Annotated in this window: 41 protein-coding genes and 1 pseudogene; 26 read left to right on the plus strand and 16 right to left on the minus strand. The window is 70.3% G+C overall.

The features are described from left to right. Window positions 1–123: 123 nt before the first annotated feature. The 5 genes from pgm to M3E84_RS06620 all read right to left on the minus strand — a co-directional run bounded on the left by pgm (window position 124) and on the right by M3E84_RS06620 (window position 5,019). Window positions 124–1,758, minus strand: coding sequence for a phosphoglucomutase (alpha-D-glucose-1,6-bisphosphate-dependent) (gene pgm, locus M3E84_RS06600; protein WP_259895427.1), 1,635 nt, complete (start codon window positions 1,756–1,758; stop codon window positions 124–126). Window positions 1,759–1,833: 75 nt separating this feature from the next. Beyond that, window positions 1,834–2,787: a ribokinase gene (locus M3E84_RS06605; RefSeq protein WP_259895428.1), complete on the minus strand. Its 954-nt coding sequence runs from the start codon at window positions 2,785–2,787 to the stop codon at window positions 1,834–1,836. Next, a complete protein-coding gene (locus tag M3E84_RS06610; RefSeq protein WP_259895429.1) occupies window positions 2,784–3,839 on the minus strand; it encodes a nucleoside hydrolase in 1,056 nt (351 codons plus the stop codon). The genes M3E84_RS06605 and M3E84_RS06610 overlap by 4 nt, the downstream gene beginning before the upstream one ends. Window positions 3,840–4,073: 234 nt before the next feature. Then, window positions 4,074–4,259: a hypothetical protein gene (locus tag M3E84_RS06615; RefSeq protein ID WP_137802719.1), complete on the minus strand. Its 186-nt coding sequence runs from the start codon at window positions 4,257–4,259 to the stop codon at window positions 4,074–4,076. Window positions 4,260–4,335: 76 nt separating this feature from the next. After that, window positions 4,336–5,019, minus strand: coding sequence for an NAD(P)-dependent oxidoreductase (locus M3E84_RS06620; RefSeq protein WP_259895430.1), 684 nt, complete (start codon window positions 5,017–5,019; stop codon window positions 4,336–4,338). 183 nt (window positions 5,020–5,202) lie between these two features. On the opposite strand from M3E84_RS06620, the gene M3E84_RS06625 reads away from it, so the two are divergent. From M3E84_RS06625 to M3E84_RS06635, 3 genes are all read left to right on the plus strand, one after another. Continuing rightward, window positions 5,203–5,730: an SAF domain-containing protein gene (locus M3E84_RS06625; protein ID WP_259895431.1), complete on the plus strand. Its 528-nt coding sequence runs from the start codon at window positions 5,203–5,205 to the stop codon at window positions 5,728–5,730. Next, a complete protein-coding gene (locus M3E84_RS06630) occupies window positions 5,727–7,313 on the plus strand; it encodes a P-loop NTPase (protein WP_259895432.1) in 1,587 nt (528 codons plus the stop codon). The genes M3E84_RS06625 and M3E84_RS06630 overlap by 4 nt, the downstream gene beginning before the upstream one ends. 66 nt (window positions 7,314–7,379) lie before the next feature. After that, window positions 7,380–8,984: a sensor histidine kinase gene (locus M3E84_RS06635; protein ID WP_259895433.1), complete on the plus strand. Its 1,605-nt coding sequence runs from the start codon at window positions 7,380–7,382 to the stop codon at window positions 8,982–8,984. A 20-nt stretch (window positions 8,985–9,004) separates the two neighbouring features. Here the strand turns inward: M3E84_RS06635 and M3E84_RS06640 are convergent, their stop codons facing one another. Then, window positions 9,005–9,253 (minus strand): WhiB family transcriptional regulator, encoded by a 249-nt coding sequence (locus tag M3E84_RS06640; RefSeq protein WP_259895434.1) that lies wholly within the window; start codon window positions 9,251–9,253, stop codon window positions 9,005–9,007. A gap of 378 nt (window positions 9,254–9,631) precedes the next feature. On the opposite strand from M3E84_RS06640, the gene M3E84_RS06645 reads away from it, so the two are divergent. From M3E84_RS06645 to M3E84_RS06665, 5 genes are all read left to right on the plus strand, one after another. Beyond that, window positions 9,632–10,069, plus strand: a complete 438-nt coding sequence (locus M3E84_RS06645; protein WP_259895435.1) for a hypothetical protein — start codon at window positions 9,632–9,634, stop codon at window positions 10,067–10,069. Between the two features lie 218 nt (window positions 10,070–10,287). Then, window positions 10,288–11,475: a UDP-galactopyranose mutase gene (gene glf, locus M3E84_RS06650; RefSeq protein WP_259895436.1), complete on the plus strand. Its 1,188-nt coding sequence runs from the start codon at window positions 10,288–10,290 to the stop codon at window positions 11,473–11,475. Continuing rightward, the gene (locus M3E84_RS06655) at window positions 11,472–13,487 is read left to right on the plus strand and encodes a glycosyltransferase (RefSeq protein ID WP_259895437.1); all 2,016 of its coding nucleotides are present in this window, start codon (window positions 11,472–11,474) and stop codon (window positions 13,485–13,487) included. The genes glf and M3E84_RS06655 overlap by 4 nt, the downstream gene beginning before the upstream one ends. 134 nt (window positions 13,488–13,621) lie before the next feature. Then, window positions 13,622–14,491, plus strand: a complete 870-nt coding sequence (locus M3E84_RS06660) for an ABC transporter permease (RefSeq protein ID WP_259895438.1) — start codon at window positions 13,622–13,624, stop codon at window positions 14,489–14,491. A 7-nt stretch (window positions 14,492–14,498) separates the two neighbouring features. Beyond that, window positions 14,499–15,464 (plus strand): ABC transporter ATP-binding protein, encoded by a 966-nt coding sequence (locus tag M3E84_RS06665; RefSeq protein WP_259895439.1) that lies wholly within the window; start codon window positions 14,499–14,501, stop codon window positions 15,462–15,464. Between the two features lie 97 nt (window positions 15,465–15,561). On the opposite strand, the pseudogene M3E84_RS06670 reads toward M3E84_RS06665, so the two are convergent. Next, a pseudogene (locus tag M3E84_RS06670) lies at window positions 15,562–16,785 on the minus strand (alpha-hydroxy-acid oxidizing protein). Between the two features lies 1 nt (window position 16,786). Continuing rightward, window positions 16,787–18,019 carry an MFS transporter gene (locus M3E84_RS06675; protein WP_259895440.1) on the minus strand — a complete coding sequence of 411 codons (1,233 nt, stop codon included), beginning with the start codon at window positions 18,017–18,019 and terminating at the stop codon, window positions 16,787–16,789. 117 nt (window positions 18,020–18,136) lie between these two features. Here M3E84_RS06675 and M3E84_RS06680 point away from each other — a divergent pair, with 117 nt between their 5' ends. Together M3E84_RS06680 and M3E84_RS06685 are read left to right on the plus strand one after the other, a co-directional pair. Further along, window positions 18,137–18,286 (plus strand): GntR family transcriptional regulator, encoded by a 150-nt coding sequence (locus tag M3E84_RS06680; protein WP_396415580.1) that lies wholly within the window; start codon window positions 18,137–18,139, stop codon window positions 18,284–18,286. A 9-nt stretch (window positions 18,287–18,295) separates the two neighbouring features. Further along, window positions 18,296–18,709 (plus strand): FCD domain-containing protein, encoded by a 414-nt coding sequence (locus M3E84_RS06685; protein WP_311200447.1) that lies wholly within the window; start codon window positions 18,296–18,298, stop codon window positions 18,707–18,709. A gap of 28 nt (window positions 18,710–18,737) precedes the next feature. Here the strand turns inward: M3E84_RS06685 and M3E84_RS06690 are convergent, their stop codons facing one another. Beyond that, window positions 18,738–20,090, minus strand: coding sequence for a CoA transferase (locus tag M3E84_RS06690; RefSeq protein ID WP_259895442.1), 1,353 nt, complete (start codon window positions 20,088–20,090; stop codon window positions 18,738–18,740). Between the two features lie 116 nt (window positions 20,091–20,206). On the opposite strand from M3E84_RS06690, the gene M3E84_RS06695 reads away from it, so the two are divergent. Further along, window positions 20,207–20,644 carry an FBP domain-containing protein gene (locus tag M3E84_RS06695; protein WP_259895443.1) on the plus strand — a complete coding sequence of 146 codons (438 nt, stop codon included), beginning with the start codon at window positions 20,207–20,209 and terminating at the stop codon, window positions 20,642–20,644. Window positions 20,645–20,922: 278 nt separating this feature from the next. On the opposite strand, the gene M3E84_RS06705 is transcribed toward M3E84_RS06695, so the two are convergent. Then, a complete protein-coding gene (locus M3E84_RS06705) occupies window positions 20,923–21,387 on the minus strand; it encodes a prevent-host-death protein (RefSeq protein WP_259895466.1) in 465 nt (154 codons plus the stop codon). A gap of 269 nt (window positions 21,388–21,656) precedes the next feature. Between M3E84_RS06705 and M3E84_RS06710 the strand changes: the two genes are divergently transcribed. From M3E84_RS06710 to M3E84_RS06745, 8 genes are read left to right on the plus strand one after another with little or no spacing between them, the layout of a single operon-like run. Then, entirely contained in the window at window positions 21,657–22,994 is a 1,338-nt protein-coding gene (locus tag M3E84_RS06710) for a CpaF family protein (protein WP_259895445.1), read from the plus strand. Continuing rightward, window positions 22,991–23,854: a type II secretion system F family protein gene (locus tag M3E84_RS06715; RefSeq protein WP_259895446.1), complete on the plus strand. Its 864-nt coding sequence runs from the start codon at window positions 22,991–22,993 to the stop codon at window positions 23,852–23,854. Before M3E84_RS06710 ends, M3E84_RS06715 begins: the two co-directional genes overlap by 4 nt. Next, the gene (locus M3E84_RS06720; protein WP_259895447.1) at window positions 23,851–24,792 is read left to right on the plus strand and encodes a type II secretion system F family protein; all 942 of its coding nucleotides are present in this window, start codon (window positions 23,851–23,853) and stop codon (window positions 24,790–24,792) included. The genes M3E84_RS06715 and M3E84_RS06720 overlap by 4 nt, the downstream gene beginning before the upstream one ends. Before the next feature lie 46 nt (window positions 24,793–24,838). Further along, window positions 24,839–25,075 carry a hypothetical protein gene (locus tag M3E84_RS06725; protein WP_259895448.1) on the plus strand — a complete coding sequence of 79 codons (237 nt, stop codon included), beginning with the start codon at window positions 24,839–24,841 and terminating at the stop codon, window positions 25,073–25,075. Further along, window positions 25,068–25,463 (plus strand): pilus assembly protein, encoded by a 396-nt coding sequence (locus M3E84_RS06730; RefSeq protein ID WP_311200446.1) that lies wholly within the window; start codon window positions 25,068–25,070, stop codon window positions 25,461–25,463. Before M3E84_RS06725 ends, M3E84_RS06730 begins: the two co-directional genes overlap by 8 nt. Continuing rightward, window positions 25,444–25,890, plus strand: coding sequence for a hypothetical protein (locus tag M3E84_RS06735; RefSeq protein ID WP_259895449.1), 447 nt, complete (start codon window positions 25,444–25,446; stop codon window positions 25,888–25,890). Before M3E84_RS06730 ends, M3E84_RS06735 begins: the two co-directional genes overlap by 20 nt. Further along, complete coding sequence (locus M3E84_RS06740; RefSeq protein ID WP_259895450.1) at window positions 25,887–26,357, plus strand: pilus assembly protein TadG-related protein; 471 nt, start codon at window positions 25,887–25,889, stop codon at window positions 26,355–26,357. Before M3E84_RS06735 ends, M3E84_RS06740 begins: the two co-directional genes overlap by 4 nt. Window positions 26,358–26,417: 60 nt before the next feature. Then, a complete protein-coding gene (locus tag M3E84_RS06745; RefSeq protein WP_259895451.1) occupies window positions 26,418–27,491 on the plus strand; it encodes an ATP-binding protein in 1,074 nt (357 codons plus the stop codon). Between the two features lie 12 nt (window positions 27,492–27,503). Here M3E84_RS06745 and M3E84_RS06750 read toward each other — a convergent pair whose 3' ends face one another. Further along, window positions 27,504–28,277 (minus strand): enoyl-CoA hydratase-related protein, encoded by a 774-nt coding sequence (locus tag M3E84_RS06750; protein ID WP_259895452.1) that lies wholly within the window; start codon window positions 28,275–28,277, stop codon window positions 27,504–27,506. Between the two features lie 195 nt (window positions 28,278–28,472). Here M3E84_RS06750 and M3E84_RS06755 point away from each other — a divergent pair, with 195 nt between their 5' ends. Continuing rightward, window positions 28,473–30,149, plus strand: a complete 1,677-nt coding sequence (locus M3E84_RS06755; protein ID WP_259895453.1) for a long-chain-fatty-acid--CoA ligase — start codon at window positions 28,473–28,475, stop codon at window positions 30,147–30,149. A 44-nt stretch (window positions 30,150–30,193) separates the two neighbouring features. Here M3E84_RS06755 and M3E84_RS06760 read toward each other — a convergent pair whose 3' ends face one another. After that, window positions 30,194–30,892 carry a TetR/AcrR family transcriptional regulator gene (locus tag M3E84_RS06760; protein ID WP_259895454.1) on the minus strand — a complete coding sequence of 233 codons (699 nt, stop codon included), beginning with the start codon at window positions 30,890–30,892 and terminating at the stop codon, window positions 30,194–30,196. A gap of 131 nt (window positions 30,893–31,023) precedes the next feature. On the opposite strand from M3E84_RS06760, the gene M3E84_RS06765 reads away from it, so the two are divergent. From M3E84_RS06765 to M3E84_RS06785, 5 genes are all read left to right on the plus strand, one after another. Beyond that, on the plus strand, window positions 31,024–32,700 hold the full coding sequence (locus M3E84_RS06765) for a long-chain-fatty-acid--CoA ligase (protein ID WP_259895455.1): 1,677 nt from the start codon (window positions 31,024–31,026) through the stop codon (window positions 32,698–32,700). 46 nt (window positions 32,701–32,746) lie between these two features. Next, on the plus strand, window positions 32,747–33,967 hold the full coding sequence (locus M3E84_RS06770; protein WP_259895456.1) for an acetyl-CoA C-acetyltransferase: 1,221 nt from the start codon (window positions 32,747–32,749) through the stop codon (window positions 33,965–33,967). 72 nt (window positions 33,968–34,039) lie between these two features. Continuing rightward, the gene (locus tag M3E84_RS06775; protein WP_259895457.1) at window positions 34,040–36,238 is read left to right on the plus strand and encodes a 3-hydroxyacyl-CoA dehydrogenase NAD-binding domain-containing protein; all 2,199 of its coding nucleotides are present in this window, start codon (window positions 34,040–34,042) and stop codon (window positions 36,236–36,238) included. Further along, window positions 36,235–37,206, plus strand: coding sequence for a CoA transferase (locus M3E84_RS06780; protein ID WP_259895458.1), 972 nt, complete (start codon window positions 36,235–36,237; stop codon window positions 37,204–37,206). The genes M3E84_RS06775 and M3E84_RS06780 overlap by 4 nt, the downstream gene beginning before the upstream one ends. A 58-nt stretch (window positions 37,207–37,264) precedes the next feature. Next, the gene (locus tag M3E84_RS06785; RefSeq protein ID WP_259895459.1) at window positions 37,265–38,446 is read left to right on the plus strand and encodes an acyl-CoA dehydrogenase family protein; all 1,182 of its coding nucleotides are present in this window, start codon (window positions 37,265–37,267) and stop codon (window positions 38,444–38,446) included. A 380-nt stretch (window positions 38,447–38,826) separates the two neighbouring features. Here M3E84_RS06785 and M3E84_RS06790 read toward each other — a convergent pair whose 3' ends face one another. From M3E84_RS06790 to M3E84_RS06805, 4 genes are read right to left on the minus strand one after another with little or no spacing between them, the layout of a single operon-like run. Next, entirely contained in the window at window positions 38,827–39,123 is a 297-nt protein-coding gene (locus M3E84_RS06790) for an antibiotic biosynthesis monooxygenase (protein WP_259895460.1), read from the minus strand. A gap of 22 nt (window positions 39,124–39,145) precedes the next feature. Next, window positions 39,146–40,162 carry an agmatinase gene (gene speB, locus M3E84_RS06795; RefSeq protein WP_259895461.1) on the minus strand — a complete coding sequence of 339 codons (1,017 nt, stop codon included), beginning with the start codon at window positions 40,160–40,162 and terminating at the stop codon, window positions 39,146–39,148. A 33-nt stretch (window positions 40,163–40,195) separates the two neighbouring features. After that, complete coding sequence (locus M3E84_RS06800; protein WP_259895462.1) at window positions 40,196–41,884, minus strand: NAD(P)/FAD-dependent oxidoreductase; 1,689 nt, start codon at window positions 41,882–41,884, stop codon at window positions 40,196–40,198. Then, window positions 41,881–43,440, minus strand: coding sequence for an amino acid permease (locus M3E84_RS06805; RefSeq protein ID WP_259895463.1), 1,560 nt, complete (start codon window positions 43,438–43,440; stop codon window positions 41,881–41,883). Before M3E84_RS06805 ends, M3E84_RS06800 begins: the two co-directional genes overlap by 4 nt. A 214-nt stretch (window positions 43,441–43,654) precedes the next feature. Here M3E84_RS06805 and M3E84_RS06810 point away from each other — a divergent pair. Then, window positions 43,655–45,206, plus strand: a 1,552-nt coding sequence (locus M3E84_RS06810; RefSeq protein ID WP_259895464.1) for a PucR family transcriptional regulator, incomplete at its 3' end; no start/stop codon positions are given.

Raw genomic sequence — 45,206 nt, forward strand, 5'->3', positions numbered from 1 at the left:
CACCGCTGGGAAGCGGTGATGGGGTGCAGATCTGTCACCAACCGGGCATGCGAGGCCCAGAACGCACAAGGGCGCCCCCTCGAGACCGAGGGGGCGCCCTGCTGCGTCGTCAGTTCCGAAGGATCAGCCGATCACGCCGTCGACCAGCGCCTTGGCCTCGCGCTGCACCAGCTTGAGGTGCTCCTCGTCCACGAAGGACTCAGCGTAGATCTTGTAGACGTCCTCGGTGCCCGACGGGCGCGCGGCGAACCAGGCGCGATCCGTGGTGACCTTGAGCCCGCCGACGGACGCGCCGTTGCCCGGTGCCTCGGTGAGCTTGGTGGTGATGGGGTCGCCGGCCAGAGTCTCGGCGGTGACCTGCTCGGGCGACAGCTTCTTCAGTGCGGCTTTCTGCTCGCGGTCGGCGGGGGCGTCGATGCGCTGGTAGACCGGTGCGCCGTACTGCTCGGTGAGCTCGGCGTAGCGCTGCGACGGGGTCTTGCCGGTCACCGCGATGATCTCCGCGGCCAGCAGCGCCAGGATGATGCCGTCCTTGTCGGTGGTCCACACGGAGCCGTCCTTGCGCAGGAACGACGCACCGGCGGACTCCTCGCCGCCGAAGCCCAGGGAGCCGTCGAGCAGGCCCGGAACGAACCACTTGAAGCCCACGGGGACCTCCACCAGGCGGCGGCCCAGCGACTCGGCCACGCGGTCGATGATCGACGACGAGACCAGGGTCTTGCCGATCCCGGCGTCCTCCCGCCAGCCGTCGCGGTGGGCGAAGAGGTAGTCGATCGCCACGGCCAGGTAGTGGTTGGGGTTCATCAGCCCGGCGTCCGGGGTGACGATGCCGTGACGGTCGGAGTCGGCGTCGTTGCCGGTGGCGATGTCGTACTTGTCGCGCTGCTGGATGAGCGAGGCCATGGCGCTGGGGGAGGAGCAGTCCATGCGGATCTTGCCGTCCCAGTCCAGGGTCATGAACGCCCACTGCGGGTCGACCTCCGGATTGACCACGGTGAGGTCCAGTCCGAAGCGCTCGCCGATCTCCTTCCAGTACGCGACCGAGGCCGAGCCCATGGGATCGGCGCCGATGCGCACCCCGGCGCGCTTGATGGCCTCGAGGTCGATGATCTCCGGCAGCGCGGAGACGTAGCTGTCCAGGTAGTCGAACGACTGGGTGGTCTCCGCGGCGCGGGCCTCCTCGAGCGGAATGCGCTTGACGTCTGCGTTGCCGCCCTCGAGCAGCTCATTGGCGCGATCGGCGATCCAGCCGGTGGCGTCGGTGTCGGCGGGGCCGCCGTGGGTGGGGTTGTACTTGAAGCCGCCGTCGGCCGGCGGGTTGTGCGACGGGGTGATCACGATGCCGTCGGCGAGATCGCGCTGCCGGTCCTTGTTGTAGGTCAGGATCGCGTGCGACAGCGCCGGGGTGGGCGTGTAGCCGTCGCGGGAGTCCAGCAGCACGGTGACGCCGTTGGCGGCCAGCACCTGCAGGGCGGTGTCCTGGGCGACGGCGGAGAGCGCATGGGTGTCCTGGCCCATGAACAACGGCCCGGTGGTGCCCTCCTGCGCGCGGTACTCGACGATGGCCTGTGTGATGGCCGCGATGTGGGCGTCGTTGAACGACGACTTCAGCGACGAGCCGCGGTGCCCGGAGGTCCCGAAGGCCACCCGCTGCCCGGGATCCGAGAGGTCCGGCGTGCGGGAGGCATAGGCCTCGAGCAGCTCGGAGATATCGACGAGGTCTTCGGGAAGGGCGACGGTGCCCGCGCGATCAGTCATGCTCCTCAGATTAGTCAGCCCAGGTGGGGCCGGTCACGCGATTGTCCGAGATGTGGCCAGTTCGTCCGGATCCGCTCAGACCTCGTTGAGCATCGCCCGCGACGGGTACGACGGCTGCGCGCCCTCCGAGAGCGTCGCGATCGCGCCCACGCGCATGGCCAGGGCGGCGGCCTCCTGGAGCTCGGTCCCGGCGGCCCGCGCTGCGGCCAGCGTCCCGGTCACGGCGTCGCCGGCGCCGGTGGTGTCGACGGCGCGCACCTCGTGGCCGACCAGTCGCTCCTGGCGGGTGCTGCCCTGGTGCGTGCGCAACAGCATGGCGCCGCCGGGGCCCAGGGTCACGATGGCCTCGGCAACCCCGGTCGAGGCGGCGAGGCGCTGGCCTGCCCGGGCCCAGTCCTCCTCCGGCGCGGCGCTGAAGTCCGTGTCCTCGTCGCCGATCAGCTGGCCCATCTCGTGCGCGTTGACCACGAGCAGGTCGGTGCACTCGAGCAGCTCCGGCTCGGGCTGGCGGAACGGGGAGGGGTTGAGCACCACCGTCACGTCCGCCTCACGGGCAGCCCTGGCGGCGGCGATGACGGTCTCGGCCGGGATCTCGAAGGTCAGCGCGAGCACGCGCACTCCGTCGAAGAGCTCCGGGGTGATCGCCTCCGGAGCGAGCTCCCCGTTGGCTCCGGCGGAGATGACGATCGTGTTCTCCCCGCCCTCGGAGACGGTGATGACGGCGGTTCCGGTGGCGGTGTCCGTCAGCGACACCACTTGGGCGGTGTCCACGCCGTGGCGGCGCAGCGACTCCAGCAGCAGCTCACCGTGCGGGTCATCGCCCACAGCGCCCACCATGCGCACGCGCGCGCCCAGGCGTGCTGCGGCCACGGCCTGATTGGCGGACTTGCCCCCGGGAGATGTGCTCAGCGGGCCGCCCTGCACGGTCTCACCGGGCTTGGGATGGCGCTGCGTGCGCACCACCAGATCGGCGTTCAGCGAGCCGATGATGACGACGTCGCCGTCGGTGGCGGGGAAGCGATCGGTCATCGTGCGTCTCCTGGCTGCTGGGGGTCGGTCGTGCGCGCGCCGGATTCCGGGCCGGCGTCGGAGGTCTCGACCATCTCGGGTATGCGCCGCTCGGCTTCCGGGAGGGCGCCGTCGTGGACCTGAAGCCGTGCGGTGGCCTCGAGGACGAGCTGCCAGAAGCCGTCGACGTCCAGGGCCGTCGCGGCGGCCGTGGGCAGGCTCGGATCCTCCGGGCCGCGCAGATCGACCACCGTCATGCCGGTGGCCAGCTCGCCGGAGCACTCGATGTCGATCGGGGCGCGGCGCAGGGTGAGCAGCTCGGGGCGGATCACGGCCGCCACCGCCACGGGATCGTGGCAGGGGGGATCGGAGAAGTCCTGGTTGTCCTGATAGGCGGCGCGGTAGCTGGAGATGAGGTCCACGGCGATCCGCCCGGCGTCGGTGCCCAGCTCGGCGAACGACCGTTCGATCTCCGAGGTGGCCACGGCCGTGTGGGTGACATCCAGGCCGACCATGGTCACGGGCCAGCCCGCTGCGAAGACGATGCGTGCCGCCTCCGGATCCACGGCGATGTTGAACTCGGCCACGGGCGTGATGTTGCCGTCGGCGATCGCCCCGCCCATGAGCACGATCTCCTGGACGCGCTCGACGATCTCCGGGGCCTTCTGCGCCGCCAGCGCCAGGTTGGTCAGAGGGCCCAGGGCGATCAGGGTCAGCGTGCCCGGCTCCGCAGCCAGGATCTCGCGGATGATGAGATCGACGGCGTGCTCGTCGGAGACCTGCGTCTGCGGCTCGGCGAGCACGAGCTGGCCCAGGCCGGTGTCGCCGTGCACGTGCCCTGCGGTCTGGGGCTGGCGCTCGAGCGGATCCGCGGCTCCCGCCGCCACGGGGACCTCCAAGCCGATGGCCTCCGTGAGGGCCAGGGCATTGCGGGTGACCTTCTTGAGGGTCTGATTGCCGCCTACCACGGTCACCGCGGCCACCTCGAGCTCCGGGCTGCCGTGGGCGAGCATGAGGGCCAGGGCGTCGTCCACGCCCGGGTCGCAGTCGATGATCACGCGTCGTCGAGTCATGCCCTCAGTATCCAACTCGGCACCGACGCCCGCATCTGCTCTCGTCGTCCTGGCCCCTGGACCCTCGCCCCGATGCACATCCGCCCACCCGCGAGCGGCCGATTCCTCACCGTCTCGACGCGCAATCGGTGCAGAATCTCCCGCTCGATGAGGGAAGGGTGCGGAATCGGCCGGTCGCGGGGATATGAGTGAGGTATGAGGGCCTCGGGGAGCGGGTCGCGACGACGGCAGCCGTCAGCGGCGGGATTCGGGGCTGCGGCTCGGGTCGCTGGGGATCACGCGGTTCACGATGGCAGTCACGATCAGCGCGATCACGATAACGGCGGCGATGCGCAGGAACGAGTTCTGCACTCCGCCGAGCAGGAGGTTGGCCACCACCAGGGTGATGACGATGGTGACCAGGGTCGACAGGATTCTCATGCCATCACTGTCTCATGATCGCCCTCGGCCGCACAGGGCTGCCCACGCGCGGTCGGATGCCGACGCTGCGGCCGGATCAGCGCGCGAGCGCCTCGCGGATCGGGGTGTCCCCACGGCCGTACTCGATGCGCTTTCCGACGGTCTCCGGCATGTCCAGAGCGTCGACGATCGTCTGGGCGACGTCGCTGCGCGAGATCCTGCGCTCCCCGTTCGGTCCGGCGGACTCGCGGTCGCCGCCGAACTCCTCGATGGGGCCGAGTCCGATCGTGCCGGTCGGCTCGTCGTCGGTGAGCAGGCCGGGACCCAGGATGGTCCAGTCCAGGTCCGAGCGGCGCAGGGTCTCGTCCGCCTCGGCCTTGGCCTGCACGTACGGGTAGAAGCCGTGGTCCTCGCTCAAACCGTGCTCGAGCGTGGAGCCCTGATACGAGACCATGACGTAGCGGTTGACGCCTGCGCGCTGCGCGGCGTCGATCGAGCGCTGGGCGGCATCGCGGTCCACGGCGAACGTGGTCTCCGGGCCAGCCCCGCCTGCTCCGGCGGCCCACACGACGGCGTCGTGGCCGGCGATCGCGGCATCGAGCTGCTCGGTGCTCGCCTCCTGCAGGTCGAGGACGAGCGGCGTGGCGCCGATGGCCTCGATCTCCGTCTTCTGGTCGGCGGAGCGGATCACCGAGGTGACCTGGTGTCCTGCCTCCACCAGCTTGCGCCCGGCGATCATGGCGACGGCTCCGTGGCCGCCCAGGATGACGATCTTCGACATGGCTCCTCCTCAAGGATGCGTGTGTCCGGGACAACGGAGTCCTGCAGCGCCGGTATTCCGCCGTATGCGCCGTCGAGTGGTCCCTGCGTGTGCGTCAGGCTTCATGCCGACGTCGCGTGGGGGGGGGGGGGGGGGGGGGGGGGGGGGGGGGGGGGCGCCCCCCCCCCCCCCACGACCGCGACCGTGACCTACGGCGATGCCACGCAGTCCTTCTCGGTGGCCGATCGGGACCTGGAGGTGGGCCAGACCGTCACGGCCGAGGATCTGCGCGCGGTCGATCTGCGGCTGGAGTCCACGGGCGAGCAGTACGTGGCCGGATCCGAGCAGCTCGGTGAGGGCTCGGTCGTCCTCCAGCGTGTGCCCGAGGGCCAGCTGATCCCCACGGGGGCGCTGGGGCGTCAGGAGGACATCGACCGCCGCCCCATCGGGATCCCGCTGGCCACGCCGCTGCCCTCAGGGACGAGGCCGGGGGACCTTGTGGACATCTGGGCCGCCCAGCGCGATCGCACCGGCGGACAGTGGGGCGAGCCGGTGCAGATCCTGGAGGGCGCAGAGCTGGCCGGTGTGGAGGACTCCGCCGGCGGATTGGGCGCCGATGACGACGCCACCGCCCAGGTCCTCGTGGAGACCGCGGACGTGGAGGCGGTCGTGGGGGTGCTCTCCGGCGAATCCCGGGTCACCCTGGTCCCGCATCTGGGCGGCGGACGATGAGCCTCCCGCTGGCCTGCCTGGGACAGGACGCAGATCTGCTCGGCCAGGAGGTCGATCGGCTGCACGGTCCCGTGACGCTCGTGCGCCGCTGCGGGGACCTGGTCGAGATGCTGGCCGTCGTGCGCTCCGGGCTTGCGCTGGCGGTCCTCGTGGACGCCGAGGAGCCAGAGCTCTCGGCTCAGGCCCTGGATGCGCTGCGCCGTGACGGTGCCGTGGTGGCCGTGGTCGTCCAGGACCTGCCCGGACCGGCTGCGGAAGGGACGGTCTCGCACACTCAGGAGGGGATCGGCAGCGCTGGCGTCCAGGATGCCATCAGCGCCGAGGACCATGCCGCCGTCGACTGGGAGCACCTCGGTGCGCTCGAGATCCCGGCACAGCTGCCGGCCCGGCAGGCGGCCCAGCTGCTGATGGAGGCTGCCCAGGGACACCGCCCGCCGCCTGGCGGGTCCGACCCAGGACTCGCCGAGGCCGTCGGAGTCGTCGATCCGCAGCAGAGCCGGTCGGAGGGAGCGGACGGGGCGGGTCACCGGCTGGACCCCGACGACGAGCAGCCGGAGGCCGAATGGCGTCTGCTGCTCGAGGCCCCCGAGTCCGCTGCGCCTCCGGAGGCCTCGAGCGCTCTGGCTCCCCGCGGGCGCGTCGTCGTGGTGTGGGGGCCCCATGGCTCCCCTGGGCGATCGACCGTGGCGATCAACCTGGCGGCCGAGCTGGCGCTGCAGGGTGTGGAGACCACGCTGGTGGACCTGGACACCTGGGGGCCTTCGGCCGCCGCGCTGCTGGGGCTGCTCGATGAGACCGCCGGCGTCGCCCAGGCCTGCCGCGCAGCCGATCGGGACAGACTGAACCCGCAGGCCCTCGAGCGGGCGGGCGTGCAGGTCCAGCTGGGTCGCAGCCGGATCATGGTGCTGACCGGGATCACCCGTCCTGAGCGCTGGCCCGAGCTGCGCGCCGGCAGCGTGCGCAGGCTGCTGCGAGCCTGCCAGCACATGCCCCGGAGTCGTCGGCTCCTCGACGGCTCCGGCCCCGCGCAGGAGAGCGGTCCCGCCCCGGTGATCGTGGTCGACGTCGGGGCGAGCCTGGAGGAGGACGAGGAGCTGGTCTCGGAGTTCGAAATGCCGCGGCGATCGGCGGCGACCACCGCGGCGCTGGCCGAAGCCGATCTGGTGCTGGCCGTGTGCTCGGCCGAGGTCCTCGGCATCCCGCGCGCGGCACGGGCGCTGCCCGGGCTGCTCGAGCTCACGCCGGCCCCGGTGATGCTCGTGGCCAACCGGGTGCGACGCTCTGCCGCAGGCAGCTCGCCCAGGGCGGCACTGAAGGAGGCCTGGGCCGCGATCGGCGCGCCGGGTCAGTGGGATGCCCACTTGTCCTGGGAGCCGAAGGTCGTTGATGCAGCGGCCCTGGCCGGCTCGGTCCTGGCGGAGTCGGCCCCGTCCTCGGTGCTGCGCTCGCAGATGCGCGACCTGGCTGGATCGGTGCTGCGCCGCCTCGACGGCGATCTGGGTCCTGACCAGGGCCAGGAGGAGGTGGAGGACGTCCGCGGCACCCGGCTGGGGCGGGCCGTGGGAGGCTGGCTGCGCCGGTGATAGCCTCGAATCCACGATCCTGATCCGGGCGATGCTGCCCGCTGCAGCCGGAAGGAGCCCGAGCGCGTGTCCCTCGTCGAGCTGTCCAGCCGTGAAGGATTCTCCGAGGAGGCAGTGGAGCACCTCCATCTGCTCGTGGGCGAGTGGCAGATGCTCGCCGATCTGGGCTTCGGCGATGTCCACCTGACCTTCCCCGATCGCAGCTTCGAGCCGAGTCCCGGTGCCATGCGCCTTCCGGCTCGGGACACGGACTTCCTGATCCTGGACCACGTCCGCCCCGGCACCACGCAGACACTCTTTCCCACCGATCAGATCGGCCAGCATCTCGGCCCCCCGCTCAGCAGCCTGCTGCGCGAGCTGTGGGGAGCCCCGGGCGTGAGCTCCCACCGCAACACCGGCCGACGGCTGCTGCCCGGTCTCGACTCGGACGTCCAGGCCCTGGTGACCACCGTCGCCTTCGACGGCCAGCCGATCGCGCTGCTGTCGCTGATCACCGAGCGCAGCATCGGCACCACGACCTCGCCGGGGGAGCACAGCTACCGGGAGGTCGCAGCGCAGCTGCTGCGCATGGCGGGCACCGGTCAGTGGCCCCAGGCCGGCACCCAGCCGTCACCGCGGCGCGGCAATCCGCGAGTGGGCGATGGCGTGATCAGGCTCGATCACGAGGACCGCGTCTCGTTCATGTCGCCCAATGCCGTCTCCGCGGTCGCCCGGCTGGGTGCCGGGGAGGCCGCGCTCGGCCAGCGGCTCACGGATGCGCTGGGCTCCGGGGCCTTCGCCGGGGAACAGGTCGACGAGGGCCTGATGGGCGTGCTGCGCGGCCGGGTCCCCAGTCACGCCGAGGTCCGCCGGGGCCGTGTGGTGGTGATGTTCCGCAGCGTCCCGCTCGCGGAGGACGCAGAGAGGGTCGGGGCGCTGCTGCTGTGCCGCGACGTCTCCGAGCTGCGTCGGCGCGAGCGGGAGCTGTCCTCCAAGGACGCCGCCATCCGCGAGACCCACCACCGGGTCAAGAACAGCCTGCAGGCCGTGGCGGCCATGATGCGGATGCAGTCGCGGCGCGCAGACAGCCCGGAGGCTCGGCGCGGGCTCTCGGAGGCCATGCGGCGGCTGGAGGCCGTCTCGGCGGTGCACGAGACGCTGTCGCACACTCCCGAGGGGTCAGTGGACTTCGACGAGCACTTCAGCCGCCAGATCCGCGCGATCGCCGAGCTGGCGGCCACCGGGCAGACGGTGCGCACCCGGGTCACCGGGACGTTCGGGAGGCTGCCCGGTCAGCAGGTCACCGCCATGGCGCTGGTGCTCAACGAGATGCTGACCAACGCCGTGGAGCACGGACTGCGGGGCCGCGACGGCACGATCGAGGTCAGCGCGCAGCGGCGCGATCCGGATCCCTCGGCCTGCCGCGAGGCCCGCGCCGAGGGACGTGCGGTGCCGTGCGCGGAGCTGGTCGTGACGATCGCCGACGACGGCGTGGGGATGGACCCCTCCATGAGCAGCGGTCACTGGTCGGCCGATGAGCCGGAGGGGTCATCGATCGCCTCGGCGGGTCTCGGCAGTCGGATCGTGCGCAGCCTGGTGCTGGGGGAGCTCGACGGATCCGTGAGCTGGCGCCCCGGAGACGACAGCGGCACGGTCATCGAGATGACCGTGCCGGTGTACGAGGCCTCGTGAGGGTGAGGCGTTGAGCCGAGTCAGGAGGCGCGGCGCGCCCGGGCGTTGCGGCGCTTGAGGGAGCGGCGCTCGTCCTCGCTCATGCCGCCCCACACGCCGGCGTCCTGGCCGGAGGACATGGCCCAGGAGAGGCACTCGTCCATGACGTCGCAGGTGCGGCACACGGCCTTGGCCTCCTCGATCTGGAGCAGGGCCGGCCCGGTGTTCCCCACGGGGAAGAACAGCTCGGGGTCCTTCTCGAGGCAGGCTGCTTGTGAACGCCAATCCATGACGATGCGACTCCTTTCAGAAGGCACGTGAGGGCCGGGCGAGGGCGGTGCCCGGCGAGATGAGAAGTGCCCTGGAGGGCGGTGACAGGCCTCGCATCGGCCTGCCCAAGATTCCTCTACTTTTCCATGTGAACGGCACGTGAACAAGGGGATGGGACATTCGTCACACGCCCCTTGATATCGGAGATCTCGGGTGCTGAATTCAAGAATCCGCGAGACATTTCTCAAGCCGCGCACCGGGCCGGGTCCGAGGGGAGCTCGACAGCCGGCGGAGCCGTCGGACGGGCAGGTGCGGCGGGCCCAGCGGCGATACGCTGGAGCCGCGAGGGGCCGGTCGATCCTGCGGTCCCCGACCCGCACCCCCTCCAGGAGCTGCCCGTGGCACCCGTCGGCGACCGAGACATCCCCGAGACGGCTGTGCGGCCCCTGCGTCCGCAGGCCATCGTGCCTCTGGTGTCAATCGTGGCAGCCGAGTCCGTGGTGGTCTTCGCCGGTGCGCTGTGGGTGCTCTCCGGGGTGTTCACGGGTCACGTGGACTCCGTGGTGCGGACCCTGATGCTGGTCGTCCTGCTGGTGGGTGGAGGGCTGTGGCTGGCGCGCACCGCCACGGCGCTGTGGGCCGGCAGGCGCTGGCCCCGTGCCGCCGCCCTGACCGTCCAGCTGTTCGCGGTGATCATCGCCGTGGCGGTCCTGCTGCCGGTCAGCCGGTGGCTCGCCCTGCTCGTGCTGGCGGCCGCCCTGGTGGCAGGCGGGTCCCTCTTCCGTCAGGACGTCGTGGACTGGACCACGCAGGACGTGCCGGCAGATCGGCGCTGAGGCGGCGGTGCCGCCGTCGTGCGGCGCAGCCTGGGAGCGAACTGCGCTCGGACGCAGAGCTCGCTGTGGCAAGGCCCTCATCCACGCGCGTCCGCACGGGCCGCCGGAGCGGCTCCGGTACCGTGGGGCGATGCCGAGCGGTCGCGGTTCGCCCGCGCCGGATGAGAATCGGTCCGTCGCCCCACCGGGCGGCAGCGGACCGGAACGGGAGAGACTGCATGAATGCTGACCTCGTGGTCGTCGGATCGGGCCTGTTCGGGCTCACCGTCGCCGAGCGCGCTGCGGATGAGCTGGGCCTGAAGGTCGTCATCCTGGACCGCCGCTCGCACATCGGAGGCAACGCCTACTCCGAGAAGGAGCAGCGCACCGGGATCGAGGTGCACCGCTACGGCGCGCACCTCTTCCACACCTCGAACGAGCGCGTGTGGGAGTACGTGAACCGGTTCACCACGTTCACGGACTACGTGCACAAGGTGTACACGCGCCACAACGGCGAGGTGTTCCCCATGCCGATCAATCTCGGCACGATCAACCAGTTCTTCCGCTCGGCCTACTCACCGGGCGAGGCCAGGGAGCTGATCCGCGAGCAGGCCGGCGAGCTGGCGGGCACCGACCCGCAGAACCTCAACGACAAGGGCATCCAGCTGATCGGACGCCCCCTCTACGAGGCGTTCATCAAGCACTACACGGCCAAGCAGTGGCAGACCGCCCCCGAGGACCTGCCCGCAGAGATCATCAAGCGGCTCCCCGTGCGCTACACGTACGACAACCGCTACTTCAACGACACCCACGAAGGGCTGCCGACCGACGGCTACACCGCCTGGCTCGAGCGCATGGCGGATCATCCGAACATCGAGGTCCGGCTGGACACCGACTTCTTCGACGACTCGCACGAGTTCTCGAAGTCCAAGGTCGTCGGCCAGGTCCCCGTGATCTACACCGGCCCGGTGGACCGCTACTTCGACTTCGTCGAGGGCGATCTGTCCTGGCGCACGATCGATCTGGAGGAGGAGGTCCTGGAGATCGAGGACTTCCAGGGCACCTCCGTCATGAACTACCCGGACGCCGACGTCCCCTTCACCCGCATCCACGAGTTCCGCCACTTCCACCCGGAGCGGGACTACACCAAGGACGCGACCGTGATCATGCGCGAGTTCTCGCGCTTCGCCGAGAAGGGCGATGAGCCCTACTACCCGGTCAACACCACGGTGGACCGCGAGAAGCTGCTCGCCTACCGCGACCTGGCCGCCGGCGAGTCCTCGGTCCTGTTCGGCGGGCGGCTGGGCACCTACAAGTACCTGGACATGCACATGGCCATCGGGTCGGCGCTATCCATGGTCGACAACAGGATCACCCCCCACTTCCGCGGCGGGGACCGGATCACGAGCGGAGGCATCGACGCGTGAGCGAGCAGAACGGCAGCACCGACGCCGAGCAGGACGCCCAGAGCTTCCTGGGCCGGATCACCAACGCGCCGTCGTCGTCGCAGGGCTCCCTGCGCGAGGTGGCCCGGGTGGTCCTGCCCGAGGCCAAGGACCTCGACGCGCTCCCGCTGTACGTCGACGGGCCGCTGAGGAAGGAGCGCTCCTCCGGCTCGTCAGACGAGGTCGCCGAGCACCCGGACGACATCCTGAGCCGGCGCTCCATGCGCATCCGCTCGGGGCGCCGCGTCTCCTTCGGCTCGTACTTCAATGCGTTCCCAGCCTCGTACTGGCGCCGCTGGACGGTCGCCGAGAAGGTCGTGCTGTCCGTGGCCACCACCGGCGCCGGCTCCCTGATCGTCTACCGCTCGAACGCCCGCGGCATCTCCCAGCGCGTGGAGAACGTGCGGCTGCCCGGCGGCTCGCAGACCAGCGAGTTCGACCTCACCCTGGCGCCGTTCGGCGACGGCGGCTGGTACTGGTTCGACCTGATCGCCGATGAGGAGGGCATGGTCCTCGACTCGGCCGCCTGGTCGGTTCCGGACACGGCCCCCCAGGGGACCGTGACCCTGGGCGTGACCACGTTCAACCGCCCGGACTACTGCGTGAACACGATCCGCACGATCGCTGAGGCCGACGGCTTCGACGACGTCCTGGACGAGCTGATCATCGTGGACCAGGGCAACAGGCTCGTGGAGGACGAGGACGACTTCGCCGAGGCCGAGAAGGCCATGGGCGGGAAGCTGCGCATGATCCGCCAGGGCAATCTGGGCGGCTCGGGCGGCTTCTCCCGCAACATGTACGAGGTCGTGCAGGGACGCGCGGACGGCTCGGCCTCCGACTACGTCCTGATCCTCGACGACGACATCCTCCTGGAGACCGAGGGCGTCCTGCGCGCCGTCGCCTTCGCGGACTTCTGCCGCACTCCCACGATCGTGGGCGGGCACATGTTCGACATGTACAACCGCCCGGTGCTCAACGGCTACGCCGAGGTCGTCGACCGCTACCGCTTCCTGTGGGGCCCGATCGAGGACCTGGGCGGCATCGACTTCTCGGAGGCGGGCCTGCGCTCGCGACCGAACCTGCACCGCCGCTGGGACGCCGACTACAACGGCTGGTGGATGTGCCTGATCCCGCGCAAGGTGCTGCAGGACGTCGGGCTGTCGCTGCCGGTGTTCATCAAGTGGGACGACTCCGAGTACTCACTGCGCGCCGCCGAGGCCGGGTACCCGACCGTCTCCCTGCCCGGGGCGGCCGTGTGGCACGTGTCCTGGATGGATAAGGACGACGCCGTCGACTGGCAGGCCTACTTCCACGAGCGCAACCGCCTGATCGCGGCCCTGCTGCACTCGCCGTTCCCGCGCGGCGGGCGCATGGTGCGCGAGTCCCTGGCCGTGGACACCAAGCACACGGTCTCCATGCAGTACTACGCCGCAACGTGCGTGCTGATGGCCCTCGAGGATGTCCTGCGCGGCCCCGAGGGCCTGCACGGGATGATCGGCACCAGGATGCCGGAGATCCGCTCCCTGAAGTCCGAGTTCTCGGACGCCCAGTTCAGCCAGGACCAGGGCGCGTTCCCGGCGGCCAAGCGGCGCCGTCCGCCCAAGCGCCGAGGTCTGCCCAAGCCGCCGGCCTACTGGCAGCTGCCGCCGTGGGCGGTCAAGACCCTGCTCAAGCAGACGGTCCTGCCGGTGCGCGAGCTGGCGCAGAGCCATCCCGAGGAGTGGGTCGCCCACCAGGACGGCAAGTGGTACCACCTGGCCACCCTGGACTCGGCCGTGGTCTCCAATGCCGACGGCACCGGTGCGGCCTGGCACAAGCGCGACCCCAAGGCGGTGCGCGAGCTCACCGCCCGCAGCGCCAAGCTGCACGCCGAGCTGCTCTCGCGCTGGGACTCGCTGTCCGAGCAGTACCGCGCCGCACTCGGGGAGATCACCTCGCCCGAGGCATGGGCGAAGACCTTCGAGGACAACCCGCCGGTGGACGTCCAGCGCTGATCCGCGGCGCAAGGCCGATCCACCACGACGACGGGCGCAGCGGCGCACCCAGCCGCTGCGCCCATCGTCGTCGTGATCCCAGCGCACGGCCGGCCCCGCGGGACCGCCGAGCGCGCACTGATTGAGGAGCAAGGATGAGCACGACAGTGCCGGAGCTGATGACGCCCGGCAAGGGACGCGGCCTGCTGGACGTCGTCCGCAACCGCTATCTGCTGAGGCTGCTGGTCGACAAGGAGATCCAGGTCCGCTATCGCGGGACCGTGCTGGGGCTGGTGTGGTCCTATCTCAAGCCGGCCGTGCAGTTCTTCGTCTACTACATCGCGATGGGCATCTTCCTGGAGCTCGAGAAGAACCTGGAGAACTTCGCGATCTACCTGTTCTCCGGGATCGTGCTGATGAATCTCTTCGGGGAGATCTTCGGCAACGCCTCGCGCTCCATGACGGACAACGGAGGGCTGCTCAAGAAGATCTACCTGCCGCGGCAGCTCTTCCCGGTGGCCAATCTCTTCGTGGCGCTGGTCCACTTCCTGCCGCAGCTGCTGATCCTGCTGATCGCCTGCCTGACGGCCGGGTGGCATCCCGGGCCAGTGCAGTTCCTGTGCATGATCGCCGGGTTCTTCATCGTCGCGATCTTCGCCCTGGGTCTGGGGTTGATCTTCGCCACCCTCAACGTGTTCTTCCGCGACGCGGAGAACTTCGTGGATCTGATCCTGATGGTTTCCACCTGGGCCTCCCCAGTGCTGTATCCGTTCACCATGGTCCAGGACAAGCTGCCGCAGTGGGTGTACTACCTCTACTTCGCCAATCCGCTCACCGTGGCCGTCGAGCTGTTCCACTACGGATTCTGGTTCGCCACCACGGAGCTGCCGCAGCCGCGCTGGCATGCGGCTGACCACCTCCTGTCGTTCTGGACCCCGTTCGCCCTGCTGATCGCGCTGGCCACCCTGTTCGTCGGCGATCTGATCTTCCGCCGCCAAGAGGGCAACTTCGCCCAGGAGCTCTGAAGGCCTCATGACCACCATCCCGTTCAAGAAGCCCGGTGTGACCTTCAGCGAGGAGACCGTGGCGATCCGCGTGGATCACATGTCCAAGTGGTTCACGCTGCGGCACACGCGCTCCATCAAGGAGGCCGTGATGTGGCTGGCCCGCGGTCGGCGCAAGGATCTCTCCGACCGGTTCAAGGCGCTGGACGACGTCACCTTCGACATCCACGACGGAGAGACCGTGGCTCTGCTGGGCTTCAACGGCTCGGGCAAGTCGACCTCACTGAAGATGATCTCCGGGGTCATGCACCCGGATTCAGGCTCGGTGGGCACGCGACGCAAGGTCGCCGGGCTGATCGAGGTCGGCGCGGGCTTCCACCCGGATCTCACCGGGCGCGACAACGTCTATCTCAACGGCGCGATCCTGGGGATGGACAAGGAGGAGATCGACGCCAAGTTCGACGACATCGTGGCGTTCTCCGAGATCGGCGAGTTCATCGACACCGAGGTGAAGTTCTACTCTTCGGGCATGTACCTGCGCCTGGCCTTCGCGGTGGCGATCCATACCGACCCGGAGGTCTTCCTGGTCGATGAGATCCTCTCCGTGGGCGATGAGCCGTTCCAGAAGAAGTGCATCCGACGCATCAAGGACCTGGTGCGCCGCGGCAAGACCCTCGTGGTGGTCTCCCACGACCTGGATCTCATCATGGACATCTGCGAGCGCGGCATCGTGCTCGAGCACGGCAGGGTGATCTACGACGGCTCCTCCGTGGGCGCGGTGGCCATGCTGCGCGATCGCCCCGTCGAGGAGGTCCAGCGGGAGCAGAACGAGCGCGTGGAGCGCCGTCTGCACTGGAAGCGCGTGGACCGCGAGAAGGCGGCCGAGGAGGCCGCCGAGCGCGGGGACGCCTACGTGCCCGAGTACGACCCCGAGCTCGACGACCCCGCCGATCTGGACGACCCCTCCAAGGTGCGCCGGACCAAGGGCCTGTGAGCGGTCGCATCCGCCGCGGAGGAGCCTGAAGCTCTGCGCATGAGGACGGGGCCTGCCGGATGCCGGCAGGCCCCGTCCTCATGTCCGGACGTCCGTCTCAGTCCCCGGTGATGAGTCCGGGGTGCAGCTCGTCGATCGTGGCCACCCCGAGCAGGTGCATGGTCACGCGCATCTCCTGCTCGAGCAGCTCGAGCGCGCGCTCCACGCCCTCCTGCCCGCCGGCCATGAGCCCGTAGAGGTAGGCGCGTCCGATCAGGGTGAAGTCCGCCCCCAGGGCCAGGGCGATGATCGCGTCCGTGCCGGAGAGGATTCCCGAGTCGTAGATGATCTCCGCGTCCGGTCCGAGGGCCTCGCGGATGCGCGGCAGCGCACGCAGCGGCTGGATGACCCGGTCGAGCTGGCGGCCGCCGTGGCTGGAGACCACGACTCCGTCGGCGCCGGCGGCCATGGCGCGCTGGGCGTCCTCGACGCCGAGCACGCCCTTGAGGAAGAGCTTCCCGGGTCAGACCGAGCGGATCCACTCGAGGTCCTCGAAGTCAAGGGTCGGCTCGAACATCGAGTTGATGACCTCGGGCAGGGAGGCGCCGGTGCCGGAGAGCGAGGCGAAGCTCAGGGGATCCGTGCTCAGGAAGTTCAGCCACCACTCCGGGCGGTAGGAGGCATCCAGCACGGTGGACAGGCGCAGCTTGGGCGGGATGGTCATGCCGTTGCGGGTGTCGCGCAGGCGCAGTCCGGCCACGGGGGTGTCGGCGGTGACCAGCAGGTTGTCGTAGCCGGTCTCCCACGCGCGGCGCACCAGCTCCTCGGAGGCGCGGCGGTCCTTCCAGAGGTAGAGCTGGAACCAGCGCCGGCCCTCGCCGGAGACCTCGGCGACCTGCTCCACCGAGCGGGTGCCCATGGTCGAGAGGCTGAACGGGATGCCGAAGCGCCGTGCGGCGGCCGCCCCGGCGTCCTCGCCCTCGCTGTGCATGAACCGGGTGAAGCCGGTGGGAGCGATGCCCACGGGCAGGGCGGACTCGCCGCCGGCGATGCGCACCCGCAGGTCGACCTCGCCGATCCCGCGCAGGACCCGCGGGGACAGCTCGACCTCGTCGAATGCCTGGCGCGACCCGCGGGCGGTCTGCTCGGACAGGGCGGCGCCGTCGACGTAGTCGAAGGCCGCCTTGGGCGTGCGGCGCCGGGCGATGCGCCGGAGGTCGCCGATGTCGGCGGCACGCTGCAGCCGGTGCGCCCGATCCGGCAGGCCGGGACGCTCGAAGGACAGCAGCGGTCGCAGCTCGGACCAGCGCGGCACCTGGCGGGATAGGCGGGTGCGGTTCATGTCAGCGGACTCCTGGGGCTTCGGGGTCGGAGGACAGGCGGGATCCGAGGATCACCGCGAGCAGTGAGATGAGGCACGCGGCACTGACGGCGGCGGCACCGGCCAGCACGCGCCCGCCGGCGAGATCGATGATCCACACGAGCGCCGCAGGCGTCAGCCCGGCCACGATCGCGCCGTTGATCTCGCGGGCGATCGCGATCCCGCTGTAGCGCTCGGCCGCCGGGAACAGCTGGGCCAGGAACGCGCCCTGGGAGCCCGAGGTCAGGGCGATGACCAGGCCGTAGCCGCCGGCGATGGCCACAGCGGCCACGACGGCGCTGCCGCTGGAGAGCCCGAGCAGCAGGGGGAAGGCGTAGGCGGAGCCCAGCGCGCACCCCAGCCCCAGGACACGGGCTGCGCCCATCCGATCGGCTGCTGCTCCGCCGAACGGCGTGGCCACGACGCCCACGAGGCTGCCCAGGGTCACCGCCAGCAGGGCCGGAGTGCGCTCCAGGCCGACCTGTGGGGAGGTCATCAGGGAGATGGCGAACACGGCCATGGCGTAGTTGAGGCAGTTGTGCCCGGTCATGGCCAGGAAGCCGATGATCAGCTCGAGCGGGCTGCGGCGCAGCAGCGCCATGACGGGCAGCTTGGTGCGCTCGTTCTCGGCACCCTGGACTGCGGCGCGGTGCTCCGGGGTCTCCTCCAGGCTGCGGCGGATGTAGATCGCCAGCAGGAACAGCACCGCGGAGACGAGGAAGGGCAGGCGCCAGGCCCAGCCGAGCAGCGCCTCATCGCCCAGGCTGGCCGCGGCCAGGAAAGCCGCGGTGGCCAGAGCGATGCCGGCCGGGGGAGTGGACAGCACGAGCGAGGTGTACAGCCCCTTGCGCTTCGGCGGGGCGAACTCGGCGACGATCGTCATGGCGCCGGCCAGCTCCGCACCGGCGCCCATGCCCTGGATCAGGCGCAGCGCCACCAGCAGGACCGGTGCCAGGGCGCCGATCGACTGGGCGGTGGGCAGGGCGCCGATGCCGACGGTGGCTACGCCCTTGAGGATGATCGTGATCAACATGGCCGGACGACGGCCGAGTGCATCGCCGATGTGTCCGATCACCAGACCGCCCACCGGACGGGCGATGAATCCGACGGCGAAGGTCAGGAAGGCGGCCATGGTGGCCCCGGTGTCGGTGGCCGCGAAGAACAGCGGAGCGATCACCAGTCCCGCGGCAGCCCCGTAGAGGGCGAGTCGTACCACTCGATCAGGGTGCCCGTGACGGCCGCGAACGGGGCTCGGCGGGCTCCGGGTGTGAGTTGATCCGAGGCCTCGCTGCGCTCGCAGAGACTGGCGGGGCAGCTGAAGCCCGGCCAGCGTGTGATCGAGCCGGAGCTCGCCGTGAGCTTCGGGGCCTCCAAGACGCCGGTGCGCGAGGCCCTGCAGGAGCTCGCGGCAGAGGGTCTGGTGGAGGTGCTGCCCAAGAAGGGCTACCGCATCAGGGACATGGATGCCGCCGACCTGCTGTAGATCCTGGATCTGCGTGCGGTGCTCGAGGCTCATACCGCCGCACTCGCTGCCCGCACTGCCGATGCCGAGGCCATCCAGCGCCTGCGCGAGCGTTGGGAGGCCCAGTGCGATGCCACGGGGCTCGAACCGCTGGAGCGCACGCTGCGAGCGCGCGACTTCCACGCCGAGATCTCGAGGATCGCCCACAGCGGCCGCCTCAGCGCTGTCCTGGACGGGCTGCACCGAGAGATGGTCCGCGCCCACCATGTGCTCCCGGAGCTGCGCTGGCACCTGGCTGAGGACATCGAGCTGCGGGAGCACCGGGAGATCCTGGAGGCCATAGCTGCCGGCGAGGCCGAGCCCAACGCGCAGGCCATGCGCACCCACCTGGAATCCATTCTCGGCCACCTGGGGATCGCGGCATCCGAGGTGGATCGTTCCTAGCCCGTAGCTGCGAGGAGCAGGACGCGGCTCAGCCGCGGCCGCCCGGCGCACGGTCCAGGAACCAGGGGTCGGCGCCGCCATAGCGGCCCGGACCCTGCGCGTACTCCACCCCGCGGCCGTCGAGCAGCAGCGGCGGCGGCACGAAGCGCAGGTGGCCGTGGTCCCCGGTGCGCATGCTGCGCACCGGGACCGGCATGTGCCGCGGCGGCTGGGGCGTGCGCGGTGCGCTGAGCAGCTCGGTGGCCGTGCGCGCCAGGGCCAGGTGCGCCACGTCGGCGTGGTCCGAGGCCAGCAGCGCGCTCGCCGCGGCGACCATGCCCAGTCCGGTCGCATGATCCAGGGCCTGGACGGGAAGGGCGCCGGGGGATCCGTCGGGGGATCGGTAGATGTGGGCGATGCCCGAGGCCGCCTGGACGATGCTGTCGAACCCGCGGGTTCCCGCCCAGCGTCCGGTCTCGCCCCAGGCGCTCAGACGCACGACCCGCAGGCCGGGGCGCTCGATGACGGGTTGGTCGTCCTCCACGCCGAAGTGCCACAGCGCCCCGCCGCGGTAGCCGAGCAGCAGGATGTGGGCGTCGTCGAGCAGCCGGTCCAGGGCCTTGAGACCCTGGCCGTTGCGCAGGTCCAGCACGACGCTGCGCTTGCCGAAGCCCGTGTCCACGTGCTGATCGGGCAGCTCGGGGATCGACGGCGGATCCACCCGCAGCACATCGGCGCCCAGCGCTGCGAGCAGCCGCGAGCCGCTGGGGCCGGCGATGACGCGCGTGAGATCCAGGACGCGCAGGCCGCGCAGCGGGGCATCGTCGGCGGCGGCGGTCGGCTCCCACCGGCGCACGGGGATGCCCGAGGAGCGGAAGCGGATCCACGGGCCCTGCGCGGCGGCTCGTCCGCTGGCCGTGCGGGACCACTGCTCGGGGGTGCGCACGGCGGCGGCCACTCCGCCGGCGTCGCGCACGCACTGCTCGACGTCGAGCGCCTCACGTGCGGCCAGCCGCTCCCGCAGCCGCTCGGGGGTCGAGGCCCCCAGCGCGCGCTCGAGGGCCCTGGCATGGTGCGGGTAGTTGGCGTGCAGGCGCACCCAGCCATCGGCGGTGGGATGGAAGCCGGACAGCGGGGCGAAGGCGCTCGGAGCGCGCCCGTTGATGCGCAGGTGCGAGATCGAGGCGAAGGAGGCGGCCACGCGCTGGGCGTCCACGGCGAAGGAGCGTCCGGTGAGCTGGGCGAGCCCCGTGGCCGCGGCCTGCGCCGAGCCCAGCGCCAGGCCCTCCACGTCCAGGGGCCCGCACCACCACAGCCGGGGGCCGCCGACGGGGGCGGCCTGCGATGAGTCGAGGTCGATCGCGGCGGTGAGATCGCTGTACAGATCCGGTACGGCTGACATGGGCGCAATCTATCCGCCCCTGTGTTCTCGTTCACAGTCATGTCGGCTGTGATAGCTCCGCCGCCGCCCTGCGGGTGCTGCCTGCTTCCGCCCTCCTGTCACAGAAAGCCGTCCCCGTGCACACCCACTCAGAGTCCGAGATCCGCAAGAGCTTCCTGAACTGCTCCAAGGGGGCGGCCCAGCGCCTGGCCGTGCCGCAGCACCTGGATCAGCTCGAGTGGGACGGGCAGATCGTCCTGGGCTGGATCGACCCCAAGTGGCCCAAGTCCGCCAAGGACCGCTACAGCAGCGTGGGCTCCTACATCTGCTCCGACCTGGCCTGCAGCGACTACACCCTGGGCCGGCGCAAGCCCGACGGGGTGCGTCAGATGGAGGAGACGCTCTCGGTCGAGGAGCGCCCGCAGCGCACCCTCACCGACGGACAGGGCCTCGTGGAGCGGGTGGCGCAGAGCCTGGGGAAGTGGTCCCCGGGCCCGTGTCGCGGCGGCTACAGCGTCTCCTTGGGATGTGCCGTGTGCACCTGTTCGAGAACGACAGTCCTGTCTTCTACGTAGAACCAGAGGCGGGCACTGCCTTTGAGCGTGGGCTTGTGATGCCACCGCTGATGGGACCGGCCATCTCGTGTGATGGTCGACAATGACCCCTCGAGCGGGTAATTCGTGGGTGTCCTGGTCGTCGGCGTCCGGGTGAGGAAGTCCCAGGCATCGGCCATCGGGTTGCGGTATGTCGCCACGAGATCGCGCCATCCTCTCTTCGCGGATGTCGACCCGAACGTCAGCGTGAATTCCGACTTCTTCGGTGGCCGCGGGACCGGGTTCGCCTTGCCCATGGGTCAAGGGCGCTCGACGGGCGTCGTCTCTTCGGTGTCGTCGAGCCACTCGATCGGCTCGTGGCCGAGTCCCGCGGCGATGGCGGTTGCGGTCTCGCGCCACGACGTGAGCTTGGCGACCGCCAAGTGCGGCTGTGAGGTCGAGAACGAGGCTCGTGCGGCGTCGATCAGATCCTGGGCGCACTGATCCCGGTCCTCAGTGCTCAAGGCGTACATCCACGGGTACCGCTTCGACATGTTCTGCGTCAGGGGGCCATCTTCAAGGGCCACCGTGATGAGGGTGGCCGCCAGGTGCAGAAGCTGCTGTCTGCCCTCCGCTTCCCGCTGAGACATCAGGACCAGGGGCTCGCCATCGCGGCGAGTCACTGTGACGGGATGGTCCTCGGCTTCGGCGAAGACCTCGGCCGAGTGCTTGCTCAGGTCCGAGGAACGTCGGATGGCTGCAGGCATGCCGATGGGAGGAGTCATACCGTCAGAGTATTCGGATCGTATTCGGAAGTCGAGGGGCTGCTTCGGATCGAGCACTTCCGGAAGCTCGTCCCGACGTACCGGCAGCGCCGAAGTCAACGAATGATCATTCTGCGTCGCTACTTTGCAGTCACTTCCGAGACAGTGCGGCGGTATCGGTCCAGGTGGGCGATGACTTATCCACACCCTGGACCAAGGCCCATGGTCCGCCCTTGCACTGAGCCCTAGATTCCAGTCATTCGATGTCGTCGAGCGGAACGGGGGCCGTGATGGCTGCAGTGCTGCAGGGACAGGCGCGCCTGCGGGACCTCTCCCAGGCGCGAGGGCGTCGCCGCCTGGAGCAGGACGGGCAGTCGCAGCTCAGCTCACGGGTGATCGCCGAGGTCCGCGAGCAGGTGCGTCGTCGGGGCCTCGATCCCTTCGAGGCACCCACTGAAGTGGCGGCGATCGTCGAGGCTGTCCTCAACGACCATGATCAGGTCTCGGCGCGCACGGGCTCGGAGTCGTTCGAGGACCTGGAGGCGGTCCGGCATCGGATCCTGGATGCGGTGGCCGGCTTCGGGGTGCTGCAGCCGCTGCTGGACGACGACTCGATCGAGGAGATCTGGATCAACGGACCCGATGAGGTCTTCGTCGCCCGCGGCGGCGAGTCCGAGCTGACCGGGCTGCATGTGGAGCCTGAGGAGGTCCGTCAGCTGGTGGAGCGGATGCTGCGCCGCTCCGGACGGCGCCTGGATCTGAGCTCGCCGTTCGTGGATGCCTCGCTTCCCGACGGATCGCGCCTGCACGTGGTGATCCCGGATGTCACCCGCGAGCACTGGTCGGTGAACATCCGCAAGTTCGTGGTCGCGGCACGGCGCATCGCGGACATGGTCCGGCTGGGCTCCATGAGCCCGGAGGCGGGGACATTCCTCTCGGAGGCTGTGCGTGCCGGGCTGAACATCTTGGTCTCCGGGGCCACGCAGGCGGGCAAGACCACCATGCTCAACTGCCTGTGCGCCCAGATCGACCCCAGGCAGAGGGTAGTGACGGTCGAGGAGATCTTCGAGCTGCAGATCCCCCTGCGCGATGTGGTGGGGATGCAGTGCCGCCAGGCGAATCTCGAGGGCACCGGTGAGATCCCCATGCGCCGGCTCGTGAAGGAGGCGCTGCGCATGCGGCCTGACCGCCTGATCGTGGGGGAGGTCCGCGAGGCGGAATCCCTGGACATGCTCATCGCGCTGAACGCCGGGCTGCCGGGAATGGCCAGCCTGCACGCGAACTCGGCCCGGGACGCGGTCACCAAGATCTGCACGCTGCCGCTACTGGCAGGGGAGAACATCTCCTCGGCGTTCGTCGTGCCCACCGTGGCCGCGTGCTTCGATCTGGTGGTCCACTGCCGTCGTCGTCCCGACGGGCACCGGGAGGTCGAGGAGATCCTGGCCGTCGGCACACGGGTCGAGAACGGGGTCATCGAGACCTCTCCGCTGTTCCATCGGGTCCACGGCGACCTGATCGCCGTCGGCGCGGAAGTTCCCGCGCCGGAGAAGTTCGCGCTGGCCGGCATCGCCACCGAGCAGGTGCGCGAGTGCCTGGGCCGCGATCACGAGAAAGGGTCGGGACGATGATCACCGGTGTCCTGCTCGGTCTGCTTCTGGGCGCGGGGCTGTGCCTGATCTGGTGGTCGTTCTGGGCCCAGGTCGCGCCCCGCGCGCAGCGACGACGACGTGAGCGCCTGTTGCGCAGGCGACTGGATCGCGCCGGGATGCATGCCGTGCGCCCCGGTTCGTTCGTGCTGCTGTCCGTCATGGTGGCGGTCGCGGCCGGGGTTCTCGTGTGGGCCGTGTCCGGGGGTGCGGTCTTCGGCCTGTGTGCGGGCATCGTGGCGCTGTTCGTCCCGTGGTCCATGCTGGGCCGGCGCATGCGACGGCGAACACATCAGCTGCGCACCGTGTGGCCGGACGTGGTGGACATGCTGCGCTCTGCCATCCGCGCGGGGCTCTCACTGCCCGAGGCCCTGGCCCAGCTGCAGCACCGCGGTCCAGAGATCGTGCAGCCGGCCTTCGCGCGCTTCGCCGGCGACTACCGGGCCACAGGTCAGTTCCTCCCGGCGCTGGATGCCCTCAAGGAAGAGCTCGCTGATCCGGTGGCGGACAACATCATCGAATCCCTGCGCGTCACCCGGGAGGTGGGCGGCACGGACCTGGGTCGGCTTCTGGGCACCCTCTCGGAGTTCCTGCGCGAGAACTCGCGGACCCGCAGCGAGCTGGAGGCCCGCCAGTCGTGGACGGTCAACGCAGCGCGGCTGTCCGTGGCCGCGCCCTGGCTCATCCTGCTGCTCATGGCCAGCCAGCCGGCGGCGGTGAGCGCCTATGACAGCCCCGCCGGCGCCGTCGTGCTGCTCGGCGGGCTGGCGATCTCCGCGATCGCCTACCGCCTCATGCTGCGATTGGGGGCTCTGCCCGAGCCCGAGCGGGTGCTGCGATGAGTCTGCCGCTGGCTATCCCGCTGATCATCGGCACCGTCCTGGGGCTCGGGCTCTGGCTGATGATCGTGCCCGCGCCGGCCAGTTCCCGCCGTCGCTTCACCCGGCGAGTGGTCCTGCAGATGCGCGCGACGGATCCCGCCGTGCGCCATGCCGAGCATGTCCGCGCCCGCGATCAGCGCGGACTGCTGGCCATCGCCATGGCGCTGGCCTCCCCGGTGGGCCTGGGGCTGGGCCGGCGCATCGGTGGCGAGGGCCAGCGCCAGCTGCTGCGCCGGCTCGAGCGCGAGGGGGCGGGCCGCAGCCTGGCCGACTACCGGACCGAGCAGGTCCTCTGCGCACTGGCCGGTGCGGTGATCGGGGGTGTGTGGGGCGTGGGGGCCGTTCTGCGCCTCGGCGCGCCGGGGCCGGCGATCCTGCTGCTGCTCGTCGCCGGTGCGCTCAGCGGCGCCTGGGCGCGCAGCTGGCGGCTCGGCAGCCGGATCTCCAGCCGTGAGACGAGGATGCTGGCCGAGTTCCCCGCGATCGCCGAGCTTCTGGCCCTGTCCGTCGGCGCAGGCGAGTCCACCCTGGGCGCCCTCGAGCGCGTGAGCCGGATCGCCGAGGGGGTGCTGGCCGAGCAGTTCCGCGCCGTGCTCGATCGGACCCGCTCCGGTACTCCGCTCACCGAATCGCTGCAGGAGTTCGCCGACCGTGTCGAGGTCACGCACATCTCGCGCTTCGTCGCCGGCATCGCCGTGGCCATGGAGCGCGGCACCCCGCTCGCCGAGGTCCTGCGCTCGCAGGCGCAGGACGTCCGCGATCAGGACAAGCGCGAGCTCATGGAGATGGCCGGACGCAAGGAGATCGCCATGATGGTGCCCCTCGTGTTCATGGTGCTCCCGCTGTCCGTGCTCTTCGCGGTGTTCCCCGGCATCGCCGTCCTGCAGCTCGATCTGTGATGTCTTCCCTCTCTGCCCGAACCGCTCCCTACCGAAAGGCCGCACCATGAACCGCGAACTCTCCTCCCGTCCCGAGACCGATGCGCAGGAGGCCTCAGCCTCCCGTCCTGCCGCGCAGCTGGCGTCGGCTCTGCCGCTCGATGACCCCGACCGCGGCGACGTCCCCGGCTGGGTCATGCTGACCCTGATGTCGGCGGTGCTCGTGGCCGGTCTGCTGCTGATCGCCCAGCCTGCCCTGGAGGGCCTGTTCAACGACGCCATCTCCCGGGTGACCGGTGGCTGAGCCGGCCACCGGGGCCGAGGGGCGCGACGACGGCTCCGTGGTCGCCGAATGGGCCATGGTCGCCGGGCTCAGCGCGATCCTCTTCGCCCTGACCCTGCAGCTCGTGTTCGCCCTGCACGTGCGCAATGTGCTGATCGACTCGGCCTCGCACGGGGCGCGCTACGGAACGCTTGCCGACCGAGGGCCGGCCGATGCCGAGGCCCGGACCCGCGAGCTGATCACCGGCTCGGTGGGCGGGCGCTTCGCAGGCGATGTCACCGCGGTGCCCGCCGAGGTCGCCGGCACTCCTGCGCTCGAGGTCCGGGTCGTGGCGCCGCTGCCGATCGTCGGGCCCTTCGGTCCGCCCCGGGCGATCGAGGTGAGCGGCCATGCCGTCGACTGGTCCTGAAGCGACCAGCACTGACCTCGAGGACGACGAGGGCTCGGCCGTCGTCGAGTTCCTGCTCGTGGGCGTGGTCCTGCTGGTCCCGATCCTGATCTTCGTGGGTGTGCTGGCTCAGGCGCAGGCTGCGGCCTTCGCGGCAGTGGCGGCAGCTCAGCAGGGCTCGCAGGTGCTGGCCTCCCAGCCGGCCGGGGAGGTCTCGACCGCCCAGGTGCAGGCGGCCGCAGCGCTTCCCGCAGCGGATCAGGGCTTCGACGACGGCGAGGTCGCCGTCTCGGTGGCCTGCTCCGACGGGGCCTGTCAGGAGGCCGGTGCCACGGCCACCGTCACGGCGGTGGCCACGATCCGGCTGCCCAGGATCCCGTTCGTGGGGACCATGGAGCTCGCGCAGATGGAGCACTCCTCGACCGTCGTGATCGGGCGGTACGCATGACGACCGCCCAGCGCGGCCTGCGGCACCGTGCCGAGGAGGACGACGGGCAGATCTCGATCCTGGTGATCGGGATGATGCTCATCCTGCTGATGGCGGTGATCGTGGTGATGGCGGTGACCTCGGTGCAGCTGGCCGAGCGGAAGCTGCAGGTTCACGCGGATCACGCCGCACTCGCGGCCGCGGACACCTTCACCGAGCTGCAGGGCACCGAGGGAGCGGGATCGGCCCCCACCGCCGTGCTCGACGACGCCTCCGTGTCCGCTGCTGCGCAGTCCTACCTGGTGACGGTCGAGGCCGAGCACGATCTGGACAGCCTTGCGATCGGCTCCGGCACTGGTTCCGCCGACGGACGCACGGCCCGGGTCCATCTCACCGCGGTGGCCCGCCCGCCCGTGGTCGCCTGGTTCATCCCCGCCGGGATCCCGGTCGAGGCCAGTGGCGAGGCTCGGGCGGAGTTCAGCAGGTGACGAGGGAGGCGGAGATTCGCTCGGCATGAAGTCCAGCGACCTGAGGCGAGCACCCGAGAGGTGACGCCGGGCCTGCATCCGATGCGTATCGCCCTCGAAGCGGAATCCAGGGGTGACTGGGTCACCACTCAGCTGCGGATCGCGCTGGGCACGGACCCGATCAAAGCGCTCGCCAAGGCCATGCTGGACCTGGCGGCCAAAGCGGGGCTGCCGGCTCGGAGAGAAGCCAACCTGCGCGAGGTGCTGGCACGTGTACAGCAGGTCTCCGTCTCAGGGGCATCGGTGGCGCTGCGCGAATCGCCCGGCAGCGATCCACATGCTTCTCTCACCGAGCTGCTCGTCGAGATCGGCCGGGAGGTCCGGAAGCAGAAGGACACGATGGTCTTCATCCACCTGGATGAGATCCAGAACATCACGTCAGAAGAGGCGCTCTCGCAGCTGCTGATCTCCCTCGGGGATGCCCTGGGTCATCAGGAAGACGTCACTGTCCCCGGCGGAGGAACGATCAGGCGTGCGCTCCCGATCGCCGTCTACCTCACCGGACTGCCGGAATGCGAGGAGCGTGCTGGCGCCCGTCACGGAGCCACGTTCGCCCGGCGTTTCCAGACCATGACGCTGGCTCCGCTGTCCGATGCTGACCTCGAGCTCGCGCTCGCCGAGTTCCTCGAGCCTGGCTGGAGCATCCTCCAGGAGGAAGGCTTGCCGACCAGGGTTCGCATGGAGGAGGCGTCCCGCGAGCTGCTGGTCGAGCTGTGCTGCGGCGAGCCCTTCATCTTCCAGCTGGCTGGGGCTCGAGCCCGGTATGCAGGCTCCTCCGACCTCATCACCGTTGATGATGTGCGGCGCGGCTGGGCTGCGGCGCGCGACGAGGCAGAGTCCCATGTGGTGCGCATCGTGGAGCGACTCCCTCCCAAGGAGCGCGAGTTCATCGACGTGATGACAGAGCTCGACCCGGCCGACAGAACGTTGAGCAAGATTGCCGACGGCATGGGCTATGCCAAGGCCACCACCGTCGGCCCCGTAGCTCAGCAGCTGGATCGTACTCGTGCGCTGATCTCTCGCGGTCGCCCCTATTCGTTCAAGCACCGCGCAGTGGAGGCCTACCTGACGACTGCGTGGCCCGAGACGGAGTGAGCGGAGCGGAACTCACTCGAACTGCGCGAAGTCCGGGCGGCGCTTCTGCGTGAAAGCCGCCAGTGCCTCTGCCGCCTCCGGGCTGCGCAGACGGGCGGCGAAGACCTCGATCTCGCGCCGGGTGTGCTCGAGCAGCGCGGGGACGTCGCGCATCAGGGCCTTGGTCTCGGCCAGCGACCGGGCCGGGCGCGCGAGCAGCTGCTCGGCGAGTCGGCGGGCCTCGTCGTGGATCTGCTCGGGCGGGACCACGGAGGTCGCGATCCCGGCGGCCAGAGCCTCCTGCGCGCCCATCGGCTGACCCAGGGCGAACATGGCGAAGGCTCGGGCGTGGCCGATGCGCTGGGGGAGCAGCAGGCTCGAGCAGGCCTCCGGCACCAGCGCGAGGTCAACGAACGGGACCGTGAGGGAGGCGTCCTCGCCCAGGACCACCAGGTCGCAGTGCAGCAGCATGGTGGCCCCCACGCCCACCGCACGGCCCTGGACGGCGGCGACCACGGGGACGCCGCAGCGGATCAGCGCGTGCAGGAAGCGGGTGACGGGCCACTGCTCGGACGGGCGGTCGTCGTCGGCCAGATCCGCGAAATCCGCCAGGTCGTTGCCCGCGGTGAACAGCCCGCCCTCGGCGCGCAGGATCACCACGCGCACCTCGGGCTCGTTCTCGGCGCGCTCGAGAGCCTCGGCCAGACCGGTGTACATCTCGTGAGTCAGTGCGTTGCGCTTGTCGGCACGGTCGAGCGTGATGGTGAGGATGCGCTCCTCCAGGCTGACGCGGATGCTCTGGGCCATGGGTGCCCTCCTCTCGTCCATCGCGCGGGAGCAGCGCGATGCAGTGATGCGCGCCACTATGCCACGGACGCGGTGCGGGCTCGTGGTCGCCAAGGACGCGGGCGAGGCAGGCGGGGTGCTTGTGCTGTCCGTGGGTCGTGGTCTACTGAGCAGGTCATCACAATATGACCTGGATCACAGAAGGAGCATGAGCGCATGGCCTCGCAGGGCGAACTCATCATGGGCACGCCGTCCACCATGGGCGACGACGAGCAGCTGACCACCACACGCCTGCTGCGGGACGCGGCGCGCAGCTTCGGGGATCAGGAGATCCTCTACCGCACCGACGACGGCACGTGGCAGCGCACCGACTATGCCGCCACCTGGGATCGGGTCCTGCGCATGGGCTCGGCGCTGAGCGGGATGGGCGTGGGCCCCGGATCCAAGGTGGGGCTGCTGCTGTGGAACGGGCTGCACCACTTCGAGTCCTACTACTCCGTACCCCTGGCCGGGGCCACCATGGTCCAGCTCAACCTGCGTCTGGCGCCTGCGGATCTGGCCTACGTGATCGAGCACAGCGGGGTGTCCGTGATCGTGATCGATCACTCCCTGCTGGATCTGGCCCGCACGCTCAAGCGCCACGTCTCGGAGGACATCCGCTGGATCGTCGCCTCTCATGACCACGTGGCCGAGGACTGGGGCGAGATCGCCCAGGCCGGCACCTACGAGCAGCTCGTGGCGGAGGCCGAGCCGCTGGCGGACATCCCGGAGATGTCCGAGCGCAGCGCCTCGGGCGCCTGCTACACGACCGGCACCACGGGTCGGCCCAAGGGCGTCTACTACTCGCACCGCTCCGTGTGGCTGCATGCCGCGGCCATGGCCTGCAACGCCGGGATCACCCTGGACGACGGCGTCATGATGCTCACGCCCATGTTCCACGTCCAGTGCTGGGGCCTGCCGTATGCGGCCACCATGGTCGGGGCGCGCGTGGTCCTGCCGGGGCGCTTCGACCTGAACGACGTCGACGGGCTGATCGACTCGATCGTCGAATGCGATGTCACGTTCTCCCCGGCCGCCCCGGCCATCCTCATGCCCATGCTGCGGGCCCTGAAGCGCCGCGAGGAGCCGCCGCGGCTCGAGCGGCTGCGCTTCATCAGCGGCGGCAGCGAGCCCCCGGTGTCCATGGTCCGGTCCTTCCACGAGCTCACGGGTGCGCAGGTCATGCATCTGTACGGCGCCTCGGAGACCTCGCCGCTGGTGACGATCAACCGCATGAAGCCGGCGGTGGCGGCCAAGGTCTCGGAGGAGGAGGCCTGGCAGATGCGCAAGTACCAGGGGCTCGTGCCCGCCGGCGTGGAGGTTCGGCTCGTGGATCCCACGGGGGAGCAGCTGCCCTGGGACGGCGAGACCGTGGGGGAGTTCCGCTACCGCGGTCCCTGGATCACTCGCTCCTACGCGGACAATCCGGAAGCCACGGACGCCGGCTTCGATGAGGACGGCTTCTGGCGCAGCGGCGACATGGGCTACCTGACGGAGTACGGCTACCTGAAGATCACGGACCGGCTCAAGGATGTCATCAAGTCCGGCGGCGAGTGGATCTCTTCGATCGACATGGAGAACGCGCTGGTCGCCCTGGGCGGAGTGGTGGAGGCCACCGTGATCGGGGTGCCGCACCCCAAGTGGGAGGAGCGGCCTCTGGCGCTGGTCGTGCGTTCGGAGGACTCCGCCGTCACGGACGAGTCGGTGCGCGAGCACCTGTCCGCCTCCTTCGCCCGCTGGCAGCTGCCGGATGAGATCCGCTTCATCGACGAGATCGCACGGACCTCGGTCGGCAAGATCAACAAGAAGAAGCTGCGCGCCGAGTACGAGGATGCCTACGCCGAGACCTCCTGAAAGCCGAATCCGAGTGTGAGCGGATCGGGCGGGGCTGGACGGGATCAGCCCTGCCCGCCAGGCGACTGCGCAGGCATCGCGATCCTGACCCGCGGCGCCGGTGCATCGCGCACTCCTGGATCCGCGGCGGGCTCCAGGCGCTGCCAGAGCCGGTCCGTGAGCGGCTGCACCACCATGGAGCCCATCTGACGCAGCAGCGTGGACAGCACGGAGGTGCGCAGATCCCGGCTGCCTCCCGTTCCCGAATGGCGCAGACGTCTGGCCTCCTCCAGGGTGAAGTCGACGAGCCGCTCGGCCAGGCCGTCGCCGTCGGCCTCATCGGCGCTGTCGCCCTTGATGACGCAGTCGTCGGCGGAGACGGTGCCTGGGCCGGAGGGCGGGGCGATCAGGCACCAGCGAAGGTAGCCCTCGATATCTGGGTGCTCGTGCAGCATGCGGGCGAAGGCCGCATCTCTCGCCGCACTCACGGCCGCTGCCTCGCCCGAGGCCGCAGACTGCGCGGTGGCCGCCTCCAGCGTCTGAGCGATGACCGAGAGCACCAGGTCGTCCACAGCGCGGGTGAGTCCCGCCTTGGAGCCGAAGTGATGGCGGATCAGTCCGGGGGCTGCCCCTGCATCGGCGGCGATCTCCCGCACGCCGGTCCCGGTCGGGCCCTGCCGTGCGTAGAGCCTCAGCGCACTGGCGCGCAGTCGCTGAGCCGTGGCTGGCAGCTCCGAGACCCCGCCGATCGTCGTCGCATCCATTCCCGTGCTCCCTCCGACCAGGCGCGCCGCCCCACGCGGCCGTCGTCCCGAATCGGAGTATTGCACGACTGTGCAATCTCGTGCTTGACTGCGAGCACCAACGATGTGAGTCAGACCACAGGAGTCCCACCATGGCCGCAGAGCCGCAGCTGGTCCACGGAGCACCGTCCACCATGGGCGATCACGAGCAGCTGACCACCACCCGGATGCTGCGCGATGCAGCCCGCAGCTTCGGGGATCAGCAGATCTCCTATCAGGACGACTCCGGGAAGTGGCAGTCCACGGACTACGCCGCCACCTGGGACCGGGTCCAGCGGGTGGGCTCGGCACTGGAAGGGATGGGCATCGGCCCGGACTCCCGCGTGGGCGTGCTGCTGTGGAACAGCCTGGAGCACTACGAGTCCTACTTCTCGATCCCGCTCGTGGGCGCCACCATGGTCCAGCTGAACATGCGCCTGGCCCCGGCGGATCTGGCCTACGTGATCGGCCACAGCGGGGTCACGACCCTGATCGTCGATCACACCCTGCTGCGTCTGGCCCAGGGGCTCAGGGAGCACATCCCGCAGGTCACCCAGTGGATCGTCGTGGGGCCGGAGTCCTCGCTCGAGCAGTTCGCGGGCCTCCCCGGCGTGTGCTCCTACGAGCAGCTGATCGCGGAGTCGCAGCCGTTGGCGCAGATCCCGAACATGGCCGAGACCACGGCCTCGGCCGCCTGCTACACCACGGGCACCACGGGGCGGCCCAAGGGCGTCTTCCTCTCCCACCGCTCCGTGTGGCTGCACGCCATGGCCGTCAGCTCGACCAGCGGTCTGACGGGTGCGGACAAGGTCATGATGCTCACGCCCATGTTCCACGTGCAGTGCTGGGGCCTGCCGTTCGCGGCCACCGCCGTGGGAGCGCAGATGGTGCTTCCGGGGCGCTTCACGCTCGATGACATGGACATGCTCACCGCGGCCATCCTGGAGCAGGAGGTCACTCTCGCCCCGGCGGCGCCGGCGATCCTCATGCCCATGCTGCGCAGCCTCAAGCGCATGGACACGCCCCCGCGCCTGGATGGCCTGCGCTTCCTGTGCGGTGCCAGCGAGCCCCCGGTGTCCATGATGCGGGCCTTCCACGAGCTCACCGGAGCGGAGGTCGTCCACGCCTACGGCGCCACGGAGACCTCGCCCGTCGTGACGATGAACCGCATGAAGCCGTCCGTGGCCGCGAGGGTCTCCGAGGAGGAGGCCTGGGAAATGCGCAAGTACCAGGGCCTCGTGGTCGCCGGCGTGGACGTGAAGATCGTGGACCCGACCGGCGAGGAGGTCCCGAACGACGGCAGCACCGCCGGCGAGGTGCGCCTGCGCGGACCGTGGATCGTCGCCTCCTACGCCGACAATCCCGAGGCCACGGAGGCCGGTTTCGACGAGGAGGGCTACTGGCGCAGCGGCGACGTCGGCTACCTCAACGAGCACGGCTACCTGAAGATCACCGATCGGCTCAAGGACGTCATCAAGTCCGGCGGCGAGTGGATCTCCTCGATCGACATGGAGAACCGCCTGATGGCCCTCGACGGGGTCGTGGAGGCCACGGTGATCGGCGTCCCGCACCCCAAGTGGGAGGAGCGGCCGCTGGCTCTGGTGGTGCGCTCGGAGGGCTCGGACGTCACGGAGGCCTCGGTGCGCGAGCACCTCTGCGGCGCCTTCGCCGAGTGGCAGCTGCCGGATGAGATCCGCTTCATCGACGAGATCGCGCGAACCTCCGTCGGCAAGATCAACAAGAAGAAGCTGCGCGACGAGTACTCCGACGCCTTTCAGCCCGAGTCCTGACGGACCGCGCAGCCCGAACCCCCGATCCTTCTGAAAGGCCCCCTTCATGACGGCACCTGCCGAAGCCCTCATCTTCGATGCCATCCGCACCCCGCGCGGGCTGGGCAAGCCCCGCGGCAGCCTGCACGAGGTCAAGCCCGTCGACCTGCTCGGCGGTCTGCTCGATTCCCTGCGCGAGCGCCACCCGGACATGGACCCGGCGGGCATCGAGGACATCGTCCTGGGCTGCGTGACCCCGGTGGGGGACCAGGGCGCCGACATCGCCCGCACCGCAGCCATCAAGGCCGGCATGCCCGAGAACGTGGCCGGCGTGCAGCTCAATCGCTTCTGCGGCTCCGGCCTGGAGGCCGTGAACCAGGTCGCCGCGCGAGTGCGCTCGGGCTGGGAGTCCCTGCTGATCGGCGGCGGCGTGGAGTCCATGTCCCGTGTGCCCATGGCCTCCGACGGCGGCGCGTGGGCCATGGACCCGGCGACCGCGATCGCCACGAATTTCATCCCGCAGGGAGTCTCCGCCGACCTGATCGCCACTCGCGAGGGCTTCACCCGCCGCGAGCTCGACGAGTTCGCCGTCCAGAGCCACCAGCGCGCTGCACGAGCCTGGGAGGAGGGCCGCTTCGCGCAGTCGGTGATCTCGGTGAAGGACCAGAACGGGCTGCCCGTCCTGGATCGCGACGAGACCATCCGCCCGGAAGCCACCGTCGAGTCCCTGTCGCAGCTGAATCCGGCCTTCGCGAAGGTGGGGGAGGCCGGCGGCTTCGACTTCATCGCGGCCAACCGCTATCCCGAGATCGAACGGGTCGAGCACCTGCATCATGCCGGCAGCTCGTCGGGGATCGTCGACGGCGCCTCCCTGGTGCTCGTGGGCAGTCAGGAGGCCGGGCAGCGTCACGGTCTGCGGCCGCGGGCGCGGATCGTCTCCACGGCGGTCGTGGGCTCGGAGCCCACGATCATGCTCACCGGCCCCACACCGGCCTGCCGCAAGGCCCTGGACGTGGCCGGGCTCAGCGCCTCGGACATCGACCTGGTCGAGATCAACGAGGCCTTCGCCGCGATCCCGCTGAAGCTGCTGCGGGACATGGGCTGGTCGCAGGAGCAGGCCAACGTCAACGGCGGCGCGATCGCCATGGGCCACCCGCTGGGCGCCACCGGCGCCATGATCCTGGGCACGCTCGTGGACGAGCTCGAGCGCCGCGACCAGGAGTTCGGCATCGCGACCCTGTGCATCGGCGGCGGCATGGGCATCGCCACCGTCGTCCAGCGGATCTGAACGCACTGTCCGCACTCCTCCCGCAGCACCTGGCCCCGGCCCGCACGAGCCTTTTCGAAGGGAACCCCACCGATGACGCAGCACGACAGCGATGCGACGACCCCCGAGCAGTCCATGATCTCCTGGCAGCGCGACGGCGACCTGGTCGTCCTGACCATGGACGACCCCGGTGCCCCCGTGAACACCATGAACAGCACCTACCAGGACGGCCTGGAGCAGGCGCTCGAGCGGCTGGAGGCCGAGCGCGAGTCGATCGACGGGGTGGTGCTGACCAGCGCCAAGAAGGACTTCTTCGCCGGGGGAGACCTCAAGGCCCTGAAGGCGGCTGGTGCGGGCGATGAAGAGGAGATCTTCGCCCTGACTCAGGCCATCAAGGGCCAGCTGCGCCGCCTGGAGACCCTGGGCATCCCGGTCGTGGCCGCGCTCAACGGCTCGGCCCTGGGCGGGGGACTGGAGATCGCCCTGGCCTGCCACCGGCGCCTCTGCGCGGACGGCCCCCGCGTCAAGCTCGGCCTGCCTGAGGTGAGCCTGGGCCTGCTGCCCGGTGCCGGAGGGATCAGCCGCCTGACCCGCATGCTCGGGATCCAGCCCGCTCTGATGGACTGGATCCTGCCCGGTGCGCAGAAGACTCCCGCCCAGGCGCTGGAGGCCGGAGTCATCGACGAGGTGGTCGAGGCGCAGGAGGACCTGCTCCCTGCGGCCAAGGCCTGGCTGCGCGAGCACGCCCAGGACGAGGGCGCCGCCGTCAAGGCATGGGACGTCAAGGGCTTCCGCCTCCCCGGCGGCGGTCCTGCGCAGCCGTCGTTCGCCCAGAACCTGCCCGGCTTCCCCGCCAACCTGCGCAAGCAGCTCAAGGGCGCGGACCTGCCGGCTCCACTGGCAGCACTGAGCACCGCGATCGAGGGCGCGCAGGTGGACTTCGACACCGCATGCCGCATCGAGTCCCGGTACTTCACGCAACTGGTCACCGGGCGGACCTCCACGGCCATGATCCAGGCCTTCCACTTCGACCTGCAGGCAGCCAGGGCCGGTCGATTCCTGGGCGAGCGCACCTCCGAGCCGCAGAAGGTCACCTCGGTGGCCGTGCTGGGCGCCGGCATGATGGGCGCGGGCATCGCCTACGAGTGCGCTCGCGCCGGCATGACGGTGCATCTGAAGGACGTCTCGGTCGAGAAGGCCGAGAAGGGCCGTCAGCACAGCGAGTCCCTGCTGGCCAAGGCCGTGCAGCGCGGCCGGATGACGCAGGAGGAGGCCGACGAGGTCCTGGGCCGCATCCTGCCCACCGATCAGGCCTCGGACCTGGCGGAGGTGGAGGCCGTGATCGAAGCGGTCTTCGAGGATCCGGAGCTGAAGGCATCCGTGTTCGCCGAGGTCGAGGCCGTCGTCGGGCCGGACACGCTGATGTGCTCGAACACCTCGACCCTGCCGATCACCTCCCTGCAGACCCGTCGTGAGCGGCCTGCCGACTTCATCGGGCTGCACTTCTTCTCCCCGGTCGAGAAGATGAAGCTGGTCGAGATCATCAGTGGCGAGCAGACCTCCCAGCGCACCCTCGAGCGGGCCTACGACCTCTCGCAGCAGATCCGCAAGATCGCTATCAGCGTGGGCGACGGCCGGGGCTTCTACACCTCGCGCGTGTTCGGCACCCTGCTGCTCGAAGCCGTGGCCATGCTCGACGAGGGCGCGGATCCGCAGGTCATCGAGCGCCGAGCCTCGCAGGCCGGGTTCCCGGGCACGCCGCTGGCGATGTTCGACGAGATCTCCATGAACCTCATGCGCCACATCCGCGACACCGAGATCCAGGCCGCCCATGCCGAGGGCCGCGAGCGCCCGGTGGCTCCCGGCGAGGCGCTCGTGGACCGCATGGTCGAGGAGTTCGAGCGGCCCGGACGCGCTGCCGGGGCGGGCTTCTACGACTACCCGGACGACGGCGGCAAGCACCTGTGGCCGGGGCTGAGGGAGCACTTCGCATGCGGCACCGAGCTGCCGGCCGAGGACATGAAGGACCGGCTGCTGTTCCGCATGGCCCTGGAGACCGGCGCCTGCTTCGAGGAGGGCGTGCTCACCGACACTGCCTCGGCGAATATCGGCGGCATCTTCGGCATCGGCTTCCCTCCGGCCACCGGCGGCCCGGCCACGTTCATGACCAACTACGAGGGCGGCCTGGCCGGCTTCATCGCCCGGGCGGAGGAGCTGGCAGCGGCCTACGGCCCGCGCTTCGCGCCCTCTGGCTGGCTGCGGGCCCGAGCGGACGAGGGGACCCTGGCATGACCGAGCGCCCCGAGCCCGGCCCCGCCGAGCCCGCCGAGCCCGGAGGGGCGGTGCCGTCCGGGGCGCTCGAGGGCCTCGTGGTGGTGTCGATCGCCCAGAACCTCCCGGGCCCGGTGGCCGCGGCGCGCCTGCAGGGCCTGGGCGCGCGGGTCGTGACGATCCTGCCGCCGTCCGGAGATCCTCTGCGCCACCAGCTGCCCGAGCTGTTCGAGCACCTCCACCGGGGCCAGGAGGTCCTGAGCCTGGACCTCAAGTCGGACGAGGGCCGAGACCGCCTCGAGGGCCTGCTGGAGGTCGCGGACCTGCTGCTGAGCTCCTCGAGGGCCGGGGCGCTGCGACGGCTGGGCCTGGACTTCCCCTCCGTGCACCAGCGGCATCCGGGGCTGTGCCAGGTCGACCTGGTGGGCTTCCCCGGCGACCACGCCGATCGTCCCGGGCACGATCTGAGCTTCCAGGCCGGGGCGGGGCTGCTCGACCCGGACCGTCTGCCCCGCACGCTGAGCGCGGACATGCACGGCGCCGAACACGCTGTGAGCGCAGCCCTGACCCTGCTGCTGTCCCGCGAGCGCCATGGAACCCGCGGGCCCGACGGCCGCTGGGCCAGCGGTGGCGGCCATGAGCAGACGGCGCTGAGCGAGGCCGCCCTGGATCTGGCCATGCCGGTGCGCTGGGGGATGACCGGCCCGGAGTCGCCGCTCGGGGGAGCGAGCCCGTACTACCGCATCTACCCGGCCGCCCAGGGCCACGTGGCGCTGGCGGCCCTGGAGCCGCACTTCGTGCAGGCGCTGGTCGGCCTGGGCCTCGACCCGCAGGGCGACGTCCCGGAGCAGCTCACCCGGATCCTGGCCGAGCGCACCGCACAGGAGTGGGAGGACTGGGCGGCCCGAGCCGGGGCCCCGCTCACCGCTCTGGCTGAACCCGTGCGTCCGGGCCCGAGCCCGGACCGCCCCGAATCCGCAGCCCCCTGACCCAGACCCCGGGCCCGCAGCAGCGACGTCCCGGTCGCATCGCAGAAGGAGAGCCATCATGAGCGCAGAGCACATCGACATCGCGGATCTGCCGGAGGCGGACCTGCTGGATCACCGCAGCGCTCTGCCGCAGGACCAGCAGCGCAAGCTGAGCGAGCTGCGGGAGTTCCTGGACGCCGAGATCCGCCCGCATACGGCCGAGCACTGGTCCCGCGACGAGTTCGCCCCCGAGCTGGCCGCCAAATGCGGCGAGTTCGGACTGGGCGATCTGCGCTCGCCGGACACCGACTCGGTCTTCCGCGGCTTCGTGGCAGCCGAGCTGGCGCGGGCGGACATCTCCATCAGCGTCTACCTGGCGCTGCACAGCGACCTCGTGATGGCCACCCTCGACGAGCTGGGCTCCGAGGAGCAGAAGCAGCAGTGGCTGCCGCCCATGCGCCGCATGGAGTTCACCGGCTGCTTCGCCCTGACCGAGCCCGACCACGGCTCGGACGTGGCAGGCGGGCTGGCCACCACGGCGCGCCGCGACGGCGATCACTGGGTGCTCAATGGCACCAAGCGCTGGATCGGCAACGGGACGATCGCCCGCATCGCGATCGTGTGGGCCCGCGACGAGGCCGACGGCCAGGTCAAGGGCTTCATCGTGGAGACGGACACCCCCGGGTTCACGGCCACCAAGATCGAGCACAAGATCGCGGTGAAGATCGTGCAGAACGCGGACCTCACCTTCGAGGACGTCCGCATCCCGGTCTCGAACCACCTGCCGGGCACCAGCTCCTTCCGCGACACCAACGTAATCCTGGAGCAGTCCCGGGCGGGACTGGCCTGGCAGTCCGTGGGCGCGCAGATGGCGATCTTCGACGTCGCCCGCCGGTACGCCCTGGAGCGCCGGCAGTTCGGCCGCCCTCTGGCCGGCTTCCAGCTCACGCAGGACCACCTGGTGCGCATCGCCGCCAACACGACCGCCTCGGTCGGGATCGCCCACCGGATGAGCCAGCTGCGCGCCCAGGGCACGGCCACCATGGGCCAGGCCGCCATGGCCAAGCTGAAGACCTCACAGATGGCGCGCGAGTCCGCTGCGCTGGGCCGCCAGCTCATGGGCGGCAACGGCATCCTGGTCGATCGGGAGATGGGGAAGATCTTCAGCGATGTGGAGGCGATCTTCACCTACGAGGGCACCGCAGAGGTCAACACCCTGATCGTCGGACGGGCGCTGACCGGGATCTCCGCGTTCGTCTGAGTCGGCCCGCTGGATGTGGGCGTCCTTCCGTCCGATGGTGACCTGCTGATAGATCCGCACGCGATCGCCGATCGTGACCTCCGGATAGATCACGGTCCCGAAGCCGTAGTGCACCAGCTGCAGCCCGTTCCCGATGCGCACCTCGGCGGGCACGGAGAGGTTCAGCGGCACAGCGGCCAGCCGTGCCAGGCGCCAGTTCCTGCGTGCGACGAGCCTCTCGGCGATGCCCACGGAGTCCCTCTCGATCGATGCGCTGCTGCGATGACATGACGAGTCTTGTCCCACGGCCTGCGAGCGGGGAAGAGGGACAGATGTGGACAGACGACGACGGACCCGCTCGAAAAGCGGGCCCGTCGCGGCGGCTGCTCCGGGGCGGGGCTTCAGCCCTCGAGGTCGACGACCTCGAACTCCAGCAGCTCGGCCTGCGAGCTCACCGGCCGCCGGCCGGTGGACTCGTGGGACGGCTGGCGCTGGGAGCGCCAGGCCTCAAACGAGGCCTCATCTCGCCACCGCGTCACCACGAAGTAGCGGGACTGCTCCCCGGCGGGGCGCAGCAGCTCGAATCCCTCGAACCCGTCCGCGCCGTCGACCGCGTGCTTCCGCGCGGCGAAGCGCTGCTCGAGCTCTGGCCCGGCACCCTCCGGGACGGAGAGGACATTGATCTTCACGACGGACATCTCACACCACTTCCCGTGCGGCTCAGCCGCCGTAGACGGTTCCGGACTCCCCGTAGGCCGGCCCGCCCTTCTCGGCGCCGGCGCCGAGTGCCAGCAGCGACATGAACTCGTAGACCACGTGCGCGGCGGCCAGGCCGGTGAGCTCGGCGTGGTCGTAGGGAGGGGAGACCTCCACGACGTCTGCGCCCACCAGATTCGTCCCGCGCAGCCCGCGCAGGATCTCCAGCAGCTCGCGCGAGGTCATGCCGCCCGGCTCGGGGGTGCCGGTGCCCGGGGCGTGGGCCGGGTCCAGGACGTCGATGTCCAGGGAGATGTACAGCGGGCGATCGCCCACGCGCTTGCGCAGCAGCTCGACCACGGCATCGGGGCCCATGCGCATGACGTCGTTGCTGGTCACGATCCCGAAGCCGAAGCGGGCGTCGTCGTCGAGGTCCTGCGTGCCGTAGAGCGGGCCGCGGGTGCCCACGTGGCACAGCGCGTCGGTGTCCAGCAGGCCTTCCTCGAAGGCCCGGCGGAACGGCGTGCCGTGCGTGTACTCGGCGCCGAAGTACGTGTCCCAGGTGTCCAGGTGCGCATCGAAGTGCAGCAGGGCGATGGGCCCGTGCTTGGCGGCATGGGCCCGCAGCAGCGGCAGGGCCAGGGTGTGGTCGCCGCCGATCGTGATGATCGAGGTGTCATCGGCCAGGAAGGAGGCCGCCGCCTCCTGGGCGGCGCGCAGCCCGTCCTCGATGTCGAAGGCGTTGATCGCGACGTCGCCGGCATCGGCCACCTGCTTGGCGGCGAAGGGCGAGACCGACTGCGCCGGGTTGAACGGGCGCAGCAGACGCGAGGACTCGCGCACGTGCGTGGCCCCGAAGCGTGCGCCCGGCCGGTATGACACGCCCGTGTCGAAGGGCATGCCGACCACGGCCACATCGGCGTGGTCGACGTCCTCGATCCGGGGCAGGCGCGCGAAGGTGCCCAGCCCGGCGTAGCGCGGGGTGAGGGCGGCGTTGACCGGGCCGATGCGGCCGTTGTCATTGACGCGAGGATGATCCATGACGGTCCTTCCTGATGGTGGGGGAGGTGGGGTTCAGTCCAGGGCGATGGGGCCGTACTCGTCGAGCAGCTCGCCCGGCCCCGGGTTCTCGGCGGCGCTGGAGCCGCCCAGGTGGCGCACGACGCCCCAGGTCGCGTTCAGGGCGGTCTGCACGGCGCCCTCGGCCCAGCCCGCGGTCCACGAGATGTCGTCGCCGGCCAGGAAGATGCCGCGCTGGTGCTCGGGCAGATCGTCCTGCTGGAAGTGGGTGAACAGGCGCTGCTGGTAGCGGTAGTGTCCCGGCAGGTTGGCCTTGAAGGCGCCCATGAAGTTGGGGTCGGACTCCCACGAGACCGTGATCGGCTGGCCCACGATGTGGCTGGCGATGTCGACGTCCGGGTAGATCTGCTTGAGCGAGTGCAGCATCAGCTCCACCCGCTGGTCGGCATCCAGCGACAGCCACTTCATGGCGTCGTCGTTCCAGGTGTAGGACAGCAGGATCACGGCGGGCTTGTCGTCGCCGTCATCGAGCAGGTAGGTCGCGCGGTTGAGACGGTCCGTCAGCGTCATGGACAGCGTGTCGCGGCCCGTCTCGGGATCGACGTCCTTCCAGAAGGGGCGGTCCACCATGACGAAGGTCTTGGAGGACTGCATGTAGTGCGAGCGCTCCAGGGCCGTCCACATGGGGGCGGGGAACAGCGACTCCTGGGTGTCGATCCGAGTGGAGAGCAGCCAGGACTGGCAGGCGGTCACGACGGCGCTGTAGCGGCGCGTGCGCCCCCAGCGCTCGGTGATCTCGAGCTCTCCGGTGGTCTTGTCGCGGCGGATGGCGCTCACGGCGCCGGCGGGGGCCCCGCCGTGCAGCGACTGCAGGCTGGTGCCGGCAGGCCAGTGCTCGAGCTGGTCGGGCACGTGGCGCCACAGGCGCTCGGGGAGCTGCTGGGCCCCGCCGAGGATGCGGCGGTGGCCGTCATCGGCGTCGGTGTAGACCACGCGGAGGATCTCGAGGATCGAGTTCGGGAAGTCGGTGTCCCAGCCGCCGGTGCCGAAGCCGACCTGCCCGAAGGCCTCGCGGTGGGCGAAGCCGGCCTCGCGGAAGGCCTGGGACTCGGCGATGAAGCCGTAGAAGGTCTGCTCGTCCATGCGCGGCAGCAGGCGGTTCCAGATCTCCTTGATCCGGGCGGTGTCGCGGTCGCGGATGGCGTCCTTCATCTGCTCGGCCTCGGCGTCGTCGTCGATCGCCGACTGCCAGGCGCGGGCCACCTCGTTGAAGAACTCGGGCAGCTCATCGGGCGTGCGGGCGTAGTGCGACTTGCCGCCCAGCTCGATCACCGTGGAGGGGGTGACGTCCGAGAGCGGGTTCGGGAAGGCCTCGGTCTCCAGGCCCACCAGGTCGATGTAGTGGTACAGCGCGCGCCCGGAGACCGGGAAGCGCATGCCGCCCAGATCGGCGACGACCTCGGGGGCGGCGTCGAAGCTCGCGGTCTTGAGGCGGCCGCCGATCTCGCCGGCCTCGTAGACCACCGGGCGCAGCCCGAGCTTCATCAGCTCGTAGGCGGTGATCAGCCCGGAGAGCCCGGCGCCGATCACGGCGACCTCGGTGCCGTGCATGGACTCGGGCACCTGGCCCAGTCCGGCGGGGTGCTGCAGGTAGTGGTCGTAGCTGAAGGGGAAGTCGGGGTTCAGCATGGTCAGCGGACGGTTCTGGCCGTCCTCCATGGGCTGCTCGGTCGCAGTGGTCATCGTGATTCGCCTTCCTGGTCGCGGCGCCTGGGGGCGCCGATGGGGGAGGGGCCGTCTGCGGCCGCGTAGTCGATGGGGCCGGTAGCGGGGTAGGGCTCAGCCATGAGGACGCCGTACTCTTCGGCGGAGAGCTTCCCGATCAGGGAGTGACGACGGCTGTAGGCCAGGTAGATGATCAGGCCCGCGATCATCCAGAGCAGGAACACCAGCCAGGTCACGCCGCCGAGCTGGGTCATCAGCGCCGCGCAGATCAGCGCGCCGAGGATCGGGGTGAGCGGGAACAGCGGCAGGCGGAAGCTGTCGCGGCTCATGGGCTCGCGGCGGCGCAGCAGGATCACCGCGATGTTCACCAGCATGAAGGCGAACAGCGTGCCGATGCTCGTGGCGTTGGCGAGTTCACCCAGGGGGATCAGACCGGCCGTCACGGTGATGACGGCGCCCACGATCACCGTGTTGGCCACCGGGGTGGCGGTGCGCGGGGAGACCTTCTGGAAGATCTGCGGGACCATGCCGTCGCGGGACATGGACATCAGGATGCGGGTCTGGCCGTAGAGCACGGTCAGCACGACCGAGACGATCGCCACCACGGAGGACACGGCGAAGATCAGGCCGGGGATCCGCGATCCGGTGATCTCGTCGAGGATGTGCACCAGCGGCGCCTCGGAGCCCTCGAACCAGCCCCACGGGCGGGCGCCGATCGCGGTGACCGCGACCAGGACGTAGAGGGCCGTGATGACGACCATGGAGATCACGATGGAGCGGGGGAGGTCCCTCTTGGGGTTCTTGGCCTCCTCACCTGCGGTCGAGGCGGCGTCGAAGCCGATGTAGGAGAAGAACACGACGGCGGCCGCACCGGTCACGCCGCTGACGCCCATGGGCAGCAGGGGCTCGAAATTCCCGGAGTCGAAGGCCGTGAAGGCCACGATGATGAAGAAGATCAGGATCGCGATCTTGATGAACACCATCACGACGTTGGTCAGCGAGGACTCGCGGGCACCGCGCACCAGCAGGACAGTGGCGAAGATGACGACCAGGACCGCGGGCAGGTTGATGACCCCGCCCTCGGACGGCGCCGCCGTGAGGAACTCCGGAAGGCTCAGGCCGAAGACCGAGAGGGTCTCGTTGACGTACTGGCTCGCGCCCACGGCCACGGCGGCCACGGAGACGCCGTACTCGAGCACCAGGCACCAGCCGCAGACCCAGGCCATGCCCTCGCCCATGGTGGCGAAGGAGTAGGAGTAGCTCGACCCGGAGACGGGGACGCGCCCGGCGAGCTCGGCGTAGGACAGGGCCGAGAGCAGGGCTGCGAAGCCCGCGATCACGAACGAGATCCACACGGCCGGGCCCGCCATGGGCACGGATTCGCCGAGGATCACGAGGATGCCGGTGCCGAGGGTCGCGCCGATGCTGATCATGGTCAGCTGGACCACGCCGAAGCTGCGGCTGAGCTCGTTGCCCTCCTCATCGGCGCCGCTCTCGCGGCGGAACATGGGCAGGGGCTTGCGCCTGGACAGCTGGGCTCCGAGCGACAGTCGCTCGACGGGTGCATCGGCCATGGGGGTTCCCTTCTCCGGCGGATCGGATGCCACTCTAGGGACGTGATCCGCATCTCATCGTGGGATGATATGCCCTGAGATTCGTCAACGTGGTGCAAAGCGCACAATATCCGCTGCGGCCGAGGGTGCGGCCCCCGGGGCATGCCCCGGCGCGGCGGCGGCACCGGCGCAGATCAGGGGCACGTCCCTGCCGCACCCGAACCAGGAGGAGAGCATGGACCCATCGCTCGAGACACCGCTCGTGACCGTGACGCTGGACCGGCTGCTGCACGCGCTGCCGGAGACCGTGCGCGTGCTGCACCCGGGCCGCGGCGACAGCGCCGTGCGCTGGGTCGGTCCGAGCGAGCTCGATGATCCGGTGCCGTTCCTGGTGCCCGGGGAGGTCGTGCTCACCTCGGGCATGCCGTTCCGCGCCTCGGACGGGCACGCCGAGGCGCAGCGCTACGTGGCTTCGCTGGTCAAGGCCGAGGCCCGCGCGCTCGGCGTGGGGCTTGCCCCGCATCACGACCGCACCCCGGAGGCCGTGATCGAGGCCTGCCGGCTGCACGGGCTGGGACTGTTCGAGATCCCGCCCGAGGTCTCGTTCGCGTCGATCGGGCTGGTTTTCGCCCGCCTCATGGAGACCGCCCGTGCCCGGGTGCTGCGCGATCTGCACGACGGCACTCGGCGCCTGCTCGCAGCCGCCATGGGCTCGAGCCCCGAGCAGGAGGTGCTGACGGTGCTCACACGCGGTCCGGTGGAGTGGGCCGTGGTGCTGGGCGCCGACGGCCAGGTGCGCGCCGGGAGTGCTCCGGCCTCGACCGAGCAGCTCGAGGGGCTGGTCGAGCGGGTGCAGGGAGGCTCGGGAGCGCGTCTGGAGATCGCTCGATTCGACCAGCTCGAGGCCCCCGTGGTGGAGGCGCATCCGCTGCGCCCCAGCGGCGACGACGCCGTGGCCGTGCTGGTGGCAGGCTCCCGTCGTCCGCTGGAGCCCTCGGCGGCGGGAACGGTGCGCGCGGCGGTGACCGTGCTCGAGGTCCTGCAGCGCCGTCGCGCCAGCAGGAGGGAGGCAGCCGGCGAGCTGGCCGCCCGGCTGCTGCTGCGCGGCAGGATCGCCTCGGAGACCACGGAGGCGCTCATCAGCCGCAGCGCAGGTGCCGCGCATCGCACGAGGCTTCGGATCGTCATGGGCGTGCCCCGTGTGGCCGAGGGGGTCTCGGTCGACGAGCGGTTCTGGGGGCACCTGCTGGACACGGAGCTGGTGCTGCCCGAGGACGGGGGATTCACGGCGATCACGCGCAGGGATCCGAGCGCGCGGGCGGTCGCCGAGGCCCGACGTCGCGGGTGGCTGCTGGCCATCGGCGATCCGGTCGAGGCCGATGGCCTGCGGACGGCGGCTTCGGAGCTTCTCGCTGTGCGGGATCAGCTGCGCCGCAGCGATCGCAGCCTGCGTCAGGGCGAGCAGCCCCTGAGCGTGGCCTCGCTGCTCGGCCCGCAGGCGGGGGCGGCCCTGGCTCGCGGACTGCTCGGACACCTGCTCGAGCCCACCGAGGAGGCGGCCGAGCAGCGACGCGTGCTCACGGCGTGGCTGGCATGCAGTGGCTCTTGGGAGGCGGCGGCTCGTGAGCTGGATCTGCACCGCAACACGGTGCGCCGTCAGATCGAGGCGCTGCAGCAGGAGCTGGGGCTTGATCTGGGGGACATGGGCGTGCGTGCGGACCTGTGGGTCGCGCTGCGCTTCGCCCGGGACGCTCACTCGGACGCCGACGGGGGCTGGGCGGCGCCCC

This window comes from Kocuria sp. p3-SID1428, from assembly GCF_025149945.1.
Classification (GTDB): Bacteria; Actinomycetota; Actinomycetes; order Actinomycetales; family Micrococcaceae; genus Kocuria.

What these genes read in the sequence shown, in the direction of transcription:
- M3E84_RS06610 (WP_259895429.1), bottom strand. Translation starts at nt 3,839, where the DNA reads ATGACTCGACGACGCGTGATCATCGACTGCGACCCGGGCGTGGACGAC.
- M3E84_RS06615 (WP_137802719.1), bottom strand. Translation starts at nt 4,259, where the DNA reads ATGAGAATCCTGTCGACCCTGGTCACCATCGTCATCACCCTGGTGGTG.
- M3E84_RS06640 (WP_259895434.1), bottom strand. Translation starts at nt 9,253, where the DNA reads ATGGATTGGCGTTCACAAGCAGCCTGCCTCGAGAAGGACCCCGAGCTG.
- M3E84_RS06800 (WP_259895462.1), bottom strand. Translation starts at nt 41,884, where the DNA reads ATGACCACTGCGACCGAGCAGCCCATGGAGGACGGCCAGAACCGTCCG.
- pgm (WP_259895427.1), bottom strand. Translation starts at nt 1,758, where the DNA reads ATGACTGATCGCGCGGGCACCGTCGCCCTTCCCGAAGACCTCGTCGAT.
- M3E84_RS06765 (WP_259895455.1), top strand. Translation starts at nt 31,024, where the DNA reads ATGGCCGCAGAGCCGCAGCTGGTCCACGGAGCACCGTCCACCATGGGC.
- M3E84_RS06770 (WP_259895456.1), top strand. Translation starts at nt 32,747, where the DNA reads ATGACGGCACCTGCCGAAGCCCTCATCTTCGATGCCATCCGCACCCCG.
- speB (WP_259895461.1), bottom strand. Translation starts at nt 40,162, where the DNA reads ATGGATCATCCTCGCGTCAATGACAACGGCCGCATCGGCCCGGTCAAC.
- M3E84_RS06630 (WP_259895432.1), top strand. Translation starts at nt 5,727, where the DNA reads ATGAGCCTCCCGCTGGCCTGCCTGGGACAGGACGCAGATCTGCTCGGC.
- M3E84_RS06750 (WP_259895452.1), bottom strand. Translation starts at nt 28,277, where the DNA reads ATGGCCCAGAGCATCCGCGTCAGCCTGGAGGAGCGCATCCTCACCATC.
- M3E84_RS06790 (WP_259895460.1), bottom strand. Translation starts at nt 39,123, where the DNA reads ATGTCCGTCGTGAAGATCAATGTCCTCTCCGTCCCGGAGGGTGCCGGG.
- M3E84_RS06665 (WP_259895439.1), top strand. Translation starts at nt 14,499, where the DNA reads ATGACCACCATCCCGTTCAAGAAGCCCGGTGTGACCTTCAGCGAGGAG.
- M3E84_RS06760 (WP_259895454.1), bottom strand. Translation starts at nt 30,892, where the DNA reads ATGGATGCGACGACGATCGGCGGGGTCTCGGAGCTGCCAGCCACGGCT.
- M3E84_RS06690 (WP_259895442.1), bottom strand. Translation starts at nt 20,090, where the DNA reads ATGTCAGCCGTACCGGATCTGTACAGCGATCTCACCGCCGCGATCGAC.
- M3E84_RS06735 (WP_259895449.1), top strand. Translation starts at nt 25,444, where the DNA reads ATGCCGTCGACTGGTCCTGAAGCGACCAGCACTGACCTCGAGGACGAC.
- M3E84_RS06725 (WP_259895448.1), top strand. Translation starts at nt 24,839, where the DNA reads ATGAACCGCGAACTCTCCTCCCGTCCCGAGACCGATGCGCAGGAGGCC.
- M3E84_RS06805 (WP_259895463.1), bottom strand. Translation starts at nt 43,440, where the DNA reads ATGGCCGATGCACCCGTCGAGCGACTGTCGCTCGGAGCCCAGCTGTCC.
- M3E84_RS06710 (WP_259895445.1), top strand. Translation starts at nt 21,657, where the DNA reads ATGGCTGCAGTGCTGCAGGGACAGGCGCGCCTGCGGGACCTCTCCCAG.
- M3E84_RS06660 (WP_259895438.1), top strand. Translation starts at nt 13,622, where the DNA reads ATGAGCACGACAGTGCCGGAGCTGATGACGCCCGGCAAGGGACGCGGC.
- glf (WP_259895436.1), top strand. Translation starts at nt 10,288, where the DNA reads ATGAATGCTGACCTCGTGGTCGTCGGATCGGGCCTGTTCGGGCTCACC.
- M3E84_RS06780 (WP_259895458.1), top strand. Translation starts at nt 36,235, where the DNA reads ATGACCGAGCGCCCCGAGCCCGGCCCCGCCGAGCCCGCCGAGCCCGGA.
- M3E84_RS06755 (WP_259895453.1), top strand. Translation starts at nt 28,473, where the DNA reads ATGGCCTCGCAGGGCGAACTCATCATGGGCACGCCGTCCACCATGGGC.
- M3E84_RS06785 (WP_259895459.1), top strand. Translation starts at nt 37,265, where the DNA reads ATGAGCGCAGAGCACATCGACATCGCGGATCTGCCGGAGGCGGACCTG.
- M3E84_RS06715 (WP_259895446.1), top strand. Translation starts at nt 22,991, where the DNA reads ATGATCACCGGTGTCCTGCTCGGTCTGCTTCTGGGCGCGGGGCTGTGC.
- M3E84_RS06705 (WP_259895466.1), bottom strand. Translation starts at nt 21,387, where the DNA reads ATGACTCCTCCCATCGGCATGCCTGCAGCCATCCGACGTTCCTCGGAC.
- M3E84_RS06605 (WP_259895428.1), bottom strand. Translation starts at nt 2,787, where the DNA reads ATGACCGATCGCTTCCCCGCCACCGACGGCGACGTCGTCATCATCGGC.
- M3E84_RS06740 (WP_259895450.1), top strand. Translation starts at nt 25,887, where the DNA reads ATGACGACCGCCCAGCGCGGCCTGCGGCACCGTGCCGAGGAGGACGAC.
- M3E84_RS06775 (WP_259895457.1), top strand. Translation starts at nt 34,040, where the DNA reads ATGACGCAGCACGACAGCGATGCGACGACCCCCGAGCAGTCCATGATC.
- M3E84_RS06720 (WP_259895447.1), top strand. Translation starts at nt 23,851, where the DNA reads ATGAGTCTGCCGCTGGCTATCCCGCTGATCATCGGCACCGTCCTGGGG.
- M3E84_RS06620 (WP_259895430.1), bottom strand. Translation starts at nt 5,019, where the DNA reads ATGTCGAAGATCGTCATCCTGGGCGGCCACGGAGCCGTCGCCATGATC.